The sequence below is a fragment of the Streptomyces sp. NPDC037273 genome (genome assembly GCF_055603625.1).
Genome location: NZ_JBVJVO010000001.1, coordinates 828,917 through 883,684 on the forward strand (window position 1 = coordinate 828,917; position 54,768 = coordinate 883,684).

Consider the following 54,768-nt stretch of genomic DNA (forward strand, 5'->3'; position numbering starts at 1 on the left):
CGGCTTCAACGACACCCCCGTCGCGGCCGAACTCCCCGTCCCCCTCACCACCGTCCGTTCCCCCATGACCGAACTCGGCCGCGTCGCCGTCCGCCAACTCCTGAACCACCTGTCCGGCACACCCAGCCGCACAGAACGGCTCACCCCCGAACTCGTCATCCGCGCCTCCAGCGGCGGCCCCGTCGGGCCGCATGCGTGAACGGGCACTCGGTCGCCGCCGCCTACCCGACGGTGGTGGCGTAACCGTCGTATCACTGCGGTCGGTTGAAGCGCCGGGCCGCCCACAGCAGGGCGAGGATGCCGCCGGCCAGGAGGAGACCGGCTTCGGCGGGAAGGGGAGGTGGGTGACCGCCCCAGTCGAGGGTGGAGGGGGTGGGGTGGTCGGGGACGCGGAGGGTGATGGAGCGGCGGAGGAGGTCGATGGCGTAGGCGAGGGGGTTGGCGTGGGTGAGGGTGTGGGCCCAGTGGGGGAGGGCGTCGAGGGGGAAGAAGCCGCCGGAGAGAAAGAGGAGCGGCATCATCACCAGGCCGAGGAGGGTGTGGAACGTCTCGGCTCTTCGGAGGCCGACCGCCAGGGCCAGGGCGAGGGCCGTGATGGTGAACGAAGCCAGGGTCATGCAGGCCAGGAGGAGGGCGAGCAGGAGCGGGTCGTACGGCAGGCCCGCCACCCCGGCGAGGGTGAGGAGCAGGGCGCCCTGGACGGTGGCGACGAGCGTGCCCCCGGCGCAGTTGCCGAGGAGCAGGGTGGAGCGGTGGACCGGGGCCATCAGGAGTTCGCGTAGGTAGCCGCTCTGCCGGTCGGTGATCAGGCGGACGCCGACCATGATCGCCGGTGTCTGCACGGTCATCATCAGCATGCCGGGGAAGAGGTACGTCCGGTAGTCGACGCCCAGTTGCGAACGGGGGATCAGCGCGGCCAGGCCGCCCCCGAGGATGAGGAGGTAGAGCGCCGGGTGGAGCAGCATCAGGGCGGTGTGAGCGCGTTGGCCGGCCAGGCGGAGCAGATCGCGGTGGACGAGCGCGTGGATCGCGCGTAGCTCGTGCCGGAGCCGCCCGGACCGAACACGGTCAGGGGCCACGGACGCGCCGGGGGGATGAACCGGCGCCACCGCAGGTGCCGGAACGGCGGCGGAATCAGCCCCCGGGGCCTTCCAGCTGAACACCGTCATCGGTCACCTCCCTCCCCCGAAGTGTTGTGGGGCGACATGGGCAACTTCACCGAGCTCACCGAGCTCACCGAGCTCACCGACCCCATGGATCTCACCAACCCCATAGACCTCATAGGTCCCATCGGCCCCATCGGCCCGGCCACTATCCCCGGTTGGATGGCGTCCAGGCTGCGCCCCGTGTGGTGGAAGAAGACATCGTCCAGCGTGGGGGATGTGGCGGACGCGGAGTGGACGGCGATGCCGTGTGCCGTCAGTGCCGCGCACAGACGAGGGATCCAGGCGCTGCCGTCGGGCACGCGCAAGGAGATGCCCCCCGAGTCCGTGGTGACGGTGCGGTCGGGAGGTGCGAGGGCCCGTACGAGGTGATGGGCGGTCGTGTCGTCGTCGGTGCGCAGGACGACCCGGTCGTCGCCGATCGCGGCCTTCAGGGCGAAGGGCGTGTCCTGTGCGACCAGGCGGCCGTGGTCGATGATGGCGATGCGGTCGCAGTTCTCGGCTTCGTCGAGGTAGTGGGTGGTGACGAAGAGGGTGGAGCCGTGTTGTTCGCGCAAGGCCCGCAGGTGTTGCCAGACCTGGGCGCGGGCGTGGGGGTCGAGCCCGGTGGTCGGTTCGTCGAGGAACAGCACGGAGGGGGCGTGCAGGAGCTGGCGGGCGATCTCCAGGCGGCGGCGCATGCCGCCGGACAGGGTGCGTACGGGGGAGCGGCGCCGGTCGGTCAGGTCGGCCGTCTCGAGTACTTCGGCGACGCGACGGCGGGTGTGCCGGTGCGGTGTGCCGTACAGGCGCGCGTGGATGTACAGGTTCTGCTCGGCCGTCAGGTCCCCGTCCACGGCGCTGTGCTGGAAGAGCATCCCGACCCGCCGACGTACCTCATGCGGGCTGCCGAGCACATCGAATCCCGCCACCGTGGCGCTACCCGATGTGGGGCGGGCGAGGGTGCACAGCATGGCGATGGTCGTGGACTTCCCCGCCCCGTTCGGACCGAGGAAAGCGAAGGTCTCGCCCCGACGCACGTCCAGGTCCAGGTCTCGTACGGCGTGAGTGGCACCGTCGTCGGCCCCGGAACCCGAACCCGAGCCCGGACCCGTGCCCGAGGCCGAGCCCCTCCCCGACCCTTCCCCCGGATAGCTCTTGCCGAGCCCGCGCGCACTGATGGCGTACCCGAACTCCGGAGGGTCCGCCTCAGCGCCAGGGCCTCCCCCAGGCGGAGCCGTCAAGAGGGCGGCTCGGGGCGGGGCGTCGGAAGCGTCACCGGCATGTGGCGGCATCGGTCTGGTCCTCGTCGTCGTTGTCGTCTTCGTCTTCGTCTCCGGCGCATGGCCGCGAGGCGGCCGCGCTGTGGTGCTCGTCGGTGTCCGGCCGGCGGCGGTCCCGGGCTTCGCCGCCGGCCGGATGGTGCTGCCGGTGCTAGGCGCAGCTGATTCCGATACAGACGGTGTTGAGCAGCGTCAGCAGGCCGACGCACTCACACGTGGCGGCGAACGCCGCCCCGTCGACGCCGACCGGGTCGGTCTCCGGAAGGGCGTGGAGCTGGGCCAGCAGTTCGATGTCGTGGTTTTCCATGGTGTTTCCCTTCTTTGTGCGGAGTGACGGCAGCTCAGCTGCCGCTCACACCGGCACCTGGACGCTCCAGGGCCGGGGGTCTGTGGTGTACGGGCAGAAGCCCACGTGGCGGCCGTCTCCCGCGACGGCAAGCCCTCCCGCCGACGGCCCCGCCGCCGCCCCTCCACCGAGAGGGCCTGCTCCGCGCAGGGCCTGGCCGAGCGGCTCAGGCTTGAGGCTCGACGGTCCAGTGACGACGTGCGCCGGGGTGGCGCAGCCTCAGGAGGAAGGCCAGGATTCCGGCGGAGCCGTCGCTCCAGCTGGTCGAGACGTCCCCGTACTCGTTGGGGAAGACGGTGTGGCCGCGGCGGTCGGCCTTCTCGCGGACGATGAGGTGGGCCAGGTCCCCGGCCATCGAGCGGTAGACCGGGTCACCGGTGGCGTCGGCCATGTCGAGGAGGAAGTCTCCGTTGCCCGCGAGGCCGTGGCATTGGGTGAGGGGGGCGCGGGAGGCGCGTTCGGCGACGGCGTATGTGCTGCGGTGGGCGAGGTCGGCGAGCCTTTCGTCCCCGGTGACCTGCCACAGCCGGATGAGGAAGGTCCCGATGCCCGCCGAGCCGTGGCACCAGTACGGCGCCGTGGGGACGTCGCCGGCCTGGGCGGGCCAGTGCGCCGCCTCGCCGGACCGTACGGCACTGGCCAGGAGGTCCTCGCCGACGCGCATGGCCAGTTCCCTGTGCGCCGGGCGGTGGGAGAGGGCCGCCGCCGAGAGGAGGAAGAAGCCGATGCCCGCGGTTCCGTGGGCGAAGCCGAGGTAGCGCTTGCCCCCTTCCGTAAAGCCACCCGTAGAGCCCCCGCCCTCGGTTGCCCCGCCCGCCGAGCCCCCATTCGGTGATCCGGCTGCCAGCGCACCGGCATCCGCGGGCACCGCCCACCCCACTCCCTCCGGCCCCTTCTGCGCGGCGGCGGTCAGCCGGTCGGCCGCCTCGACGGCCAGTTCCGCCCAACGCGCGTCACCGGTTCGTTGCCACAGGTGGAGGGCGGCGAGGCCGCTGCCGGCGGAGCCGTGGGTGATGTCGTGGTGGGGCGTCGGCTGTTGAGGGGCGAGTGCGAGGGCGAGCGCCCGGTCGGTCAGGGCGCGGTCGTCGAGGGCGCGCCCGGCGTCGTACAGGGCCCAGGCCGTCCCGCGGCCCCCGAAGTGCAGGCCGGGGCGCGGGGAGTGGGCGTCGGTCCGGTCCGCGATCCAGTGGGCGGCGGTGGAGAGGACCTGGGGGAGGCGGGTGTCGCCGGTGAGTTCGAAGTAGCGCGTGAGGACGGCGAGGACACCGGCCGCGCCCTGCTGAACGGTGCAGGGGTCGCTCTCCCCGGCCATGGTGGACACGGGCCAGAGCCGCCGGTCGTCGGCGGGGGTCATGGAGCCGATCAGATGATCCACGAGACCGGCCACGGCGTCGGTGCTTCCGGCTTCGTCCCCGCATGGAACGGGCTCTGTGGCGCCCGGGCTCGTTGCGGGGCGGCGGGCAGCGGCGCGAGACCGCCCTCGTACCGGATTGGTCTCCCGCAGCGCGGCACGGGCCTTGGCCGGCTCCCACCGCTCCGCGGGATCGTCCCTCGTCAGCCCCAGGATCATGCCGGTCACGCCATCCGGCAGATCGAGGGGCCCGGCGCAAGCCGCGAGCCATGCGGCGAACCGCTGCTCCGTGGTCAGGTCGGCAGGGTCCTCCGGGAGCAGGTGGGGGACCTTTCCCGCGAGGACGAAGCAGGCGGTGGCGCCGAGGCTGTAGTAGTCGGCGGTGGGGTGGACGGGGGCGTCGGTGAGGCGTTCCGGGGCGCTGAAGCCGGGGGTTCCGACGCGGGTCGGCAGGGCGGAGTCGTCCGCGTGAACGGCGAGTTCGAGGTCGATGAGGCGTAGTTCGCCGTCGGGGCGGACCATGACGTTGGCCGGTGTGAAGTCCCTCAGCACGCAGCCGCGGGCATGCGCCGCCTCGACCAGGTCCACGAGCCGGGCGACCTGGAGCAGAGCGTCGGCGCGGTAGCGCGCGGCTCCCGCGTCGCGGAAGTGCTCGGCGACCCAGGTGCGCAACGGCACACCCGGCACCTCCTCCTGGGCCAGGAACATATGCCCGGCGTGCTCGAACAACGCCAGCGGCTCCGGGGCGAGCCCCCAGCCCTTCAGACGTTCGAGCATCCGGGCCTCGGCCCGCAGCCAGTCACGGACATCGCGCCCGGAGGTGTCGGCCTCGACGTGGGGCCTGGCCTCCTTGATGACGACGCGGGCGCCCGTACGGACGTCGCTGCCGCGATAGACACCGCCCTTGTTGGTGTGCCGGATCGCTTCCCGTACGGCGAACCGGTCACCGAGTACGACTCCACCGGGCTTCCCGCCGACGGTCTTCCCCGCGCCGGCACGTGAAGGAGCGGCCGCCGTCGTGGGGAACGGGGAGACCGCCCAGGGAGGCGGCGCGTACTGACCTGTCCGCTTGTCCTCCACGGGATTGCCGTCGGGGTCCTCGATGAACCACACGAGCAGACCCTCGTCGGACAGCCGCCGCCGGCCGACGAATGAGCCGTAGCGGTAGTGGACCAGGCTGTGTACGGCATAGGGCTGGTCGGACAGGATCCGCGGCCCCGCCAATCCCGCCGTCGCCTCGTGCAGCCGTCCGGCGAGAACGGCGGCCTCGGCATCGGACGACGGGTACACCGTGATGAACTTCCCCGAGCTCCCTCGGGGCGTCGCACGGGAGTTGAGCGCACCGACCTGCTCCAAGGACCGCGCGAACTTGAACCCGGAGTCTCCCCTCAACAACACCGCCAGCGCCCGTTCGAGCACCGCCGGCGCGGAAGCGGCCGTCGCCGACACGTGCAGCTTCCACCCCTGCTCACGCCGAGCCGCCCCGACTCTCGGCCCGTCGGCGACGCCCACCCGGCACCACATCTCGTCCGCCTCGGCCGTCCACCGCGCGCCTGTCCCCGTATCCCGTAGCGCCCGGCGCAACAGGTCCTGCAGATCGACCTCGGTCGTGTGGCTCGACATCGCGTATCCCTCCCAACGGTGAGCACCGCCGGCGGGAACGTGCCCAGTGGCATAACCACATCAACACCCACCCCGTCATATTCACTTCATTCAGCGAGCGCACAGCGCCCACCACCCCTCCCCACCCACGCCCGGCGCACCCGAGCCCGCCCGCGCACACCTCGCGTGCCAGTCCTGCCACCCTGTGGACCGGCCGAGCGAAGCTCCTGAGAAGGGCGCCGCCTGACGAGGGGCGCGCCCCTTAGCTGCGCGATCGTGGCGTTTATCGTCAGGCTATTGCAATGAGTGGGTGGTTGTCAGTTGCGTTACGCGCAGGGCCACTGCAACGATTTCATGGCTCTGACCTGGGGTTTCAACGTTCCTACGCAACGACGTCGTTGCCAGGGCCTCGAACGCAACGTAGCTTTTCCTTCATCGGAAAGAGTGGGACGGCAAAGAGCCCGCCACTGAGAAGGAGCAGAGAAATGCAGCAGTTCGCCACCCCCGCCACCATCGCCACCATCCTCGACATCCCCGCCGGCACCATCCGCCTCATCGCCGCCGACCGCGCCGACACCACCGTCGAGGTCCTCCCGGCCAACGCCGGCAAGAGCCGCGACGTGAAGGCCGCCGAGCAGATCACCGTCGACTACACCGACGGCGTCCTGCGGATCGCCGCCCCCGCCGCCAAGAACCAGCTCTTCGGCAACTCCGGCTCCGTCGAGATCACCGTCCAGCTCCCGGCCGGCTCCCGCGTCGAGGCCAAGGCCGCCCTCGCCGAACTCCGCGGCGTCGGACGCCTCGGCGACGTCACCTTCGAAGCCGCCCAGGCCACCGTCAAGCTCGACGAGACCGCCGCCGCCCACCTCACCCTCCAGGCCGGCGACATCACCCTCGGCCGCCTCACCGGCCCCGCCGACCTGCGCACCCACAAGGGCGCCCTCACCGTCACCGAAGCCCAGCGCGGCACCGTCACCCTCACCACCCAGCACGGCGACATCACCATCGGCGCCCCCCGCGGCACCTCCGCCACCCTCGACGCCGGCACCGCCTACGGCCGCATCAGCAACACCCTCACCAACACCGAAGGCCCCCAGGCCGCGCTCAACATCCACGCCACCACCTCCTACGGCAACATCACCGCCCGCAGCCTCTGACCCACCCCGCCCCGCCGCGCCCCCCCGCCCGACCCGCCCCGACCCGCGAAGGCGCTCGGATCGCGTTGTCAGTGGTGCCTGGAAGGCTGAGGGGATGAACGGCGATGAGCAGCTACTGCGCGGCCGGGTCTACGGCCACGACCACGACGACCCCGACCCAAGCCCGATCCCCGGGCAGAGCTACGCCGCGCTCGTGGGCGGGCCGCTGGACGGGCTGCTCCTCGACATCACGGGCTGGCGGGACGAGGAGGTCGACGACGGTGCCGCGCTTGCCACCGAGCTCGGGCAGTGGCCCGGCGGGCGCTCGCTGTACGACCCGCGCCCCGGCGAAGCCCGTACCCCCGGCCCCGGAATCGTGTGCCGCTTCCACCATTCCGGGGACACGCCCTGAGGTCAGCGGGCGCCGAAGACCTGCGTCCAGTAGGGGCCACCGGAGGTGTGGATGCCGATGCCGATCTCTTTGAAGTCGCAGTTGAGGATGTTCGCCCGGTGGCCGGGGCTGTTCATCCAGGCGTCCATGACCTGCTCGGGCGTCTGCTGCCCCATCGCGATGTTCTCGCCGTACGTCGACCAGGGATACCCGGCGGCCGTGATGCGCTGGCCCGGACCGGCGCCGTCAGGGTTGGTGTGGTCGAAGAAGTCCCGGGCGGCCATGTCGTCCGAGTGGCCCTGGGCCGCCTTCGCCAGCGTGGCGTTGGCGCTGAGAGGCCCGCAGCCGGCTTTGGCGCGCTCGGCGTTGACGAGCGCGATGACCTGATCCGCCGCCGAACTCTGGCCGCTGTCGTGCTGCGTACCCCCGCCCGGGCCGGTGTCGGTCCCACCCGTGGGCGTGGAGGTCTTCGACGGTGTGGAGGCCTTGGTCGCGGGAGCCTTCGGACGGCGCGGCGTGGTCGTCGCGGTGGTGGGGCGGGAGGTCTTGGGGGCAGTGGACGTGGCCTTCTTCGATGCGCCCGGCGCCGTGGAAGCGGCCGCCGACGCGGAAGCCGAGGCTGACGGGGACGTCGAAGCCGTCGACGGGGACGCGGTCAGCGCGCCCGGTTCGTTCGCCGGCGGAAGGCCGAGGTCCGGGGCGGCGGCCCGGTTCGCCTCCAGCCGGTCGTGCCCGTCCCGCCCGTTCTGCAGCGAGAACGCCCCCGCGGTCACCGCGGCGACGGCGATCCCGGCCGCGACAGCCGCGCGGCGACGCGTCCGCTCGTCCGACTGGCGGCGCCGCCGGCGGGCAGCGCGAGTGCTACGCGAGCCGGCTGCGGTGGCGGCGATGCTGTGGGTGGCAGCGGCGCTTTGGGTGGCAGGGGGGGCAGGGGTGGCCGGGCCGACGGCCGTAGCGAGGGTGGCCGGGCCGACGGCCGTAGCGAGGGTGGCGGGATCGACGGCCGTCGCGGGCGCGTAGGACTGTGCGGCCGTGTCGACCCCGGTGGCGCAGTAGGCGCACTGGCTGGTGTGCAGGGCCAGCCGGTCACGCCACGGGGCGCTCGGGCGGCCGTCCCAGGCGGCGGCCTGCTGAGCCAGGGCGGGGCAGTGGGGCTCGCGAGCCAGAGCCACGTTCACGGAGGCCGCGGCTTCCAGGCGTACCCGTACGGTCTCCATCCGCATCGCGGTGTCGTCCAAGGACCACTTCAGGGCGGCCGCCGTTTCGTACCGGCTCAGGTACCCCTCCTGCTCCAACGACCACAGCGCGGCCATCAGGGCGTCCTCGACGTCCACCCAGCGCAGGACCTCGGCGAAAGCGCCCTCCGCCGAGCTGTGCGGGTCCGCATGGCCCGCCGGGACGGCAGCCGCATGAGCCAGTGTGCTCTCCAGGGCGACCGTCACCACCCACGGACGCAACGCCGCCTCGGCGGGCAACGTACCCAGCGCGAACAGCGCACGCCCGAGCGCATCCCGCTCCACGGCACGCGCCGTCGCCTCCGCACCGGTCCGACCAGCCAGCGCACGAGCCGCCAACGCCTGGACGAGCGGCTGATAGGCGAAGCCGAACTGCTCCCGTACCCAGGGCGCGCCGAACTGCGCCCCTCGTATCAGCTCCGCATCCGTCAGCTGCTCAAAACCCGTGGTCCGCTGCACGCTGCCCGTCCTTCACTTGCCTCTTGTGGAGTCTCTTGTGGAGTCCCTTGCACAGAGGAGAGCCTCAGCCCCGCACCCCGATAACGGAAAGATGAAATCCGGATCCGTGACGTGGGTCACAGGCCTTGCCCCCTCCCGGGACCGGCCCGGGACGCCCCTGCGCCGCACGGCGCGGCTCCGGCTCGAACGGGTTCGATAGGTTCCGGATCATGACTGAGACCACAGCCGAAGCCTGGCCGGAACCACCCCTCGCCGGCACCGAAGCGGCAGCCGTCCTCGGCGCCCTCGAACGCCAGCGGGCGACCCTGGCCTGGAAATGCTCCGGCCTGGACGCCGCCGGCCTTCAGGCCACCCTCGGAACATCCACCATCACCCTGGGCGGCCTCCTCAAGCACCTGGCCCACGTGGAGGACAGCCACTTCGCCCGCCTGTGGCTCGCCTCACCCGTCTGCGCGCCCTGGGACATTGTCGACTGGGAGTCCACCCCCGACTGGGACTACCGCTCCGCCGCCGAGGACGCCCCCGAGCAACTGCTCGCCCTCTGGAAGGCATCGGTCGCCCGCTCCCGCGCCATCATCGACACCGCACTCAGCACCGGCGGCCTCGACCAACTCGGCGCCTACACCACGCGCACCGGCGAGCGCCCCAACCTCCGCCGCATCCTCCTCGACCTCATCGAGGAATACGCCCGCCACGCCGGCCACGCCGACCTCATCCGCGAATCCATCGACGGCCTCACGGGCGAGGACCCGCCCCGGTAGAGCGCTCGCGGGTCGCGTGCGCCGCCCCCCTGGCTGGAAAGTTGAACATGTTCAACTGCTCTGGCAAGGTATGTCTCCACGGCCCCATCCCATGGCTGGCCGATGCGAGCTGAGGGGGCGGTTCTCGTGGTGGGCGGAAACAGACTGCGTACATGGGGGGCGACCCTCGCCGGCCTGATGGTGGCCCTGGCCGCTCTGACGGCCTGCGCGGGTCCCTTCCAGTACTACGACGGGTCCGGGATCCACGACGCCACGGAAGCCGAAGTCGCCGGGGGCTGGGCGAACATCGAAGGCACGCGCGTGCTGTTCCGCGAGGACGGCACGGCCCTCGTCGAGAAGCTCGACGGGGAAGACTTCGACTTCGACGACGGCTGGCGTCTCTCCGGCAAGGGCGCCTGGCAGCTGCTCGACCGCCCCGGCGGACAGGTCGTCCGGCTCGAACTGACAGACAGGACTCAGGTGGAAAGCCGTTCCCCGGAAGCGGGGGTCCCGGCCCCGGCCCCCAGCCTGGCCCCCGAGCCCCCATCGGCGTACACATGGTCCTTCTACGTGGACCGCGACCAGCACGACAAGGTGAAGCTGTTCTTCTTCTACGGAGACCCCGACATCGGGAACACGTATGTGATGAAGCGCGAGGCGGGGTCGTAGCTGTAGCTGCAGCCGTAGTTAGTTGTCGTTGTCAGGAACCGGCTGTCTCCGCGATGAGAGCCACCGCCTCGTCGAGCTTGCCGATCTCCTCCGGGCTGAGCGTCGGGTTCGCCGCCCGCCGCGTCCTGGCCTCCGCGAGGTGTACCGCTTCTACGCCACCGAGTTGCCGTAGCAGCGAGGAGAGCAGAGCCGTTGCGGCAGGCATGGCGAGGGCGACTTCCGCCAGGATCAGCGCGGCCATCGCCGAGTCCAGACCGGGCGGACCCTCCGCCGCCGTGGCCCAGTCGATCACCACCGGTCCCTGTGGTGTCAGCATCACGTTCTCGGGATGGAAGTCCAGGTGCAGGACCCGATGCCCCGGGTCGGCGGAGAGACGCGCCGGGATCTCGTGCAGACGCCGCAGCAGCTCCGCCAGCGTCGCACCCGCCTGCTCGGTCGTCATCGCGCCGTTGACCAGGGCGTCCACCATCGTCGTCCCGGACAGCCGCTCCATCACCAGCTCACCGGCGGCCGCCCCCGGCCAGACGGCGGGAACCGGAAACCCGTGCTCCGCCAGGTACGCCATGACGGCGACCTCGCCTGTGGTGTCCTCGCCACCCCGATAGCGCCGCAGTACACGCCCATCGTCCAGCGCGAACACATCGGCCGTGCGGCCGGCCCCCACCAATTCCCCGATCTTCATTCCGGAAAACCTAGTTGAGGCACTCCAGCCGACGCCAGAGCTCCCGTAGAGCTCCCATAGAGCGCCCACCCTCCCGGGGCGGTGAGGCGAAATCGGCTCGCCGTGCCGGTGAAGCAGATGGCAGGGTGCGGCGCATGACGCCTCAGTATCAGGTTCGTGCCGACTACGACGCTCGCACGATCGTGGTCTATCAGGCGTACTCGCCGGCCATCGCTGACGCGGCGCTGCGGGCGGGGCGCTTCGTCACGCCGTTCTCGTTCCATCGAATGACGTGGATCAAGCCGTCGTTCATGTGGTTGATGCACCGCAGCAACTGGGCCCGCAAGCCCGGCCAAGAACGTGTTCTGGCGGTCCGGATCACCCGTGACGGCTGGGAGGAAGCCCTGTCACAGGCCGTGCTGACAACACGCGATCCGGCGGCAGTGGCCCAGGCGGCCGTACATGTCCAGTGGGACCCCGAGCGCTCGGCGCGCGGAGCGGCGCTCAACCACTACAGCATCCAGGTCGGCATCGGTCGCCACCTGATCCGCACCTTCACCGACGACTGGATCGTCAGTCTCACCGACCTCACCCCTCAGGTCCGCAAAGCCTCGACGCTCATGCAATCCGGGCACGCCACCAAGGCACAGCGACTGTTTCCCACGGAGCGCACCTACCCGATGCCCCAGGCGCTGGAATGCGTCATTTCCCCCTGAGGGGCCATCTGGCCAACTCAACGCAGCGCGGCACGGAGCAGGGCAACGTCCGCGACGGGGACGGCGATTTCCCAGTAACGGTCAGCGGCTTGGAACGAGAGCAGACGGAAGGCGTACTTGTCGACCGCCCAACTGCCCGCGCCGGTAACGCGCCCGGCCCCGTGAACGTGAAACGGAGCGACCAGCGCGACAGCGGCCCGGCTGGTCCCGCCGACTATCCGCAGCGGCCTCCAGGCCACCGGCGACGGCGCGGCCGGATCGAGCACCAGCGTCCCTTGGCGGAAACGCCGGCCATCGCGGACGAACGCGGAGACCTCGAGAACCTCGCCTGAGCCCAATGCGAGGACGTCCCTCTCGCCCCGGTGGCCGGCGCCCCCGGCGAGTTGATCGATGAGACGGCTCGGATGCCGGAGCAGGTCCGTGAAGGACTGTGTGCCGGCGGCCCGGCGTGGCATTCGTCCCACCGTCGTTCGCCCTCCGGCTCCTTGGTGGTATCCAACGTAGTGACGGGAGCGTACCCCCGACGTGAGGAATCACGGGGGCGCGCGATTAGAACTTGTCCGGCCGATCATGATGGTCGTTAGGCTGGCGTCCAGGGAGGCTGTGATGGGTGCCGTGGAGATGACCCGGACTGAAGCGGTCGCGCTCGTGCAGCGGATCATGGATGCGGACTATGCGTCCGAGGACGAGGCGGACGGGTGGCTGGACAGGCTCGACAGAGCCCTGGTCTGTCCATCGGGCCACGTCAGCGGCCTGATCTTCTGGCCAGAACAAGAGCTCTCTGCCGATGAGGTGGTCGATCAGGCATTGGCCTATCGGGCGATCGCGTTGTGACGCGCGCGCTCAGGCGCGATGCCAGAGGGCGAGGGCCGCTGCGGTTGCGGTGCCGAGGAAGACGTAGCCGCGCTTGTCGTAGCGAGTGGCTACGGCTCTGGCGTGCTTGAGCCGGTTGATCGCCCGTTCGACGGTGTTGCGTTCTTGTACCGCTCTTCGTCGAAGCCGGTGGCCGTCCGCCGCGTGCCCCTTTGTGCAGCCGGGCGGCCTGGCTGTCGGTCTTCTCCGGAATCGTGTGCCGGATGGCCCGGGGCCGCAGGTACTCGCGGCACGGACCGTTGCTATAGGTCTGCACGGGCTTGGACTGAGTGCAGTCCTCTGACTGTCCCGGTGTGACGATCAGGGGCAGCGGGCGGCAGCGTCCGTCGGCGCTCAGGTGGAGCTTGGTGGTGAACCCGCCGCGCGAGCGGCCCACGCCCTCACCTCCTGCACCGCCTCCACCAGGCGGGCGACGAGGCTCTGCCACGGCGTTTCGCCCTGGCGTTATGGCGCCTCCGCCCCCCCTTTGGCGCCCGGGGCGGGTCGGCGCGGGAGTCGGTTGCGTGCTGATGGGCGCGCACGATGGTGGAGTCGACTGAGATGTCCCAGCCGATCGCCCCGGCCTCGGCCTGGACCTTCTGAAGCAGGAGATCCCAGGCTCCGTCGGCCGACCACCGTCGGTGACGTTCATCCACGATCTTCCACGGCTCGAACCGTTTAGGCAGGTCACGCCACTGCACTCCGGTCCCCACCCAGTGCGGAATCCCGTCGATCGCCTGCCGGTGATCCCGCCATCTGCTCAACGCCTATTGCTGACCGGTAGAAACGGTCGCAACCGTGCCCGCACTGCATCACTCAGATCACCCCGCCCCATGACAGGAAGTACGAACCGGACGCACGCCAGTCACAAGATCACACTCTCTCCGACCCCTAATCCGTGACGAAGGGGGCCTATCCGACCGAAACCTCGCTCACCTGGAGGTCAGAGAAGAGGAGTAATAGTCAAGAGTTGTGGGTGAGGCCCTGCGACTCGACGGCGGTGATCTCGGCTGCTGCGAGCCGAGCCTCCTCGCGCACCTCTGGGTCGGAGTGATGGAGGAAGGACTTGATCAGCGGTCGAGCCTGCGGGTCGTGGGTGGCGCCGAGGATGTAGAGCGTGTGGACGAGGAGTTCACGTTCCATCGTCGGCATGGCTGTTGCCAGCGGTTCGACGAGGGTCAGAGGCAGGTGGTAGTGGTTGAACGCCTCGCTGATCGAGTTCAGGGCGGACTCGCGCACTTTGGTCACCGGTTCGTTGACGGCCACGCTGACCAGACGTCCGACAGCCAGGCGAGCGGAGCCCGCGTCGAGTGCGGCGCCGCGCAGGAGGTCCCCGAGGACGTCGGCGGCGACGTCCCGACGGTCTGGATCGCGGTCGCTCAGTGCTTCAAGTGCCTCGAACATGTCGTTCATGCTGCCACCTCGGACCGCTCGACCAGTGGTCCGATTTCGAAGTGCGCCCCGGCACGGACCAGCGGCACTAGGTGGGCGCCGGGTCGTGCATCCCGCGGCGGCGGCAGTCACGCAGCAGGTCGGCCCACGACTCGGTGCTCTCGCGCAGGCCCTCGGCGAGAGCGATGAGCTCCTTGGTGCCGTCCAGGCGGACGCCGAGCAGGACCAGGACGCACGAGTGGGCCTGGCCGAGGCGGACCTTGGGGTGCACGCCGTCGGCCCCCACGTAGACGTAGTCCCGGTCGGCCAGGCCCCGGGTCTCGAAGGCGGCGTGGTCGTCGCTCCACTGCTTGGTCAGCCGGGTCACCGTGGCCGGCGGCAGGCCGGCGGCGCCGCTGAGGAGTGGGAATCACGGCTCGGCTCGCCGACAAGCATGGGCGGGGCTTGGTGTTCCTGAACGGGGCGCGTTCGGCGACGTGATGAAGGAGGAGGGGGCCGACCTTCACGCCGAGCGTTTCGACGGAAGGCTCGACTTCCTCGTCTACTCGGTCGCCGTGCCCCGGCGCACCGAACCGGACACCGGTGACGTGTACGCCTGCGTCTTGAAGCCGGTCGGCTCGCCGTACACGACCAAGACCCTCGTCTTCGACCACGATGGCGCGGCGGAGGTGAAGGAGGTCACCACCGAGCCCGCCGAGGGCGATGACACCGAGCAGGCCGTCGCCGTGATGGGCGGCGCCGACTGGGAACGGTGGATCAGCATCCTCGCCGACCGCTCGCTGCCCGCCGACGGCTTTACCATCGCCGCCCTGTCGTACGTCGGCTCGCCGCTCGCTCTGTACGTCGGACTCCTGCGTCGTGTCCTCGGCGACGCCATGGTGGCCCCGGTCGGCCGGCTCGTACAGCTGTGGGGCCAGCTCACCGCTAGTGCTCTGGCCGCATTGGTTCGCCGGGGTGTGGCAGCCATCTCCTCCCCCTGCGCTGTCAGCGCCCAGGGCTAGGTTGAGCGCGAGTCGATGAGGGAGCGAAGGGAGTCCAACGTATGGGTGCCAGCGGGTGGAGCCATGTCACGCCGTACCGCGGGAGTGTGGGTTCGAGTCTGGAGGCTCTGCAGGGAGAGGTCTTTGCGCAGAAGTACGGCGATGGCGAGGAGTACGGCACCATCAAGGAGCTCTATGCCGATGAGGAGTTCATGGGGGAAGAGGGAACTCACTCGATACTGGACGTTCGTCGCGTCGTGGAGTCGACGAAGGTGCCTCGGGAGTCCAGCACAGAGGACTACTTCACCGTGCGACCACTGGCCCCTGCTCGGGTCTTGATCCACTTCGGTACGGTTCGCCCTACTGTTCAGCAGTACGAGGAGGCAATCGCTCAGTCCTACGCGTTCATGAATGCTTGGCGCCCGGGCGATAGGGACACAAGTCTGCTGGGGGAGCACGAGATGCCCTGGACCGGCTTTTACGTGCTACTTCACGCCGATGACAAGCTCACACACGTCGGTTTCTTCGGGTCTTCCGGAGACTGACCTAGCGACGGGTACGGCCTGACCTCTTGGTGTGGATTAAGCAGCCGTCTGGGGGCGTCCGCCCCAACGAATGTCCTTCGCGCTGCGGACGCGAGCGCGCTCGCGCCGTTGGGCGATCAGCACGTCGGGGATGCGGGCGTTCGCGTTGCGCAACCGCAGGTAGGCGTGCCGGGCACGGGTCTGTGCGGTGTGGTTGCGGTGGTCGGAGTTGGCGACGCTGAGCTGCCGCGGCGGCCCGAAGCGCGCTTCGATCGGGTTGGCCCAGGACGCGTAGGTCGGGCTGCCCGACCACCAACCCGGCGAACGAATGTGGCCAGAGCACTAGCTGCCTCCTCGACCTCGACGACGAAGGCCGGGTCCTCCTCGACACCTGGGAACTCGACGCCGCCGTCCAGGACGCCGTCGTCGAAAGCTGGTCCACCACCGCCACCGCCACCACCGCCACGAGCGACACCAGACCGACCTCGCCGACCTGGACTGGTTCGGTGACGAGGTCCGCCGCCTGTACGGCTTCTCCGTCCCCGGCGTCGACTACACGGCCGTCGTCGAGACCGAGGTTCCCTTGCCTGCCCCGATGGCCTGATCTCGGCCAGCCGTCAGGAGGAGGACTGAGGGGCCGGGGTGGCCTGTTTTGCGGCGGCGACGAAGGTACGGATCAGGTTGTGGTCCTTGATGCCGCGGGAGGACTCGACGCCGCTGGAGACGTCGACGCCCCAGGGGCGGGCAGAGGTGATGGCTTCGGCGACGTTTGCCGGGGTGAGGCCACCCGCGAGGAGCCACGTGCCGGTGGGGCGGGCCGTGTCGAGTAGGGCCAGGTCCCAGGGTTCGCCGGAGCCGGCGTGCGGAGAGTCGAGGAGGAGGACTTCCTCGCCGTACGCGCCGACACGGGTGTCGGGGTGGTCGTTCAAGGACGTGGCGCGCCACAGGCGGGGGAAGATCGTGGCCGCGGCGGTGAAGTCCTCCTCGGCGTAGGCCGTTCCGTGCAACTGGAGAGCACCGAAACCGAGCTGCTCCGCGATGCGGGCGGCTTCGACGGCCGGGGTGTCGTTGACCACCAGAACGGAGAGGACGTTCGGCGGTACGTGAGCCGCGAGCCGTGTCGCCCGGTCGCGGTCGAGCCCGCGCACGCTTGTTCCGCTGATCACCAGGCCCACGGCATCCGCGCCGGCCTCGACCGCCACGTCGATGTCGGCGGTGGACCCGAGCCCGCACACCTTGACGAACACTTGTCTCTCCTCTGCTGAACCCGGTGCTGCACCCCGACCCTACTCACTCCTGAGCGCCCGCCGACCGCCTGATTCCGCGGAGCGGTACCCCCGCATGCCATATGCGGTTTCCGTATGCGGGTTGCTAGGTTTGCCTCATGATGGGTACGGAGGAGCTCCTCAGAGTCACGGTCTCCGCGTTGATGACGCGGACAGGGGAGCGCCAGCAGGATCTGGCGGCCGGGATCGGCCAGTCCCAGGCGCAGGTATCGCGCAAGCAGCGCGGCCAGCAGCACTGGTCGCTGGAGGACATCGACCTGCTCGCCGCGCATTACGGCCTGCCCGTCCTGGACCTCCTCGCCGGGCCCACGCACGCGGTCGGCGTTCTGCACGGCGCGGTGTCCCGCCTGCACCCCTCCGCCGAGGCGTCCCCCGTGCTGCCCGCGCAGTCGCAGGCCGTGCCCGTCGCGGAGCCCGCGCAGCGCCTTCTCGATGCCGTGCCCACCCTTGATCCGCAACCGCAACCGCAACCGCAACCGCAACCGCAACCGCAACCTCAGCCGCAACCTCAGCCGTGTGTCCTGTGCGGGCAGCCGGCCCTGGACGACGTCGACGGCTATCCGCAGCACCTTGACCCTGCCGAGTGCGCGGCCGCCGTTGCCGCGGCGAGCGCACCTCAGCACACGGGTAGGTCTCAGGATGCTGCTGAGGCTCAGGTCTCCCCGATGCCTCGGCACCCCGTGTCGGAGCCGCAGTCGTCCTCTGCGGAAGCGCCGTCCGGCCCCACCGCTCCGGCCGAGCCCAAGCCCGATTCACCGTCGCAGTCCTCGGTGGCCTCTCCCCCCGCGCCTCCGCCCACGCCCCCGGCACCGCCATCGTCGACGCGCCGAAGCACCCCCGTATACGCCTCCGGCTCCCTCGTGGAGCAGATCACCGGACGGGTGCACGAAGTGCTCGACGACTGCGCCGGCGATGTCGAGGCAGCGCAGGCCGCGCTGATCAAGTCCGCGATTCCGGATGTGATGGCCCTGCTGAAGGTGTCCCGGGTCGGGGGCCGATATGAGCATTCCGAGTTTCCGCCCACGCAGGAAATCCTCAGGAAGAAGTCACAGAAGGGCGCGGACGAGATCTGGGAAGGCCGTCCGAAATGGCGGAATGCGGAGCTGCTGGCGGCGGCGAAGCGTGGCGAGCACATCGAGGTGACGGCGCTCGACATGAATGCCGCGTATTTGTCGGCGTTGAAGTCGTGGCTGCCGATCGGCCAGCTTCGGGAGGACACCAGCGGGGTGCATGATCCGAAGAAGGCGGGAGTGCACCTGGTGACTCCGTCCGCCTGGGAGCACACGGACCTGCCGAACCCGCTGGGGAACCGCATGGAACCCGGTGAGCTGTGGGTGAGCGAGTCCACGCTCCGCCTTCTCCTTGATTGTGCGCGGCAGGGGCTTGCGGGTCCTCCCGTCATCCATCGTTCCCTCGTGTCGGGGGCCTCGGAGGCGCTCCTCGAGAAGCTCCGCCGTGCCCTGGCCGAGACGCGTAAGGCGGCTCTCGCCGAGGGGGACGAGCTGACCGTGGCCTACGTGAAGGCCATGTACTCGAAGTTCGTGTCGACGATCGGGGAATCCAGTGCGAACCGCGAGATTCGGCGACCCGACTGGATGCACATCATCAGGGCGAAGGCGTTCGCTAATCTCTGGATGAAGGCCAACAAGGCGCGCAAGGCGGGACTCGACGTCGTGGAGATCTCCGGTACGGACGAACTTCACGTCGTGGGTGACTGGCGTGCGGTGTTCCCGGAGGGCCGTGACCTGAACGAGGTCAAGGAGAAGTCGACGTACGTGCTCGGAGGTAAGCGCTGATGACCGGTTCTCCGGACCTGTGGTCCCGTTGGGGCGAGTGGCAGAAGGCCGACGCGCGGGGGCTGAAGGGCGGCGAGGCGCTGATCCTGGAGCTGAACAGGGTCGTACACGCCTCCGGAATCGTCTCGCCCGTGACGACGAAGCGCGGCCTCGCCGCCCGTCTGCGCTATCTCGACAGCCCGGCCGGCCGTACCGCACTCTCCGCGCAGGGAGTCACCGCCCGTACTCTCCGCTCCTGGGCCCGGGGCAAGGCGACCCCCTCGACCGCGAGCCGCCAGCGGATCGACGCGGCCTACTGGGCCCGGCGCCGCGAGAACCTGATCAAGTCCGGCTGGCTGGCCCGCCACCTGGACAACGACGGCCGCGGCAGCCGCATGGAGATCTACCCCGTCGACCAGAGCCACGTCGAAGCCAAGTACCAGCGCCCCAACATCAGCCAGCGCTCCATCACCGTCCGCTATATCTGGAGCGACCTCGTCGACGCCTGGGCCGCTCGCGACCAGAACCTCGTCGACGAAATCTGGGACGACGTCATCTCCGACCTCGACTCCGACTACGCCGCCTACGCCTACGTCTCCGCCATCGGCATCAGCGCCTGACGCCGCGTCCTGCGGCACCGGAAGGTCCTTCACTCACCCCTTCACGGCAGCCGCGATCCGCTCGGCGGCCTCGGCGGGCGTGAGGTGCGTGGTGTCGACGACCTCCGCCTCGGCGTGCAGCCACGTGCGCGCCGCCTCGGCGTAGGGCTCCAGGTACTGCAGCCGGAACGGTGAGTCGGGGCCGATGACTGTGTCGCCCGCGATGCGCGCACGGAGCGTCTCCTGCTCTGCGTGCAGGACGAAATGCCGGACCGGAATCCCGTGCTCGGCAAGCCCCGAGCTGATCTCGCGCCAATACCGCTCGACCAGCACCGTCATCGGCATCACCAGCGTCCCACCGGCGTACTCGAGCACACGTCGTGCCGTCTCCACCACGAGCGGCCGCCACGGCGGCCAATGCTGAAAGTTGTTCGTCGCCGGCAGCCCCGGCTTGATGTCCATGAGCGTCTCCCCGACCTTCTCCGCGTCCAACACCCGCGAGTCGGCGATCAGCTGCTGGACCAGCACGCTGGTCGTCGTCTTACCCGCACCATGGGTGCCGTTGAGCCATACGATCATGCCCTCGACGCTAGCGGTCACACGGGGCAGGTGGGCAGCACTTGGCCGTGCCGGGGGCCGTGGGGGAGTTGGGCACGTTCCGGTGCGGGCGGCCGTTGGAGGGAGGGAGAGGGGGAGGGCGAGGGGGCCAAAGGGCGGCCGTTGAAGGGGTGTTGATGGCCTGTTGGTGATCTGTTGCGGGTGGCTGCGACGGTTCGGTCATGAACAAGTTCAAGAAAGCGGCTCTGACCCTCGCGTCCGCCCTCGCACTGACCGTGGGGGCCGCCACGGCGGCGCACGCCGACGGCAACGTGACGTGGCGGAGCGCGTACACCGACCTGTGTCTCGCTTCGATCGACAACAACTGGGGCTACCCCAGCAACGTCGCCATGCGCGGCTGCGGAAACGCCGGGACCACCTGGTACGAGCAGAACCTCGGTGACGGCACGTGGCTGATGAAGACCACCAGTGACACGGACTTCTGTCTGACGGCCTACAGCGACCACGACGTCTACATGGAGAAGTGCTCCGGCAACATCTGGCAGCGCTGGTCCGAGGAGTGGGACGGAGGTCGCGGTATCTGGCGCCTCAAGCACGCCGCCACCCAGTGGTACATCACCGACTACGACCGCGGTCTCCAGATCGGCGTCGACCCGCTCAACCCCGGCGACAGCCGGCAGTGGTGGCGGTGATGCACCGCTCTCCCGTGCGGTAGCCGTGACGGGATGAGCGACGGGGGCGCCGCCTCCTGGCCCTTCTTCCTAGCGAGCCGGTGGCTCGTTGACGGGAGGGGTGGGCCAGGGGGCGGCGCCCTGGGTGTTTCGTGGGTCGCCGCCATCGCCGCCGTCGTCGAGAGTGCCGCCAACGCGGCCATCGCGGCCATCGCCGCCATCGTCGGCGCCGGCATGGACGCCTCGGCCGCCCGGCATCGACTCCGCGGTTTCATCGAAGCCGCGGAGTGTCCAGAGGCCGTAGAGGGCCAGGAGTGGTTTGGCGGGGAGCCATTCTCCGGGGCGGTAGTCCTTGGCGCGTACGAGGCGGGCGGCGAGGTCGGGGCGTTGGCGTCGTAGGTAGGCGCGGGCTTTGAGGGCGTGGGCGGGTTGGGAGACGATTTTGATGAGGTCGGCGTCTTCGAGCAGGGGGATGACGTTGGTGATGTTTTCCCAGGTGGTGGTGCTCTGCTCTTCGAGGAGCGGGGTGCCGTGGAAGGCGAGGACGGTGGTCGCGTAGTCGGCCATCAAGCGGGCTTCTGTCGTGCCTCCGGCCGGCGCGCCGCCACTGAAGATCAACTGGGTGTGCTTGCGTGTGCGGCCGGGGGTGAGGGAGCGGATTCCGGCGCGGACGCGCCAGCGGTTGATGAGGTTCGCGCGGGGTTGGGGGTTACGGAAGCCCAGGACGACCACCGCCTCCGTATCGCCCTGGCGCCGGCCCACGAGACGGTGGGACCACCGCCAGTTGACCCACTCGCCCCAGGCCAGGAGCGCTGCCCCGGCCATCGCCACTCCCGCGCTTCGTCGCATGGGGGGACTTTAGGACCTCCTCGGCCGGGCCGTGCGTCGGCGCATCGCGGCGCCGGCCAGGGCGCGGAGAAGGCGGACGTACGGCGACCAGCGGGCGGGGTGGGGGAGGGTGCCGGTGCAGGCGAGTTCGGCGCGGTCGAGGCCGTCCTCGAGGCAGGCGTCGTGCAGGGGGCGCCAGGCGAGTGGCCAGGTGAGCCGGGCGAGGCCGCGGGGGGTCATGGTGAGGGTGTGGTGCAGTCGGGTGCGGTCCGGGTCGACGGGTAGGACGGCCAGTTCGTGGAAGCCGTGGAAGCCGCGGGGGCCGGTGAACTCGAAGCGGATCCAGCGGCCGGGGGTGTAGCCGGACACGGTGTAGCGCACGGGGCCGTGGCCGCCCACGGCGCCGGGGCCGAGCGGGCGGTCGAACCGCATCGGCGACCAGGCCTGGCCGGGCCACAGGCGGTCGCCCTCGCCGGTCGCCAGGGTGTCGATGAGTGCGCCCACCTCGCTTTCCTTGGCGGGCAGCAGGCGTTCGTGCACGTTGTGGACGCCCATGCGTCCTCCCTTCCAGAGTATTGGAGACCTCTCTCCAATTAATTGGAGGGTACTCTCTGATTCATGGCGAGACCACCCCGCTTCGACACGGACCAGCTTCTCGACGCCGCCGTCCGCCTCGCGGCCTCCGGCGGACCCGCCGCCGTGACCATGTCGGCCGTCGCCCAGGCCGTCGGCGCGCCCAGCGGCTCCGTGTATCACCGCTTCGCCGGGCGCACGGCGCTGCTCGCCGAGGTCTGGCTCCGTACGGTGGAGCGCTTCCAGGAGGGCTACTTCGCCGTCCTGGCCGGCGAGCCCGACCCCCGGCGGGCGGCCCGCGCCGCCTCCCGGCATGTGGTGGCCTGGTGCCGCGAGAACCCGGACGAGGCGACACTCCTCCTTTACGGCCCCGCCGACTTCGGCCGCACCGAATGGTCCGAGGAGCACGGCCGGCGCGCGTCCTCCGGCAACAACCGGGTCTTCGCCGCCCTGGCCGACCTCTCGAAAGCCCTGGGCGCCCAGGACGAACAGTCCCGCGACCGCATCGCCCTGGCCCTCATCGACCTCCCGCTGACCGTCGTCCGCCGCCACCTCCGCGCGGGCACCCCTCTGCCACCGCACGCCGAAGACCTCACCGAGCAGTGCACCGCGGCCCTCCTGGACCAGAGCCTGTCGTCAGGTGAGGGTGGTGGGCCTGCGGGGCGGGGGGATCGCGCGGAGTAGTTCCCACAGCGGTCGCGAGCCGGAGGCCCAGGTGGCGAGGGTGTGCCGGTCGACCACGTGAAGGCGCTGTTGTTCGGCGAAGGTCTGCGCCGGGGCGGTCACGCGACCGTTGGTGACGATGACCGCCACGTCGGCGCCGTGGACCTGGCGGGCGGTGCCGTTCAGGACCTGCAGGTCGGGGGTGCCCACCGGGGACCCCGCGATGCCGTTGCGGCGGTGCTTGCACTGGATGACCCAGCGGCGGCCGTACGGGTCGGTGGCCTTGACGTCCGCGCCCAAATCGCCGCGCCCGCCCACCCGGACGGCGTCGCGGCAGCCGTCGCGGTGCATCAAGTCCCGTACGGCGTCCTCGAACCGGGTGTGGTGGAGGCCGTCCAGGTGGGAAAGCGCGTAACGCAGGCCCTGGGCCCGTACCGCATCCCACTGCGCTTCCTGGCGCTTCCGGTGGACCCTTCCGGCGTATACGAGCGCGGCCAGGGCGCCCGCGACGATCAGGACCCACCAGTGGGCCAGCAACCAGGTGACGACCGCCACCACCAGGGCGATGACGGCGGCCGCCGCCACGAGCAGGCCGATCACGCGGTCTTCCGCGCGGCGCCGCCCTCCGGACGTGCGCCGTCCGCGCCGCCGGGCCGGCGACCGCCGCCGGGTCACCTGCGCGCTCCGCGCGCACCGGGCCTCATCGGCTGGCCTGCGTCACGCCGGTGGTGAGTTGGCCGAGGATGTTCAGAATGCCCTCGCCTACGGGCGTCGATGCGAGGAGCACGCCCAGGGCCAGGACGATGAGCGCCGTGTTGCGCTCCTCGACACGGCTCCGGGCTTGCGTGCGCCGTCGTAGCCGGAAGTAGACGATCACCGCGAGTAACACGGCCACGTTGATGGTCACCAATTGCCCCACGCCCCCTACCGCATCCGGCCGACAGACTCATCCCGGGCGGCAGCGCACCCGCCCAAGCCTTCCTGTGTAGCGGCGTGCCGCTGAAGTCGCAGCCGGGTCGGCGGTGAATGGCGGCAAAACGATCTGTCTGGCCGGATTGCGTGGCGGGTGCCGGGTCTCTGACGGGTCAGAGCGGGGTGACGGTGAGTTCCCAGTGGTGGCGGCCCTTGTCGATGGCGAGGAACAGGGGTCCGGCGGGGAGTTGGAACGTCTCCTTGACGCGGCGGCCGTTCCAGGCGTGGACGAGTTGTTCGTCGGGGCGGCGGAGGTCGCCGGGGGTTTCGCCTCGGTACTGGTTCAGCTGGAACCAGCCGCTGTGGGGGTCGGTGGCCCGGACCTTCACCTCGGCGGCTGGGCCGGTGTGGACGAAGACCTCGCGACCGCTGCCCGCGAGGGTGCCGGGGCCGAGGGGGACGGCGGCCGTCAGGGGGAGGACGGTGAGTTGCCACGACCCGGACTGGCGCACCTTGAGCTTCAGGGGGCCGCCCTTGCGTGGGGGCTGGAGCAGGGCGCGGCCGTAGTACTCGGGGAGGTCGTTGCAGAAGGTGTCTCCGGAGCGGCCGACGATGGTGACCTGGAGGAAGTGGTAGTCCTTGACCCGGGCTTCAAGGATCACGGGGGCCGAGTCCGGCGGGAAGGCGAGGTCCACGGAGACGGTCTTCTCGCCCTTGCCGCTGAAGACGAGCGGTTCGAAGTGGAAGAGGCCGGCACCCCAGGCGGGCGGGGTGGGGGAGGGTGACAGGCCGACGCCGGTCGGCGGGTGCGGGGGCGCGGCCCGGTGTGGCGGGGGAGTCGCGGGCGTCGGGAGTTGGAATGCGGGCGAGGGGATTCCCTGGGGCGGCGAGTCCGTCTTGGTCACGGAGCTGAGTGGCATCGGCCCCGAGGGCGGCGAGGCCACGGGTGGGGCGGTCTGCACGGGCGGCGGCGGGACCGCCGGCCCCGCGACATGAGCGGGCACCGGCCCAGCCCCCGACGCGAGCGGTGCCCCAGCCGCCGACGCGGACACCGCCCCAGCCCCCGACGCGAGCGGCGTCCCAGCCGCCCCGCTCCCCGTCCCCGCGACCCCGAAGTCCGCCGCCAGCCCCGCCAGCCCCGTGTCGTACCCCTGGCCCACCGCGCGGAACTTCCAGGCCCCGTCGCGGCGGTAGAACTCGCCGAGGAGGAAGGCGGTTTCGATGGAGGCGTCGGTGATGTCGTAGTGGGTGAGGAGGGTGCCGTCGAGGGTGGTGACCTGGGCGTACAGGCCGGGGATCTGGCCGAAGGTGCCGGTGTCGCAGGAGCCGGCGATGAGGATGCGTTGGATGGCCGGTTCGATGCGTGGGAGGTCGAGCTCGAGCCATTCGGCGACTTGGCCGGAGCTTTCGCCGGTGCCGATGTGCCGTACGGCGCCGGAGGGGTGCGTGGGTTGGGCGTGGAAGACGATGTCGGCGTCGGCGTGGACGGTGCCGGTCGCGTCGAGGAGGAGGGCGGAGGCTTCGACGGCCGGGGCGCCGGGGGTGCGGTTCCGGCCTACCGCGATGCGCAGTGGGGTGGAGGGGACGGGGGCGTTGGCGCCTTTGGTGATGTGCGGCATGCGGCACATGGTGGCAGTGGACATGGTGTGAAGAAAAGATCTTTGGGGTGGATGGGGCGCGTTGCGTGGCTGCCTCGGTCGGCGCGGGGCGATAGGCGTTGGGTGATAGGCGGCCAGGTCCGCCTCGGTCGAACTCCATGACTGTGTTCAGGAGTTGACTGCAAGAAGGGTTGACGTGGCTCCGCCGCCTCCATAACTTCACACCTTGATGTAAGCCTTGCCGCTCGTGGGGCTTCCCTAACGAAGGGTCTGTCAGGTGCATTACAGATCATGGTTGTTCGTGCGACCGAGCCGGGCGCCACGCCGCCACGCACGCCTCGCCGCGCTGGTGAGTGGAGCGCTTCTCGCGAGCGGGCTTGTGATGAGCGGTCCGGGCGTGGCGCAGGCCGCGGGCGAGCGGGTCGATGTGTGGCTCACGACGACGTCGGATGCCGGTGGTCGCACGGTGACGAGGGGGCTCGCGCCGCAGTCGGCGGTGGCGTTCGGGCCGGCGGGCGGGAGTGCGGGGCACACGATCAGCGTCGACGAGGGGACGACGTATCAGCAGTTCGAGGGCGGGGGAGCGTCGCTCACGGACACGACCGCGCATCTGTTGCGGGGTGGGGCGGTCAGTGCGGCGACCCGTGACGAGGTGATGCGGAAGTTGTTCTCGCCGACGGACGGCATCGGGCTGTCGTTCGTGCGGAATCCGATCGGGGCTTCCGACCTGTCGAGGCCGGGGAACGTGTCGCTCGACGACACGTGCTGCGACCTGAACGACTTCGGGGTGAACGGGTACGACACGAACGTGCGGCTGCTGACGGCGCAGGCCAGGCAGCTGAATCCGGCGCTGCGGGTGAAGGGGGTGCCGTGGAGTGCGCCCGGGTGGATGAAGGACAACGGGCGGATGGACCAGATGGGGTGGCTGAAGTGGGAGTACTACCCGCTGTACGCCCAGTATTTGGTGAAGTACGTGCAGAGCTATCAGGCGGCCGGGATCAAGGTCGACTACCTGTCCGTGCAGAACGAGCCGAACTGTTGCCAGGCGGGTAATCCGACGGCCATGAACTACCCGGGGATGAGCTGGAACCCGGCCGGGCTGGTCGAGTTCACGAAGAACCACGTCTACCCCGCGTTCCGGGCCGCCGGGATCAGCACGAAGGTCCTCGTGCACGACTGGAACTACGGCGACTACGCGAACTTCGGCGCGGCGATCCTCGGAGACGCGGGCGTGCGGAACGACCCGCTGTTCGGCGGCATCGCCTGGCACGGCTACTTCGGTGACCCGGCGGTCGGGAGCCAGGTGCACGACCAGTACCCGTCGGTGCGGCAGTTCAGCACCGAGCACTCCGGGGGGACCTGGATCTCGAACCAGCACAACGAGGACCTGAAGGACATCGTCGGTTACGCCCGCAACTGGAGCAGCAGTCTGGTGAAGTGGAGCCTCGCGCTCGACCAGAACATGGGGCCGCACAACGGGGGCTGTGGCACCTGTACGGGGCTGATCACGGTCCAGGACGGCGGGGCGCGCGCCGGGCAGGTCGACTACACCATCGAGTACTACACGACCGGGCACCTGACGAAGTTCGTCCGGCCCGGCGCCTATCGGATCGCGTCGACCGACGACGCCGGCCTGCCGAACGTGGCCTGGCGCAACCCGGACGGCTCCAAGGCGCTCATCGCGCACAACGGCGGCGCGTCCGCCCAGTCCCTGCGCGTCGACTGGGGCGGTCAGTCCTTCACGTACACGCTGCCGGCGCGGACCACCGCCACCTTCACCTGGGCGGGTACGACGAGCGGCGGCGCGCCCACCGGGCCGCTGACCGGCCTGGCCGGGAAGTGTCTGGACGTGGCCGGGGCGGCCACCGCCGACGGCACTCCGGTGCAGCTCTACACCTGCAACGGGACCGCGGCCCAGCGGTGGACGCTCGCCGCCGACGGCACCGTACGGGCGCTCGGCAAATGCCTCGACGTGGCCGCGGCCGGAACCGCCGACGGTACGAAGGTGCAGCTCTACGCCTGCAACGGGACCGGCGCGCAACGCTGGTCGTACGACCCGGGGAGCCATGACGTCGTCAACGCGGCGGCCGGGAAGTGCCTGGACGTGACGGGCAATTCCTCGGCTGACGGTACGCGCGCCCAGATCTGGACCTGCACCGGTGGCGCGAACCAGAAGTGGACCCACCAGCCTTCCTGAAGCCTCCGCCGCCCCCCGTAACCCCCGTAACCCCCGTAACCCTCGTCCGAGGAGCCCGTATGCCGCACCCGCGCCACCGAAGAAGGGCGAGCGCAGCCGCGCTCGCCGCCACCGCGGTCCTCGCCGGACTGCTTGCCGGAGCCGTGCCCAGCGTCGCCGCCCCAGGTGCCGACGGAGACCCGGCACCCCTGGCAGTCGACCGCTTCGAAGGGGAGGTGCCCTTCGCCGGACCACCCGCCGAAGGCCTCTTCACCTGGGGCAGCGACGCCGACGACCACCCCGCGCTCGCCCTCGCCGAGCGCGCCGACGCGCCCGAGGGCACGAAGGTCCTCGAAGGGCGCTACGACATCAGCGGCTGGGGCGGGTTCACCCACGACTTCGCCTTCGACCGGCCCGCGCAGGACTGGACGGCCCACAAGGGCATCCGGTTCTGGTGGTACGGGCAGAACACGGCGCCGCTGCCGCCGGGGTCGGGGAAGCGCGTCAACTTCGAGATCAAGGACGGCGGGGCGAACGGCGAGGCGTCCGAGCTGTGGACGACCTCCTTCACCGACGACTGGGAGGGCTGGCACCTCGTCGAGATCCCGTTCTCCGAGTTCCGCTACCGCGCCGACTACCAGCCCGTCGGGGGCATCGACCAGGTCCTCGGCCTCGACCGGATGTGGGGGTACGCGCTGACGCTGCCGACCGGAGCGCCCGGCCGGTTCGCCCTCGACGGCGTCGAGCTGTACGGGAAGGCCGATCCCGCGCTCAACACCCGGGTCGTCACCGGGGCCGTGGTCCACCCCGTCGACGAGGGCGGCACCGCCCGCATCGACGTCTCGGTGGCGACCACCGGATCCGCGCCGACCGACGGGCCCGTGACCGTCACGTACACGACGGACGACGGCGGTCCCGCCCAGCCGGGCAAGGACTACACGCCGGTGTCCGGGAGCCTGGAGTTCCCCGCAGGGACCGCGTCCGGGACCACCCGCTCGATCACCGTGGCGACCCTGAAGGACAAGGCCGGCGAGGAAGCCGAGACGATCCCGGTCAAGCTGACCGTCGAAGGCGCGAAGGCGCCCGCCGAGACGCCGGCCGTCGTCATCGACGCGCACGGACTGCCGTACCTCGACGCGCGCCTGCCGGTGAAGAAGCGGGTGGCGGACCTCCTCTCCCGGATGACGCTCCGCGAGAAGGCCGGGCAGATGACGCAGGCCGAACGGAACGCGCTGCGCTCGCCCGGGGACATCGCCGGCTACGGCCTCGGCTCCCTGCTCTCCGGCGGCGGTTCGGTGCCCACCCCCAACACGCCGGAGGCGTGGGCCCGGATGATCGACGCCTACCAGCTGCGCGCCCAGGCCACCCGGCTGCAGATCCCGCTGATCTACGGCGTGGACGCCGTGCACGGGCACAACAACGTCGTCGGCTCGACGATCATGCCGCACAACATCGGCATCGGTGCCGGCCGCGACCCGGGCCTCGCCGCCCGGACCGGAGCCGTCACCGCGAAGGAGGTCAGGGCCACCGGAGTGCCCTGGGACTTCGCCCCCTGCGTGTGCGTCACCCGCGACGAACGCTGGGGCCGCTCCTACGAGTCCTTCGGCGAGGACCCGGCGCTCGTCACCGCCATGGAGACGGTCATCGACGGGATGCAGGGCGCCAGGGACGGCCGGGACCTCGACCGGAACGACAAGGTCCTGACGACCGCCAAGCACTTCGTCGGCGACGGCGGCACCGCCTTCGGCTCGTCCACGACCGGCTCGTACACCATCGACCAGGGCATCACCCGCGTCACCCGCGAGGAACTGGAGGCCGTCCACCTCGCGCCCTTCACCGAGGCCGTGAAGCACGGCGTGGGCACCGTCATGCCCTCCTACTCCTCGCTCGACGTCCTCGGCGACGACGCGGGCCCCGTGAAGATGCACGCCAACGCGGAGATGATCAACGGCGTCCTCAAGGACCGCATGGGCTTCGAGGGCTTCGTCATCAGCGACTGGCAGGCGATCGACCAGATCCCCGGCGACTACCCGAGCGACGTCCGCACCTCCGTCAACGCCGGCCTCGACATGATCATGGTGCCGACGAACTACCAGGACTTCACCCGCACCCTGATCGCCGAGACGGAAGCCGGCCGCATCCCCACCACCCGGATCGACGACGCCGTCGCCCGCGTCCTCACCCAGAAGTTCCGCCTCGGACTCTTCGAGAAGCCGTACGCGGACACCACCCACCTCGCCTCCGTCGGCTCGCCCGAACACCGCGCCGTCGCACGACAGGCCGCGGCCGCCTCACAGGTACTGCTCAAGAACGACGGCGACGTACTGCCCCTCAAGCCGACCCAGAACGTCTACGTGGCCGGCTCCAACGCCGACGACCTCGGCAACCAGGCCGGCGGATGGACCGTCACCTGGCAGGGCTCCTCCGGCCGCCCGACCACCGGCACCACCATCCTCGAAGCCCTGCGCAAGTCCGCCGACCCCGGAGCCACGCTCACCTACTCCAAGGACGCCACCGCACCCACCGCAGGGCACGACATCGGCGTGGTCGTCGTCGGCGAGACACCGTACGCCGAAGGCATCGGCGACGTCGGCAACGGCCACGACCTCGAACTGAGCACCGCCGACAAGGCGGCCGTCGACCGCGTCTGCGCCGCCATGCCCTGCGCCGTCCTCGTCGTCTCCGGCCGCCCCCAGCTCATCGGCGACCGCCTCCCCGCCATCGACGCCCTCGTCGCCTCCTGGCTCCCCGGCACCGAAGGCGACGGCGTGGCCGACGTCCTCTACGGCCGCCGCCCCTTCACCGGCCAACTCCCCGTCACCTGGCCCAAGTCGGAGACCCAACTCCCCCTGAACGTCGGCGACACCCACTACGACCCCCAATTCCCCTACGGCTGGGGCCTCACCACCCTCCGCCCCACCCCCGGCGGCGGCGAACCCGCCCTCCGTGCCCTCGCCCTCGCCGCCCGCGCCCTCCAGAAGACCGGCCACGGCGACTCCGCCGCCGCCCGCCAACTCGTCGGGCGGGCCCGCCTCATCGTCCAGGACCGCATCCACGACACCCTCACCGAACAGGTGGCCAAGCCCTTCGCCGAAGCCGACCACCTCCTCCTCACCGGCGACCCGTCCGGCGCCATCGCCAAGCTGACCCAGGCCTTCCGCGCGGCGCACTGACAAACCGCGTCTACGTGACGCAGACGCGGGCAGGGCCCTAAGCGGGTGCCTGCGGGAGGCTGCGGGGGCCCATGCACTGGGCGCCCGTGGCCTCCACCCGCTGCCGGAGGCCTCGATCGGCCGTGATCACCACACAGGGACGTCCGCCCGCTTCCCGCGCCAGATCGGCGATCAGGTCGTCGCCACTGCCCGGCGCCTCCTCGACCCGCACACCGGGCACGGACTCGACGCCCCGCGCACGCCCCTCCACCACCAGCACGATCTCGTACGGTCCCGGGTACGGCCCCTCCACCGGCCCCCCGGCCACCGCCAGCCGGTCCCGCAGCCGCTCGGCCGCCCCACGCCGGTCCCGCCACCACCCGTCCGGCACGGATCCCACGACGTTGGCCCCGTCGACCACCAGCAGCGGACGCGTGTCCTGGTCCTCAGAAGTCATGCCCCCAGAATGTCAGCCCGCCCGTCACCGTCGTACGTACTCCAGAGCGCGCCCCGCGTTCCGCCGCTGCGACGGTTTCGCGCGTGGTGCGGTACGGCCGCGGTGGGGGCCGCTGGGCAGGGCATACGAACGGGACCGGACCGCCGTCGGGGGCCGGTCCCGTAAGTGTGCAGGGAGTCAGGGAGTGGTCGTGCGGAGGTAGCGGGGGGCGCGCCAGGCGTTGAGGTGGTGTTCCACGGCGGCGCCGAGGGAGAGGAGGGCGGGGTCCTGGTGGTTGCCGGCCATGAGGAGGAGGCCGACGGGGAGGTCGCCGACGAAGCCGGCGGGGACGGAGAGGGAGGGGTAGCCGGAGACGGCGGCGGGGGTGGAGGAGGGGATGACGTCGTTGTCGCCGCGGGCGCAGTCGGTGGTCCAGGCGGGCGGGTTGGCGGGGGAGGCGATGGCGTCGAGGTGGTGGGCGGCCATGGTCTCGTCGATGGAGCGGCGGGAGAGGTCGTTGAGCTCGGCGCGCATGGCCTGGTAGTCCGGGTCGGTGGTGGGCGGCGCGGCGAGGGCCATCTCGAAGAGTTCCTGGCCGGCGAAGCAGGACTGCTCGGCGGCGTGCGTGCGGTTGAACTCGATGAGCGCCGCGAGGTCGCGGGGGCCGTTGCGGGTCGCGAGATAGGCGTCGATGTCGCGGTGGAACTCGCTGAGGAGGGCCGGGAACTCCAGCTCGGCGAGCCGGGCCTGGTACGGCGGCGTCACCTCGACGACCTGGGCGCCGGCGGCCCTGAGGCGGGCGGCGGTCCGTGTCATCAGGGCGTCCACGTCGGCCCCGAGCGAGGGGAGGCGCCACAGGCCGATGCGCTTGCCGCGCAGGCTGCCTGGGTGTGCGACCGCTTCCGCGAGGCTCGCGGCCCCGCCGCGGCCCGGGGTCTTGTCGCCGCTGATGACCGAGAGGGTCAGTGCGGTGTCGATGACGTTGCGGGCCATGGGGCCGGCCGTGTCCTGCTCGGCGGAGATCGGGACGACGCCGGACTGACTGACAAGGCCGAGACTGGGCTTGTGGCCGACGACGCCGTTCATGCCGGCCGGGCACACGATCGAGCCGTCCGTCTCGGTGCCGATCGCCACCTGCGCCAGCGACGCGGCGAGGGCGGCTGCGGAACCGGCGGACGATCCGCACGGATTGCGGTCCAGGACGTACGGGTTGTGCGTCTGCCCGCCCACCGCGGACCAGCCCGAAGTCGGCTTGGCGCCGCGGAAGTTGGCCCACTCGGACAGGTTGGCCTTGCCGAGGATCACGGCCCCGGCCGCCCGTAGCCGCGTGACCAGCTCAGCGTCCGTGGCGGGCGGCTTTCCGGCCAGCGCCAGCGAACCGGCCGTCGTCGGCATGTCGCGGGTGTTCACGTTGTCCTTGAGGAGCACGGGAATCCCGTCGAGCGGGCCGCGGACCTTGCCGAGACGATGCCGGACATCACTGGCGGCCGCCTGGGCCAGGGCCGTCGGGCTGGTCCGCAGGACCGCGTTGATCTTCGGGTCGACGGCCTTGATCCGGCGTAGGTAGGCGCGCGTCAGCTGCGACGAGGTCAGTTCTCCGCGCGCCATGCGCTTCTGCAACTCGGGGATCGTCACCGTATCCAGGTCGACCCCGCCCAGGAGCGCCGACTCGACACGGCCCGACGAACCACTCGCAGGCGAACCGTTCGAGTTCGAACCACTCGCGTATGAACCACTCGCGTACGAACCACGTGCAGACGAATCGCCGGCGCCGGATTCGGCCGCCACCGCGCGTTGGCCCGGCACGCCCGCCGCCAAGAGGGGCGCCACGGCCAAGGCCGCTGTCAGTGCCGCAATGCTTCTCTTCTTCATGGCGGCCACCCCACTGCACAACTCCCCCTGTACGCAAGACACTTACCGTCCCGCGTGTCGCCGCCGCCGGTGAGGGCGGGGTGCCGGTCAGGGCGCGCCGCTACCCCGGTCCGTCAGTAGTGCCTCGGCGGCGGCCGTCGCCACGACCTCGGCGACCGTGGACAGGGCGGGGGAGTCCAGCTTCCACTGCTGCCAGTACAGGGGGATGTCCATGGGCTGCGCGGGTGCGAGTTCCACCAGGTGTCCGGAGTGCAGGAGCGGCATCGCCTGGGGTTCGGGGACCAGGCCCCAGCCGAGGCCGAAGGCGACGGCGTCGCGGAAGCCGTCGGTGGTGGGGACGAGGTGGCGGACGCGGCCGGCGTCCGAGCGGCCCTGGGTCAGGGAGCGGACGAAGGTGTCCTGGAGCCGGTCGCGCCGGTCGAAGACCACGGTCGGCGCCTCGCACAGGTCCTCCGGCAGGGATCCCCTGAGGTGGGCGGCGGCGAAGGCCGGGGAGGCCACGGCCCGGTAGCGGGCCAGGCCGAGGCGCCGGACCGTGCAGCCGGCCACCGGGTCGGGCGATGAGGTGACGGCCGCCATCACCTGCCCTTCGCGCAGCAGGGCGGTGGTGTGGGACTCGTCCTCGCGGTAGAGCTCGAAGCAGATCGGCGGCTCCTGGGGAACCCGGGTGAGCGCGGGCAGGAACCAGGTGGCCAGCGAGTCCGCGTTGACCGCGATCGGGACACGGGCAGGGCCCTGCTCGGCCTCAAGGCCCAGTTCGGCGCGGGCATCGCGCTCCAGGCGCGCCAGCTGGCGGGCGAACCGGACGATCACTTCGCCGGACTCGGTGGGACGCACCGGCTTGGTGCGCAGCAGCAGGACGCGGCCGGTTCGCTGCTCCAGGGCCTTGACGCGCTGGCTGACGGCGGAGGGGGTCACGTGCAGGGCGGCGGCCGCGGCGTCGAAGGTGCCTTCGTCGACCACCGCGAGGAGGGTCCGGACCTGGTCCAGGGGCAGCTCGTCCATAAGTAGGGCTTAGGGTACCTAAGAATCTTTAGCTGTACTCATCCTGATGCTTTCCTTACGGTCGGAGCCATGACCAGCACGCTTCTCGCCGCCGTACTCGCCGGCTTCGGAACCGGACTCTCGCTCATCGTGGCCATCGGCGCGCAGAACGCCTTCGTCCTGCGCCAAGGCGCCCGCGGCCACGGCGTCCTCGCGGTCGTCGCGATCTGCGCCGTCTCGGACGCCGTACTGATAGCCCTCGGTGTCGCGGGAGTGGGCGCGGTCGTCACCGCCTGGCCGGCGGCCCTCACCGCGGTCGGCCTCGCGGGCGGCGCCTTCCTCATCTGCTACGGCGTCCTCGCCGCCCGGCGCGTCCTGCGCCCCGACCCCACCGCCGCCCTCACCACCACCGGCCCGGACTCCGGCTCCGCCCGCCGCGCCGTCCTGACCTGCCTGGCCATGACCTGGCTCAACCCCCACGTCTACCTCGACACCGTCCTCCTCCTCGGCTCCCTCGCCTCCGACCGCGGCGACCTCCGCTGGGCCTTCGGCATCGGTGCCGCCCTGGCCAGCCTCACCTGGTTCTTCGCCCTCGGTTTCGGCGCCCGCCTGCTCAGCGGCGTCCTCTCCCGCCCGAAGGCCTGGCGCGTCCTGGACGGACTCGTCGCCGCGACCATGCTGGCCATGGGCGGAATGCTGGTCGCCGGCGCGTAGCCCTCTCCGGCCCGTCAGGGTCGGACAGCTCCTGCCCTCGCGGCGGGCGGGGCGCGTCACCCGGCCCTCAGGGCGGTCGAGTCCTTCCTGAGGGACGCCTCAGCCGGCCGTCAGGAAGGACTCGACCGCCGTGGTGAAGGCCGTCGGGTCGTCGAGCCACGGGTAGTGCCCCGCACCCGGCAGCACGGTCAGACGGGCGTCGAGGAGGGCGGCCGTGTGCGTGGCGGAGGCCGCCGTCGGCCAGAGGTCGTGGGCGCCGGCCAGGATGTGGACGGGGGCGGCGAGGGACGCCAGGCGGGAGTGCAGGGCGGCGAACGCGGCCTCCGTCGGGGCGTAGCCCGCGTAGTGGGCCTCGCTGACGGGCAGGGAGCGCTGCGCGGGGTCCGCGGCGGCGTGGGCCTGCGCCGTCCCGTCCCAGCGGCCGTACATGAGCGGCTCGAAGGCGAGGCGGTGCGGGGCCGCCTCGGCGAAGGAGCGGGCCGCCTTCATCGCCCGGTACGCGGCGAGCGCGGCCGGGTACCACGGCTCGGCGGCCCGTCCCGCGAGGACCACCTCGGCGTCGGTGTCCGAGGGGAGACCAATGGCGGCGAACGACGGGGTCACGAGCGTCACGGACCGTACGTGCTCCGCGTGCTCGGCGGCGTACAGCAGGGCCGTGCCGCCGCCGGCCGAGTGGCCGAGCAGATCGACGCGCTCCAGATCGAGGTGGCGGCGGAGTGCCTCGACGTCCTCGGGGAGCCGGTCTACCCGGCAGGTCGTGAGGTCCGCCGGCATCGCGGAGGCGCCGGTGCCGCGCGTGTCGGGGACGATCAGTGTGCGGTGGGCGGAGAGGCCGCCCAGGTCCGAGAGGTACTCGGCCGCGCGCCCGGGGCCGCCCGGCAGGCAGATCAGCGGGGGCCGGTGGGCTGCGGTGCCGGCGGTGAGTACGCGGTAGGCCAGGGTCGTGCCGTCGTACGAGGTGAAGAACTCCATGCCGGGCAGCCTGCGGCCACGCACGGGGCGGCGGCTACTGTTCAGTCTGAGCTACATGATCAGTCTGAGCCGCTTGAACGAGGGAGAGGGGAGCCGGCCATGGCCGTGGAGATCACGCTGACGGCCACCGAGGTGGCGCGGGTGCGCTTCGCGGTGTCGCCGCTGTCCGAGACCGTCCTGGGCCTGCGTCTCGCCCTGGGTGCGGGCGAGCACGCCGTCCACCGGCGCTGGGTGCGCGAAGCCCGGGAGGTTCTTCGACGCGACCCCGACATCGACCTGTTGCGGTTGCTGTCGGGTGGCTGCCCGCCCTCGTTCCTGTTCCCGGTGCCGACGAGGCGGCTGCCGGACGTCGAGGAGGAGCTCGCGCGTGTCGGAGCCACGGACCCCGACTTCTTCCGGCGGGAGTGCGTGGCCGCTCTGGGACCCGCGGCCGCGCGCCGGATGGGTGACGGGCCCGACGCCCTGCCCCGTGTCGTCACGGCGTTGCGCCGCTGCCACGACCGGCTCATCGCCCCGCACTGGGGGCGGATGCTCGCGGTCCTCGACGCCGACGTGAACAAGCGGGCGGCGGCGCTCGTCGACGGGGGAGTGGAAGGCGTCTTCGCGGAACTCCACCGCGATGTCGCCTGGCGCGAAGGGGAGTTGCTGGTCCACGGCCGGCGCGGCCCGGCCGGAGCGCCCTGCGTCGTGGAGGCGGGCGGGCACGGGCTTGTCCTGATGCCGTCGGTGTTCACCTGGCCCCAGGTCCTCGTCGACACCGCGCCCGTGGGCGCGGCCTCCATCCGCTACCCCGCCACCGGCGTGGGCCTTCTGTGGGAGGACGAACCGCCGACCCGTGACGGCCTCGCCGCCGTCCTCGGCCCTACCCGCGCTGCCCTCCTCGCCGCCCTCGCCGAACCCCTCGGCACCCCGGCCCTCGCCACCCGCCTCGGCGTCACCCCCAGCGCCGTCTCCCAGCACCTCGGCGCCTTCAGGAGCGCGGGCCTGGTCACCACCCGCCGCACCGGCCGCACCGCTCTGCACCTGCGCACCTCCCGCGCGGCCGCCCTTCTGCACGACGGGAACGAGGGTCCGTCCGACGGCGCCCACTGATCCGCCCTTCGGACCGGACGGGTGCCGTGCCTACGGCTCGCCCCAGCCGGTCGTCGCCACCACCTCCCGCGCGATGTCCCCGACGCCCCGCCCGTCCGTCGCGACCCGCACCGTGCCCTCCACCGCACGCTGGTCCAGGACGCGCGCCTTGCGGAGGCTGCCCGCGATCTCCTGCTCCAGCTCCGATCCGAGCTCCCGGCGGACGAGACGCTCGCGGGCGGTCGCGTCGGAGGCCGTGAGGAGGGCACGTACGAGCCTCACGCCGGCGCCCATGGCGCGCTCGAACATGCCGGTCGCCTCGGGTAGCACACTCGCCGTGTTCGTATAGATCAGGCGCCGGTAGCCGCGCAGGGCGAAGTTCCCCCACACGGCGGTGAGGTTGCTTTCCGTCTAATACCGGTCCAGGCGGTGGGCGTACGGCATGGGCAAGGACGCCGTGCCGCCGCCCGGGAACCAGGCCGCGCAGGTCTCGCGGTACCGGTCGGGGACGGGCGTGCCGTGGGCGTAGGCGTCGTGGGCCGACCAGTGGCCGAGGAGGAGGCGGACGAGCACGCGGTTGTCGGGGATGAGGGTGCCGCTGTGGAGGGCGGAGAGGGCCTGGAGGTAGGCGGGGTCGGGGAGTTGTTTCGCGGCCCGGCGGTGGAGCTCCGGTTCGAGGGTGCGTAGGAGGGGTGGTCGGTTCAGGATGGCGGCCATCATGCCGCCGGTGGGCGGGAACGTCTGGTGGTAGGCGCAGCCCAGGTGGCGGGCGACGCGGCCGGTGAGGCTGTCGGAGGGTTCGCGTACGGTGAAGTGGCCGAGGCGGCGTTGCCAGCAGAGGTGGGCGACGGCGGCGAGCAAGTGGCGTGTCGCGGCGGGGTCTTCGGCGACGAGTTCGTCGACGGTCACGGTGCCGAGGGGGTCACCGAAGGACCGGCCTTCGAGGACGGCGTAGCCGGCGGGGGTGGGGCCGGTCTGGAGGATGAGGGTGTGGGAGCCCGGTTTCCAGGTGGTCCGGGGGACGAGCCGGTTCCAGGTGGGGTGGCGGGCGTGGGTCCAAGGGCGGTGGGCGTGCGCGGAGTTGTACAGGTCGACCATGGCCGGGAGGTCGGCCGTGGAGGCGTCGCGGATGCCGGGGACGGCCGTGGCCAGGTCGATGCCGGTCGCTCGCTCGACGTTGCGTACGGGGACGGTGAGGTGCCCTTCGGCCACGGCCCCGACGAAGCCGAAGCGCTCGTAGACCCCTTCGATGCCGTCGGACACGAAGGCGATGTCCACGCGCCGGCCCATGCCCTCCAGCGCACGGCCCAGGAGCCGGGTCATGTGTCCTTGGCGGCGGTACGCGGGCTGGGTCTCCACCCCGCCGATGCCTTCGGCGGCCACGGCCACGGCGCCGAACCGCAGGCGGAAGGAGAGCGCCTCCAGTTCGGCGACCGGTTCGCCGGTGGCGGTCCGCAGGCGGCAGAGCCGTACGGGAAGGGTACGGGCCACCCCGGACGGGTCCTCGCTGTAGCCGACCGCTGGTGACTGATCCGGCACGCAACCTCCCGAGCCCCTCGTACGCGCGCAGCCAGTCGTGTCCTTCACCGGCCCGAGGGCGTCGAAACGCACACGGTCATCCGGCGTCGCCGCAGCGCTCCGTGTCGATCTCGGCGAGGGTGGCCTCGTTGTAGCGGGGGCCGTGGACGGTGTCGGCGTCCAGGACGCGGGCCGCCGCGTCGAGGACGTCGGCGGGGACGTGGGTGTCAAGGGTGGAGAGGTTCTCCCGCAGGTGGGCCACCGACCGGGTGCCGGGGATGGCGATGACGTGCGGGCCTCGGGAGAGGACCCAGGCGAGGGCGAGCTGGGGGAGGGTGAGGCCGGCGTCCTCGGCGATCCGGTCGAGGTCGTGCCGTAGCGCCAGGTTGGCGGGGTAATGGCGGTCGTCGAAGCGGGGCATGGCGCGCCGGATGTCGTGGGCGGGAAGGCCGCCGAGGTCCGGCGGGGCGGAGGTGAGGAAGCCGCGGGCCAGCGGGCTGAACGCGACCAGGGCGACGCCCAGTTCGCGGGCTGTGGCCAGCGTGCCCTGTTCGGGGTTGCGCGACCAGAGGCTGTACTCGTTCTGGAGGGCGGCGATCGGGTGTACGGCGTGGGCGCGGCGGAGTGTCGTCGCGGACACCTCCGAGAGGCCGAGCGCGCGTACCTTGCCGGCCTCGACGAGTTCGGCCATGGCGCCGACGCTCTCCTCGACCGGGACGGCCCGGTCGAGGCGGTGCAGGTAGTACAGGTCGATGACGTCGGTCCGCAGCCGGACCAGGGCCTCGTCGGCGGTACGGCGGATGGTTTCGGGGCGGCCGTCGATGACGCGCCGGCCGTCGACGCCCGTCATGCCGCACTTGCTGGCGAGCACGATCCGGTCCCGGTGGGGGGCGAGCACCCGGCCGACGAGTTCCTCGTTGGCGCCGAAGCCGTAGAGGGCGGCCGTGTCGAAGTGCGTGACGCCCTCGTCCAGGGCCGAGCGGAGCAGGTGCTCGGCCGCCTGCGGGGTCGGGGGGACGCCGTAGGCGTGGCTGACGTTCATGCAGCCCAGACCGAGTGCCGGGACCTCGAAGGGGCCGAGGCGGCGCGGCGTGCGGCCCGGTGCCGCCGCGGGTGCGGCGGTCACGAGGCGGAGGCGGCGGTGAGCTGCTGCTCCAGGGCCGCGAGCGTGCGGTAGCAGGGCAGCACCTGGGCGATCGAGGAGTTCGGCTCGCGGCCCTCGCGGATCGCGGCGATGAACTCGCGGTCCTGGAGCTCGATGCCGTCCATGGAGACGTCGACGCCACTGACGTCGATCGGCTCGTCCTTGCCGGTGAACAGGTCGTCGTAGCGGGCGAGGTAGGTGCCGGTGTCGCCGATGTAGCGGAAGAAGGTGCCGAGTGGCCCGTCGTTGTTGAACGACAGCGACAGGGTGCAGATCGCGCCGCTCTCGGCGCGCAGCTGGATGGACATGTCCATCGCGATGCCGAGCTCGGGGTGGATCGGGCCCTGGATCGCGTTGGCCTGCACGATCGGCGAGCCGGTCTGGTAGGCGAACAGGTCGACGGTGTGCGCCGCGTGGTGCCACAGCAGGTGGTCGGTCCAGGAACGGGGCTGACCGAGCGCGTTGAGGTTGGTGCGACGGAAGAAGTACGTCTGCACGTCCATCTGCTGGATGCCGTAGTCGCCGGCCTCGATCCGGCGCTTGACCCACTGGTGGCTCGGGTTGAAGCGGCGCGTGTGGCCGACCATGGCGACCAGGCCGGTGCGCTCCTGCGCGGCCTGGCAGGCCTCGGCGTCGGCGAGGGAGTCGGCCAGCGGGATCTCGACCTGGACGTGCTTGCCCGCGTCCAGACAGGCCAGCGTCTGCGCGGCGTGCAGCTGCGTGGGGGTGGCGAGGATGACGGCGTCGATGTCGTCCATGGCCAGGACCTCGTCCAGGGACGCGACACCGCGGCCGACGCCCTGCTCCGAGGCGAACTTCTCGGCCCGCTCCAGGCTGCTGCTGACGACGGCGGCGACCTCGACGCCGTCGATCCGCCGGAGTGCGGCCGCGTGCTTGGCGCCGAAGGCGCCGCCGCCGGCCAGGGCGACGCGCAGGGTTCGGTCGGTCATGTCAGTTCACTCCTTCGGCGGGCCGCTGGGCCCGGGGACGGTTTTCGAGGATCAGGTGGCCGACGGCCGTGTTCGACGCGGGCACATGGTAAAAGCGGTGCTTGACCTCGACGTGGCCGGCGTCGGCCACATCGCTCATGGCGCCGCGGGCGATCAGCCACATGACCAGCTCGATGCCCTCCGAGCCGGCCTCCTCCACGTACTCCAGGTGCGGCACCCGCGCGAGCCCGGCCGGGTCGTCGACGAGCCGGTCGAGGAAGGCGTTGTCCCACTCCCGGTTGATCAGGCCTGCGCGGGGGCCCTGGAGCTGGTGGCTCATGCCGCCGGTGCCCCACACCTGGACCTTCAGCGGACGGTCGTACGACTCGATGGCCCGGCGCAGCGCCTGACCGATCGCGAAGCAGCGGGCGCCGGAGGGCACCGGGTACTGCACGACGTTGACGTGGAACGGGATGACCTTGCACGGCCACTTCTCGACGTCGCCGAACATCAGCGACAGCGGGACGGTCAGGCCGTGGTCGACGGTCATCTCGTTGGCGAGGGTGAGGTCGAAGTCGTCCCGGATGAGGGAGTGCGCGATGTGCGCGGCCAGGTCGGGGTCGCCCTCGATGCCGGGGACGGGGCGGGGCCCGTACCCCTCGTCGGCGGTCGGGAAGGACGCGCCGGTGCCGAGGACGAAGGTCGGGATCAGCGACAGGTCGAACGAGGAGGCGTGGTCGTTGTAGACCAGGAAGACGACGTCGGGGAGGTTCTCCTTCTCCCATTCCCTGGAGAAGTCGTAGCCCTCGAACAGCGGCTTCCAGTACGGCTCGTCGGTCTTGTCGTGATCCATCGCCGCGCCGATCGCGGGCACGTGCGAGGTGAAGACGGCGCCGGTGACGATGGCGTGCTCGGCGGGCGGCTCCGGGTTCGCGTGGGCCGCGTCGAGGACGGCGTGGTCGATGCGGTTGCCCTCGACGGAGCGGCCGCCGCCGACCATCATGTCGCGGTACTCCTGCTCGGTCATCCCGGTCATCGAACCGGCCATCTGCTGGAACGAGAAGCCCAGCGTGGCACCCCACTTGGCGAGGAAGTAGATGTTGCCGCCCTCGCGCATCGCGGCGTTCAGGTCGCGGTCGAGCAGTGCCCGCTTCTGCTCCTCGCGCAGCGGCCACGCGTCCAGATAGGCGCGCTCGTCGGCGAGGTAGGCCGCCCGGTTCTCCGCCGTCATCAGCGACATGCAGAACTGGTTGAGGTGGTACCCCTTGGCGGACTGCTCGGCGTCGAAGATCGTCGTCCCGGGAACCAGCCGGTAGCTCTTGTCCAAGGCCATGGTCAAGGTCCAATCGTGAGGGGGGTCAGCGGGCGTCCGGCCAGTACAGGCGCATCGGGTTGTCGACGAGGAGCTTGCGCCGGTGTTCGGGCGTCGGCGCGATGTGCGGGACGAAGTCGACGAGCAGCCCGTCGTCGGGCATGTGGGCGGTGAGGTTGGGGTGCGGCCAGTCGGTGCCCCACAGGACCCGGTCGGGGAACTCCTCGACCACGCGCCGGGCGAAGGGGACGACGTCGGTGTACGCCGACCGCTCACCGTCCAGGGCGGGCGGCCCGCTGACCGAGAGACGCTCGGGGCACGTCACCTTGCACCAGATGTCCGGCCTGGCCCGCAGGAAGTCCAGGAACTCCTCGAACTCGGGGCCGTCCGGGTCCTTGGTGACGTCGGGGCGCCCCATGTGGTCGATGACCAGCGGCACCGGGATCGACAGGAAGAACTCGCGCAGGTCGGCGAGGTCCGCCGCCTCGAAGTAGAGGACGACGTGCCATCCGTAGGGCGCGATCCGTTCCACGACGTCCCGCAGGTCCTGCCGCGGCGCCGCGTCCACGAGTCGCTTCACGAAGTTGAAGCGCACCCCGCGCACCCCGGCCTCGTGCAGCTCCCGCAACTCCTCGTCCGTAATCCCGGGCCGTACGGTCGCCACCCCGCGGGCCAGTCCGCCGGAGGCCCGCAGGGCGTCGACCATGGCGGTGTTGTCGGCGCCGTGACAGGTCGCCTGCACCACGACGTTACGGCTGAAGCCGAGCCGGTCGCGGAGCGCGAACAGCTGCTCCTTGGAGGCGTCGCAGGGCGTGTACTTGCGCTCGGGGGCGTACGGGAACTCGGCGCCGGGACCGAAGACGTGGCAGTGCGCGTCGACGGCGCCGTCGGGGAGCCGGAACCGGGGCTCGCTCGGATCGGCGTACCAGTCGAGCCAGCCGGGGGTCTTCTCGAAGTGGTTCGTCATCGTCAGTCCTCGTACCGCAGCCCGAGCTCGGCCAGCGGGCCGCGCATGCCATAGATGTCCAGGCCGAGCTCGCCCGCCCGGAACCGCGCGCGCTTGCCCTCCTCATTGGCCTCACGGGCGGCGCACTTGGCGGCCACCTCGGCCGCGCGTTCGCGGGGCACCACGACGACTCCGTCGACATCCGCGACGATCACGTCGCCGGGGCGTACGAGCGCGTTGCCGCAGACCACCGGCACGTTGACGGAGCCGAGGGTGGCCTTGACCGTGCCCTTGGCGTGCACCGCGCGGGAGAAGACGGGGAAATCCATGCCCTCCAGGTCGGCGACGTCGCGGACACCGCCGTCGATGACCAGGCCCCGGCAGTCCCGGGCGCGGAACGAGGTGGCGAGCAGCTCGCCGAAGAAGCCGTCCTCGCTCTCCGTCGTGCAGGCCGCGACGACGACGTCCCCGTCCTGGATCTGCTCGGCGGCGACGTGCAGCATCCAGTTGTCGCCGGGCTGGAGCAGCACGGTCACGGCCGTGCCGCACATCCGGGCCTTCGGGTAGACCGGGCGCAGGTACGGGCGCATCAGGCCGACCCGGCCCATGGCCTCGTGGACGGTCGCGACGCCGAACTCCGAAAGGGCCGCGACGGCCTCGGGGTCGGCGCGGTCGATCCTGGTGCGGACGACGCCGAGCTCGGTGTGTTCCATGGCTGCTTCTCCTGGGTTCAGCGGCCGGCCGCGGCGAGGCGGGCGGCGAGTCGGGGGTAGACGCGCAGGGCGTTGCCGGAGTAGACGGCGGCACGCTCCTCGTCCGACAGGTGCGGGGTGGCGTCGACGTACCGCTTCGTGTCGTCGAAGCAGTGGCCGGTGCGCGGGTCGACGTCGCGGACCGCGCCGATCATCTCGCTGGCGAACAGCACGGAACGGCTGGGGATCACCCGCGTCAGCAGGTCGATGCCCGGCTGGTGGTACACGCACGTGTCGAAGAAGACGTTGTCGAGCAGCGCCTCCGGATCGGGCTTGCCGAGCGCCATCGCGAGGCCGCGGAAGCGCCCCCAGTGGTACGGGACGGCGCCGCCGCCGTGCGGGACGACGAACTTCAGCGTCGGGAAGTCGGCGAACAGATCGCCCTGGACCAGCTGCATGAACGCCGTGGTGTCCGCGTTCAGATAGTGCGCGCCCGTCGTGTGGAAGGCCGGGTTGCACGAGGTGCTGACGTGGATCATCGCCGGGATGTCGTACTCGGCCATCGCCTCGTAGACCGGGTACCAGCTGCGGTCGGTCAGCGGCGGCGCGGTCCACCGGCCGCCCGACGGGTCGGGATTGAGGTTGACGGTGACCGCCCCGAGCTCCTCCACCGCGCGCCGCAGCTCCGGCACGCAGGTCGCCGGGTCGACGCCGGGCGACTGCGGCAGCATCGCACCCATCGCGAAACGCTCCGGGTAGAGCGTGCTGACCCGGTGCACCAGGTCGTTGCAGATCCGCGCCCAGGTCGAGGAGACCCGGAAGTCGCCGATGTGGTGGGCCATGAAGCTGGCGCGCGGCGAGAAGATCGTCAGGTCGCTGCCCCGCTCGTCCATGAGCCGCAGCTGGTTGCCCTCGATCGCCCGGCGCAGGTCGTCGTCACCGATGACCAGGTCGTCCGGGTCGGGCGCGTCCTCGGGGGAGCCGACCGCGGCCACCTGCCGGTCCCGCCACTCGGCCAACTGGGGCGGTGCCGTGGTGAAGTGACCGTGACAGTCGATGATCATCCGTTGTCTCCTGAGGTGGTTTCGGGGTCAGGCCGGGGAGCCGACGGGCCAGCCGGTGTACTGCTCCGCCAGATAGGTGCGTCCGGCGCGCGTGCCCACGACGTTGTCCAACTCGCCGAGCTGGCGCCGCAGGTCGAACGTCGACCCGCCGGGCGCGGTGTGCAGCAACTGGGTCATCCAGTGCGAGAAGTTCTGCGCCCGCCAGACCCGCCGCAGCGCCCGCGGCTGGTACTCGTCGAGGGCCGCCTCACCCCTGTCGCCGAGCGCCCGAAGCAGCACGTCGGCGAGCACCTTCACGTCGTGCAGCGCGAGGTTCAGCCCGCGCGCCCCCGTCGGCGGCACCGTGTGCGCGGCGTCTCCGGCGAGCACCAACGACCCCCAGCGCATCGGCTCCTGCACGAACGACCGGAACTTCAGCACCGACTTCTCCAGGACCGGGCCCTCCTTGAGCCGGAACCCGTCCTCGCCGGCCACCCGCGCCTGGAGCGTCTCCCAGACGCGGTCGTCCGGCCAGTCGTCGACCGACTCGTCGGGCGCACACTGGAAGTACATCCGCTGCACCGTGTCGGTCCGCTGGCTGATCAGCGCGAACCCGTGCTCGGAATGGGCGTACACCAGCTCGGGCGCGCTCGTCGGGGCCTCGGCCATGATGCCGAACCACGCGAAGGGGTAGTCCTTCCCGTACCGCACCCGCCGGTTCTCGGGCACCAGGTTGCGGCACATGCTCCGCGACCCGTCCGCCCCCACCACGTACCGCGCCCGGATCTCGTGCCGCGCCCCGTCGGCCGCCGTGTAGCGGACCCTCGGCGCGTCCGTCGTGACGTCCAGGACCTCGGTGTCACGGACCCCGAAGTGGACCGTGCCGCCGTCCCGGTCCCGCGCGTTCGCCAGATCGACGAACACGTCGGTCTGCGGGTACAGCCACACCGACTCGCCGACCAGCTCCTTGAAATGAATCCGGTGCGGCCGGCCCCCGAACCTCAGCTCCGTGCCCTCGTGCTCGTGGCCCTCGCGCAGAATCCGGTCGGAAACCCCGGTCTCCACCAGCTCCCGCGCCGCGTCGGCCTCCAGAATGCCCGCCCGCTGCGTCGTCTCGATCTCCCGCCGCGTACGGGTGTCGATCACGATCGTGTCGACCCCCGCGCGCCCCAACCGATGCGCCAGCATCAAGCCCGCCGGCCCCGCGCCGATGACAGCGACCGGAACCGAGGCAACAGAGTCGACGACGGCATCAGCCATGACATCTCCCGAGCAGGTGTGAACGTCCGAACAGGTCGAACGTTGACACCCGCGCACACAGCCGGTCGCCGGCGTTTCCGTCAGGCGGAAGCCGGGCGGGGAAATCAGCCCGCCGTACGGGCGCGGCGCCCGCGCCTCAGCCCGTCGTACGCGCCCGGCGCCCCAGCTCCTCCGAGATCCCGTGCGCCGCTCTCAGCAGCGGCTCACGCAGCCGGCGCGCCCGGTTCGCGCCCTGTGCCGTGATCACGATCCCGAGGGATGCGCTGACCGGCCCGGTCCGCCCGATCCGTACCGGAGCCGCGACCGCGACCGTGCTCTCCGAGAGCTGCCGGTCGCTGACGAAGACCTGCTCGCGGCGGATCCGGTCCAGCTGGGCACGCAGGGCCTTCGGGTCGACGACGGTGTACGGGGTCCAGGCGCGCAGCGGCGAGTCGAGGACCTCCTCCTGGATCTCGAGCGGCGCGTGCGCGAGCAGGACCCGGCCCATTCCGGTGGAGGCGATCGGGAACCGCGTCCCGACCATCGTCAGGAGCTCCACCGACCGGTGCCCCGCGATCCGTTCGACGAACACGAGCTCCGTGCCCTCCCGCACCGCGAGCTGCACGTTCTCGTGGGTGACCTCGTACAGGTCCTGCATGAACGGCAGCGCCACATCGCGCACGATCTGCGTGCGCGGGCACCCCGAGGCGATCTCCCAGAGCCGCAGCCCGACGTGCCACGAGCCGTCCTCGCCGCGCTCCAGCGCGCCCCACGCGGCCAGTTCCGAGACCACCCTGTGCGTGGTGCTCAGCGCCAGCCCCGTACGCTGAGCGACTTCCGACAGGGTCTGAGACGGGTGCTCACGGTCGAAGGCCGAGAGGACCTGAAGGACTTTTCCCGCCGCCGAGATCTGGGTTGCGCTCACGCGGCCAGTCTCGCATCCCGGCGCTGAGCAGCCACGACTGCCCGCCGGAGCATCCGCCGCACACCAAGGAGGACTTGTGAACCGAGAGATCTCCGGACTCTCCTCGATGGCGACCCGCCCCATCCTCGCCGAGCTCTCCGAGCACATCCGGACCGCGCACCGCATCCCCGTGCGCTTCGACGCCGCAGGCGGCGTCGAAGTCGCCCGGCGCGTCCGCGAGGGCGCCGAGGCCGACGTGCTCGTGCTCGCCGCCGGAGCACTGGCCGCGCTGGAGAAGGAGGGCCATCTCGTCCCCGGCACCGTCCGCCCCCTGTGGATCTCCCAGGTCGTCGCCGCCGTCCCCGAGGGAAACCCGATCCCCGCCCTCGACACCCCCGCCGACCTGCGCGGCGCCCTGCTCTCCGCGCGGCGCATCGCCTACTCCACGGGCCCCAGCGGCACGGCACTCCTGGACCTGATCGCCCGGCTCGGCCTCACCGACACCCTCGGCGACCGACTGGTCCAGGCACCCCCGGGCGTCCCCGCCGGAAGCCTCCTGCCATCGGGCCAGGCCGACCTGGCCTTCCAGCAGCACAGCGAACTCATGGACCTTCCCGGCGTCCTCGTCATCGGTCCCCTCCCCGGCGACACCGCGATCACGTCCGTCTTCAGCGCCGGCGTCCTCGCCACCTCCCCCCGGCCGGCCCTCGCCCGCGAAGTCCTCGACCTCCTCGCCTCCGACACGGCGACGGAGACGGCCCGCGCCCGAGGTATGCGGGCACCCGGCGACGACTGACGACTGAGGCCTGGTCGGTCAGTGACAGAGGCCTGGTCAGTCAGCCAGTCAGCCAGTCAGTCGGGCCGGTCCGGCCGAACCGGATGTATCAGTCGGGCCCGGTCCAGTCGAACGGGAAGTACTTGCTGGACTTCCCGCTGCGGTCCCAGGAGAACCCGAACGCTTCCGCGCGGTCGACCGTGGCCCGCCCCCACGTGGCGACCTGACCAGGACCGACCTCCGCGCCCGGCGCGTTGAGCACCTGGACGCGCGCGCCGTCCGGAGTGGTCGGGCCGGTCAGAGCCTCGGCGCTCGCCGTGACACGGCCCGGGACCTCCGCCCGCCAGGTGGCCAGGTCCTCGTCGATCTCCACGTGGACGGGCGCGAACTCCATGCCCTGCATCTCGGCGTGGAACATCGCCCCGAACTCCGCCGGCCATCCGCCCGCCTCACCGCCGAAGACCGCCCCGAGCGCGGCGCGCTGCCCGTCGTCGGCGCGCTCGTCCAGGAAGACCGCGGCGCGCGGATCGGTGTGCGAGTTGTCCCAGACGTTTCCCGTGAAGGAACCGATCATCAGGACGTTGAGGCCGTCGAGCGTCACGTCACCGTAGTTGCCCTCCCGGATGTGCCAGACCAGTACGCCGGAGCAGTCACCGTAGGTCGGTGGCTGTGCGAACGTACACGGGCAGGGAATGGCGCACTTGCACACGTCGAACCAGTCGCCGGCCAGATGCCAGCGCGTCCCGTCGGTCGCCTGCTGTGTCATCTCGCTTCCCTCCAGCCGGGCCCGAAAGGGGCCCACTCGGAGTGCGAGACCGCGCGTCCCGAGCCCGTTCCGGCAACCGGAAGACGGTCTCCCTTCCAGCTTGCACCCCAGGCCCCGGCGGGAAAACCCCTGAGGACCGGGAACCCCGGAGGAGCTCCGGCACACCCGGGGAATTCACACCCGCACACGTGCGCTTACATGCTGCCCATCGACGGCATCGTCTCCCGCAGCCCCGGCAGCATCCAGTCCTGGAACGGCGCGAGCACCCCTAGGACGAGAAAGGCGACGCCGACGATACCGCTGAGTAGGTAACCCCGTGACCACAGCTTCTCCACGAAGATCACCACGGCGAGCCCGGCCATCGCCGCCACGTTCATCACGCCCAGCGGAACGAACACCACCATCAGTCCGACGCAGCAGCCCACGCAGTACGCGCCGTGGTGCATGCCCACCCGCACGTCCCGGGTCGGTCCCCGGAACCCGGCGTACCGCACCAGATGACCCAGCGGGTCCCGGCAGTGCCGCAGACACACGTGCTTGAGCGGACCGAGCTGGTACAGCCCCGCGAGGAGGAAGGCGATCGAGCCGATCCACCGGCCCGCGGTGGGATGGTCCGCCACCAGATCGCCGGTAAACGCCAGCGCCGCATAGGCGAGCAGCCCGAAGGCGGTCCACACCAGCAGATACCCGGCCACGAACCCGGCGGTACGGGCGACCCGCGCCCACCCGGAAGTCCGTCGGCCGATCCCGCGCACCCAGCTGATCGCCACCGGTGCCATCGACGGCAGCATCATCGCTGCCATCATCGTCACCCACAGCACCAGGAACAGCGGCAGCGCCATCCCCATCGTGCCCGGCTCGACCCCCATGTCCCGGGCCTGTCCGATCGTCAGCACCCACGCCGGCACCGCGATCAGCACGACCACCAGCCACGCGGCCGCGAGCTCCCGTGTCGGCAGCAACCCCCCACCTGCCCCGGTCGGTGCCTGCGGCCGGGCGCTCACGAAGGTGGAAATCCGGCTGCGACGCATCGGAGTGCCTGCTTCCAGCGGCTACTTCCACGACAGCACACGCCCACCGGCGACGCGACCCGGCCCGACGCGACGCGACCCGACCCGGCCCCACCCGACCCGGCCCGACGGGGCCCGACCCGACGCGCCCCAGCCCGACGCCCACCGGCGACGCGACCCGGCCCACCGGCGACGCGACCCGGCCCACCGGCGACGCGCCCCCGCCCGACGGGTCGCGCCGTCGCCGGGAGTCCCCGTTCGGCTACGACCGGTCGCCTCCCCGATCCGCCACAGGGAATGTCATAGGTTGTGCCCGTTCGCCAGGCTTCCGGCAGCGAAAGGCCGTCCCGTGTCCCACGTCCGTTCCTGGCTCTCCGAGCGCCCCAGGTCCTCGGTGAGCTGGACCGTCGCGGCCTGCACCACGGTCCTGCTCCTCCTCGTCCTGGACGACACGGACCAGTTCAGCGGCGCCGACGTCGGCGTCATCGTCCTCCTCTCGTACCTGCTCACCTACCTCGTCGTCACCGTGACCGCCTTCTCGACCGCCACCCCTGAGGCCATCCGCGCCTGGGCCGGCCGCCACGAGGAACGAGGCACAGTCCTCCAGCGATACGTCCTCGGCACCACCCCCGGCCCCGGCGTCTCCCTCTTCATCGCCGCGGCGGCGCTCCTGGTGGCTGTGGTCTGGCGCCCGGGCCACCTCGGCAGCCAACTCCCCAACTCGGTACGGGTGGTGATCGCGCTCACCCTCGTCGTCGCCGCCTGGGCCTGCGTCCTCACCGCCTTCGCCGTCTCCTTCCACGCCGACAACCTCGTCGAGGACGAACAAGCCCTCGAGTTCCCCGGCGACGACCCCGCCCTCTGGCCCGACTACGTCTACTTCGCCCTCTCCGTCATGACCACCTTCGGCACCACCGACGTCAACGTCACCTCCCGCGAAATGCGCCGCACCGTCGCCGCCAACGCCGTCATCGCCTTCGTCTTCAACACCGTCACCGTCGCCAGCCTCGTCGGCGCCCTCGACGCGACCTGACCGAAAGCCGTTCTCGCCCGGGTTCGGTGGTGCACGAGGAGCCCACCCGCCGCACCGGCCGGGCCGTCCCCTGAAGTCCCCTCCCAGCCCCCACCCCCCTCCCAGCCCCCACCCCCCTCCTCCCACCCCCGGACGGCCGCCGTGTCCTCTCCTTCCCCCTTCGACTACCGGATTCTCGACCTGGACTTCCCCGCCGGCACCCTCGCCAAGACCGCGACCCTGGTCACGGGCGAGCGCGAGGCCCTGCTGATCGACGCGGGCTTCACCCGCGCGGACGGACACCGGCTCGTCGCGGCCGTCCTCGACTCGGGCAAGACCCTCACCGAGGTCTTCGTCTCCCACGGCGACCCCGACTTCTACTTCGGCGCCGAGGTCCTCGCCGACGCCTTCCCCGGCGCGAAGTTCCTGGCCGCGCCACCGACCGTGGATCACATCCGGCAGTCGTACGAGGGCAAGCTCACCGCCTGGGCCGGCCTCGGCGCCAACCTGCCGACCCGGCTCGCCGACATCGAGCCCCTCGGCGGCTACGGCCTCGCACTCGAAGGGATGGCCTTCGAGCTGCGCGGAGGCGTTCCCGCCCTCCCGGCCCACCACTACCTGTGGCAGCCGGAGACCCGTACCGTCGCGGGCGGAGCCCTCGTCTTCCAGCACCAGCACGTATGGGTCGCCGACACCCCCGCACCGGAGCAGCGGAACGCCTGGAAGGGCCTCCTCGACGAGATGGCCGCCCTGGAGCCGCTGCTCGTCGTCCCCGGCCACCGCGACCCCGGCACCCCGGCCGACCTCAGCGCCGTCCACCACACCCGCGCCTACCTCGACGCCTTCGACGAGATCATCGAACGCGCCCCCGACGGCGAGACCGCCACCGCCGAACTCCTGCACCGCCACCCCGACCTCGGGATGCGCATCGCGGCCGAACTCGGACCGAAGGTCGTGAAGGGCGAGATGGCATGGGACTGACCGACGACCCACGCGCGGCCGCCGACGCCGGCACCCACCCGTCACGCCGGAGGACGGCCTACTCCCGCACCGCCGTCAGCCGTGACTCCGCCCGGCTGAGGAGGGTGTCGAGGACGACGGGATAGGCGCTGTGGTTCATGCGTTCCGCGAGGAGGTGGGCGGTGGCGGCGATGTGGGGGTGGGTCTGCGGGGGGAGGCGGGCGTAGGTGGAGGTCCACATGTGCTCGTCGGCTTGGCGGACTTCGTCCTTGATGGCGAGGGCGCCGGCGTCGAGGGCGGCGAAGGCCAGGGCGAGGTCGATGAAGGCGTGGTAGATGCCGACGGCGTCGGGGTCGGCGAAGCCGGCGCCGCGGAGGATGCCGAGGATGGTCTCGTCGACCTCGATCTCGCGGGGGCGGCCGGTGACGCGGCTGGCGGTGAGCAGGGCGGCCTGGGGGTGGGCGAGGTAGGAGGTGTGGATGGCGAGGCCCAGGGAGCGGAGGTCGGTGCGCCAGTGGCCGGTGGCGGTCCAGCTGTCGAGGGCGCGTCCCATCAGTTCCTCGCCGATGGCCCTGGTCAGGCCGTCGAGGCCGGCGAAGTAGCGGTAGACGGTGCTGGGGTCGGCGCCGAGGGCGGCGCCGAGTCTGCGGGCGCTGAGCCCGGCGTCGCCGTGTTCGCGGAGCATCCGCAGGGCGGTCTCGACGATCAGCTTCTCGGACAGGACGGTGCCCGTCCGCGTGGGCCTCCGTCTCCTGCGTTCCGCCTCGGGGACGACCTTCTTGGGCACCGCGCCACCACCTGTCCGAGCCTTATGCCAACGCCGTAGACCTTAACGCGAGGGTTCGTGTTCCATCGGGACGTCCCCGGCCGACTGTGCCGGGACCGTCTCGAGGAATGGGTGTGTGACATGCGTGTACTTCTCGTGGGTGCGGGCGGCGTCGGAACCGCCGTCACCCGGATCGCGGCCCGCCGCGACTTCCTGACCGCCATGGTCGTCGCCGACTACGACCTCGCCCGCGCGGAGGCCGCCGTCGCCGCGCTCGGCGACGACGAGACCCGGTTCAGCGCGCGCCGCCTGGACGCCACCGACGAGGCCGCCGTCCGGCAGCTGCTCGTCGAGGAGAACTGCGATCTGCTCCTCAACGCGACCGACCCCAGGTTCGTGATGCCGCTGTTCGAGAGCGCCCTCGCCGCCGGCGTGCACTACATGGACATGGCGATGTCACTGTCCGTCCCGCACCCGACCGCCCCGTACGAGGAGTGCGGAGTCAAGCTCGGCGACGAGCAGTTCGCCCTCGCCGAGGCCTGGGAGCGCGCCGACCGCCTCGCCCTGGTCGGCATGGGCGTCGAGCCCGGCCTCTCGGACGTCTTCGCCCGGTACGCGGCCGACGAACTCTTCGACGAGATCGAGGAGCTCGGCGTCCGCGACGGCGCCAACCTGACCGTCGAGGGCTACGACTTCGCGCCCTCCTTCAGCATCTGGACCACCATCGAGGAGTGCCTCAACCCGCCCGTCGTGTACGAGGAGGGCCGCGGCTGGTTCACCACGGCACCCTTCAGCGAGCCGGAGGTCTTCGACTTCCCCGAGGGCATCGGCCCGGTGGAATGCGTGAACGTCGAGCACGAGGAAGTCCTCCTCATGCCCCGCCGGCTCGACGCGCGCCGCGTCACCTTCAAGTACGGCCTCGGCGACGACTTCATCACCAAGCTCAGGACCCTCCACGAACTCGGCCTCGACTCCACCGCCAAGGTCACCGTCCCCGGCCCCGACGGACCCGTCCAGGTTTCCCCGCGCGACGTGGTCGCCGCCTGCCTCCCCGACCCCGCCACCCTCGGCGACCGCATGACCGGCAAGACCTGCGCCGGCACCTGGGTCAAGGGCACCAAGGACGGCGCACCGCGCGAGGTGTACCTCTACCACGTCGTCGACAACGAGTGGACGATGCGCGAGTACGGCTCCCAGGCCGTCGTCTGGCAGACCGCCCTCAACCCGGTCATCGCCCTCGAACTGATCGCGAACGGCACCTGGAAGGCCGCCGGTGTCCTCGGCCCCGAGGCCCTCCCGCCCCAGCCCTTCCTCGATCTCCTCGGCGTGTACGGATCCCCCTGGGGCCTCCGCGAGGAAGGCTGACCCGCCCACCTCAAGGCACGACGCCTCAACGGCGGATCCCCGCCCACCCGTACGGCCCCGGCGCTCACCCGGTTGACAGGGCCACGGTCGCCGGGCAGGGACGGCCCACCTAGTGTCCGGAACGGGCGCCGCTCGGCGCCCGCCCCCAGACCCACGTACGGAGGTCGTCGTCCCATGACCCGTCCGCTCACCACCGGTCTGGCGGCCGCGGCCCTGCTGCTCCTCGGCACCCCCGCGACCGCCGTCGCCGCCCCGCCGACCTGCTTCGGCCTGCCGGCCACCATCACCGGCTCCGGCACGATCAACGGCACCCCCGGCAACGACGTCATCGTCGGCTCCTCCGGCGCCGACATCATCGACGGCCGCGGCGGCAACGACACCGTCTGCGCCCTCGGCGGCAACGACCTCGTCTCCGGCGGCCTCGGCAACGACCGCCTCGACGGCGGCGACGGCGACGACGACATCAACGGCGACGTGTACGCCGTGAGCGGCCCTGCGACCGGCGGCGGCCACGACATCCTCTACGGCGGCAACGGCGCCGACACCCTCCTCGGCGACTCCCAGTCCGACAACGGCAACGCCACCGGCGGCGGCAACGACCAGCTCTACGGCGGCCCCGGCAACGACCCCCACCTCGACGGCGACAGCCTCAGCCTCGGCGGCGGCAACGCCTCCGGAGGCGGCAACGACCGCATCGAAGGCGGCGACGGCAACGACAGCCTCCTCGGCGACTCCGCCGCACCCCTCGCGGGCTCCGCCACCGGCGCCGGCGACGACATCCTGCTCGCCGGAGCGGGCGCCGGCGACAACGCCATCGGCGACAGCGAAGGCGTCACCGGCGCCCACGGCTCCGGCGGCGACGACCTCATCGACCTGGGCACCGACGGCGGCTTCTTCGCCCTCGGCGACCACAACATCAACGACCCGGCAGGCGGCCCCGCCACCGGCGCCGGCCACGACCGCCTCCTCGGCGGCACCGCCGACGACCTCCTCGTCGGCGACAGCTCCGTGGGCGACACCTCCGTCACCGCCGCCGGCCACGACATCATCGAAGGCCGCGGCGGCTCCGACACCCTCTTCGGCGACAACGTCAACTTCGACGCCGACACGACCGTCGGCACCGCCGGCGGCACCGACATCCTCCGCGGCGGCGACTCCGACGACACCCTCTTCGCCGGCCCCGGCAACGACCGCCTCGAAGGCGGCCCCGCCACCGACCACTGCGACGGCCAAACAGGCCCCTTCGACACCGCGACCCAGTGCGAGTCCGTCGTCGGCGTCCCGTAACTCCCCGGCCGGGGTGGCCGCCGACGTGCGGGCGACCACCCCGGTGGACGACCCTTACCGGTTGAGGACCTCCTCGACCTTGTCGGCCACCTGCTTGGCCTGGATGTCGCGACCCTTCTCGTTGGGGTGCGCGTACCACGGCAGCCACTGGTCCTCGCCGAAGCTGATCTGCGAATTCTCCAGGAGACCACCGATGCCCCGGTCGGCGCCGTCGCAGGCCGTGTTGCTTCCGGTCTGCGCGTAGAGGTCGACGAAGTCGGCGCCGGCGTTCGCGACGGCCTTCTTCATGGTGTCGTCCAGACGCTTCTGGATGCCGTCCAGGACCGGCAGCGCGTCCTGCGAAACATCGGCGAACGGCAGTTCCGTCTGACCGGGCGCCGGCGTCAAGCACTTCGCCGGGTCCGCGGGCACGAGTCGCGGGTATCCGACCAGCACGGGCTTCGCGTCGGGGGAGAAGTACCGGATGCGCTCCAGCAGCTCCTCGAGGTCCCATCCGACCCGTTCGATCTGATCGTCGAGCCACTGCTTGCCGTCACCGGACTCGAAGAACGCCCCGCACGTCGCCGCCGGTTCGTCCGCGTCGACGGGCTCGCCCGGAAGCAGCGCGTTCTCCGGGCTGCGGAGCTTGTCGGAACACTGCTTGAGAATCCGGTTGAAGCCCACTGTGTTGCCGCCCATGCTGCCCACGGCCAACTGCGTGTCGGCCTTGAGCGCGTCCTGCTGCGGGGCGAGCTTGCCGATGTTGAAGGGAAGCTCCTGCTCGGTCCAGAAGTGATGGACG

53 protein-coding genes and 6 pseudogenes (2 of these 59 only partly in view) are annotated in these 54,768 nt (G+C 71.3%); 23 read left to right on the plus strand and 36 right to left on the minus strand.

Going from position 1 to position 54,768, the window contains the following annotated elements:
- Positions 1–199, plus strand: partial view of a LacI family DNA-binding transcriptional regulator gene (locus ACZ7G1_RS03700; RefSeq protein ID WP_470878045.1) — the end only. It extends 827 nt beyond the left edge of the window; 199 of the gene's 1,026 nt are visible here — the last part of the coding sequence; the start codon falls outside the window, past its left edge; its stop codon occupies positions 197–199.
- Positions 200–251: 52 nt separating this feature from the next.
- Here the strand turns inward: ACZ7G1_RS03700 and ACZ7G1_RS03705 are convergent, their stop codons facing one another.
- The 4 genes from ACZ7G1_RS03705 to lanL all read right to left on the minus strand — a co-directional run bounded on the left by ACZ7G1_RS03705 (position 252) and on the right by lanL (position 5,745).
- Positions 252–1,079 carry an ABC transporter permease gene (locus ACZ7G1_RS03705; RefSeq protein WP_470878046.1) on the minus strand — a complete coding sequence of 276 codons (828 nt, stop codon included), beginning with the start codon at positions 1,077–1,079 and terminating at the stop codon, positions 252–254.
- Between the two features lie 86 nt (positions 1,080–1,165).
- Positions 1,166–2,437, minus strand: coding sequence for an ATP-binding cassette domain-containing protein (locus ACZ7G1_RS03710; RefSeq protein ID WP_470878047.1), 1,272 nt, complete (start codon positions 2,435–2,437; stop codon positions 1,166–1,168).
- A 139-nt stretch (positions 2,438–2,576) separates the two neighbouring features.
- Entirely contained in the window at positions 2,577–2,732 is a 156-nt protein-coding gene (locus ACZ7G1_RS03715; protein ID WP_470878048.1) for a VenA family class IV lanthipeptide, read from the minus strand.
- A 205-nt stretch (positions 2,733–2,937) separates the two neighbouring features.
- Positions 2,938–5,745 carry a class IV lanthionine synthetase LanL gene (gene lanL / locus ACZ7G1_RS03720; protein ID WP_470878049.1) on the minus strand — a complete coding sequence of 936 codons (2,808 nt, stop codon included), beginning with the start codon at positions 5,743–5,745 and terminating at the stop codon, positions 2,938–2,940.
- Positions 5,746–6,209: 464 nt separating this feature from the next.
- On the opposite strand from lanL, the gene ACZ7G1_RS03725 reads away from it, so the two are divergent.
- The gene (locus ACZ7G1_RS03725; RefSeq protein WP_471203953.1) at positions 6,210–6,881 is read left to right on the plus strand and encodes a DUF4097 family beta strand repeat-containing protein; all 672 of its coding nucleotides are present in this window, start codon (positions 6,210–6,212) and stop codon (positions 6,879–6,881) included.
- Between the two features lie 94 nt (positions 6,882–6,975).
- Positions 6,976–7,272, plus strand: coding sequence for a hypothetical protein (locus tag ACZ7G1_RS03730; protein ID WP_470879520.1), 297 nt, complete (start codon positions 6,976–6,978; stop codon positions 7,270–7,272).
- 2 nt (positions 7,273–7,274) lie between these two features.
- On the opposite strand, the gene ACZ7G1_RS03735 is transcribed toward ACZ7G1_RS03730, so the two are convergent.
- Positions 7,275–8,945 (minus strand): CAP domain-containing protein, encoded by a 1,671-nt coding sequence (locus ACZ7G1_RS03735; protein ID WP_470879521.1) that lies wholly within the window; start codon positions 8,943–8,945, stop codon positions 7,275–7,277.
- A 209-nt stretch (positions 8,946–9,154) separates the two neighbouring features.
- Between ACZ7G1_RS03735 and ACZ7G1_RS03740 the strand changes: the two genes are divergently transcribed.
- A complete protein-coding gene (locus ACZ7G1_RS03740) occupies positions 9,155–9,706 on the plus strand; it encodes a DinB family protein (protein WP_470879522.1) in 552 nt (183 codons plus the stop codon).
- A 129-nt stretch (positions 9,707–9,835) separates the two neighbouring features.
- On the plus strand, positions 9,836–10,354 hold the full coding sequence (locus ACZ7G1_RS03745) for a hypothetical protein (protein ID WP_470879524.1): 519 nt from the start codon (positions 9,836–9,838) through the stop codon (positions 10,352–10,354).
- Between the two features lie 31 nt (positions 10,355–10,385).
- On the opposite strand, the gene ACZ7G1_RS03750 is transcribed toward ACZ7G1_RS03745, so the two are convergent.
- Complete coding sequence (locus tag ACZ7G1_RS03750) at positions 10,386–11,036, minus strand: phosphotransferase (protein ID WP_470879525.1); 651 nt, start codon at positions 11,034–11,036, stop codon at positions 10,386–10,388.
- 134 nt (positions 11,037–11,170) lie between these two features.
- Here ACZ7G1_RS03750 and ACZ7G1_RS03755 point away from each other — a divergent pair, with 134 nt between their 5' ends.
- Positions 11,171–11,731 (plus strand): DUF4291 domain-containing protein, encoded by a 561-nt coding sequence (locus ACZ7G1_RS03755; protein WP_470879527.1) that lies wholly within the window; start codon positions 11,171–11,173, stop codon positions 11,729–11,731.
- A gap of 17 nt (positions 11,732–11,748) precedes the next feature.
- Here the strand turns inward: ACZ7G1_RS03755 and ACZ7G1_RS03760 are convergent, their stop codons facing one another.
- Positions 11,749–12,186 (minus strand): hypothetical protein, encoded by a 438-nt coding sequence (locus tag ACZ7G1_RS03760; protein WP_470879528.1) that lies wholly within the window; start codon positions 12,184–12,186, stop codon positions 11,749–11,751.
- 151 nt (positions 12,187–12,337) lie between these two features.
- Between ACZ7G1_RS03760 and ACZ7G1_RS03765 the strand changes: the two genes are divergently transcribed.
- Complete coding sequence (locus ACZ7G1_RS03765; RefSeq protein WP_470879530.1) at positions 12,338–12,565, plus strand: e9imm peptide; 228 nt, start codon at positions 12,338–12,340, stop codon at positions 12,563–12,565.
- Between the two features lie 9 nt (positions 12,566–12,574).
- Here the strand turns inward: ACZ7G1_RS03765 and ACZ7G1_RS03770 are convergent.
- The 3 genes and pseudogenes from ACZ7G1_RS03770 to ACZ7G1_RS03780 all read right to left on the minus strand — a co-directional run.
- A pseudogene (locus ACZ7G1_RS03770) lies at positions 12,575–13,418 on the minus strand (IS5 family transposase).
- 128 nt (positions 13,419–13,546) lie between these two features.
- Complete coding sequence (locus tag ACZ7G1_RS03775) at positions 13,547–13,987, minus strand: HEAT repeat domain-containing protein (protein WP_470879532.1); 441 nt, start codon at positions 13,985–13,987, stop codon at positions 13,547–13,549.
- An 88-nt stretch (positions 13,988–14,075) separates the two neighbouring features.
- A pseudogene (locus ACZ7G1_RS03780) lies at positions 14,076–14,375 on the minus strand (transposase); the annotation flags it as partial.
- A 79-nt stretch (positions 14,376–14,454) separates the two neighbouring features.
- Here ACZ7G1_RS03780 and ACZ7G1_RS03785 point away from each other — a divergent pair.
- Both ACZ7G1_RS03785 and ACZ7G1_RS03790 read left to right on the plus strand, forming a co-directional pair.
- Complete coding sequence (locus ACZ7G1_RS03785; protein ID WP_470879534.1) at positions 14,455–14,976, plus strand: hypothetical protein; 522 nt, start codon at positions 14,455–14,457, stop codon at positions 14,974–14,976.
- Positions 14,977–15,017: 41 nt separating this feature from the next.
- Entirely contained in the window at positions 15,018–15,500 is a 483-nt protein-coding gene (locus ACZ7G1_RS03790; RefSeq protein WP_470879535.1) for a hypothetical protein, read from the plus strand.
- Between the two features lie 36 nt (positions 15,501–15,536).
- On the opposite strand, the pseudogene ACZ7G1_RS03795 reads toward ACZ7G1_RS03790, so the two are convergent.
- A pseudogene (locus ACZ7G1_RS03795) lies at positions 15,537–15,782 on the minus strand (IS630 family transposase); the annotation flags it as partial.
- Positions 15,783–15,832: 50 nt separating this feature from the next.
- Here ACZ7G1_RS03795 and ACZ7G1_RS03800 point away from each other — a divergent pair.
- A pseudogene (locus ACZ7G1_RS03800) lies at positions 15,833–16,083 on the plus strand (enoyl-[acyl-carrier-protein] reductase FabV); the annotation flags it as partial.
- Positions 16,084–16,096: 13 nt separating this feature from the next.
- Here the strand turns inward: ACZ7G1_RS03800 and ACZ7G1_RS03805 are convergent.
- Positions 16,097–16,726, minus strand: coding sequence for a phosphoribosylanthranilate isomerase (locus ACZ7G1_RS03805; RefSeq protein WP_470879537.1), 630 nt, complete (start codon positions 16,724–16,726; stop codon positions 16,097–16,099).
- Positions 16,727–16,863: 137 nt separating this feature from the next.
- Here ACZ7G1_RS03805 and ACZ7G1_RS03810 point away from each other — a divergent pair, with 137 nt between their 5' ends.
- Together ACZ7G1_RS03810 and ACZ7G1_RS03815 are read left to right on the plus strand one after the other, a co-directional pair.
- Complete coding sequence (locus ACZ7G1_RS03810; protein WP_470879539.1) at positions 16,864–18,561, plus strand: helix-turn-helix domain-containing protein; 1,698 nt, start codon at positions 16,864–16,866, stop codon at positions 18,559–18,561.
- A complete protein-coding gene (locus ACZ7G1_RS03815) occupies positions 18,561–19,160 on the plus strand; it encodes a hypothetical protein (RefSeq protein WP_470879540.1) in 600 nt (199 codons plus the stop codon). Before ACZ7G1_RS03810 ends, ACZ7G1_RS03815 begins: the two co-directional genes overlap by 1 nt.
- 33 nt (positions 19,161–19,193) lie before the next feature.
- Here the strand turns inward: ACZ7G1_RS03815 and ACZ7G1_RS03820 are convergent, their stop codons facing one another.
- The gene (locus ACZ7G1_RS03820) at positions 19,194–19,718 is read right to left on the minus strand and encodes an AAA family ATPase (RefSeq protein ID WP_470879541.1); all 525 of its coding nucleotides are present in this window, start codon (positions 19,716–19,718) and stop codon (positions 19,194–19,196) included.
- Positions 19,719–19,918: 200 nt separating this feature from the next.
- On the opposite strand from ACZ7G1_RS03820, the gene ACZ7G1_RS03825 reads away from it, so the two are divergent.
- The gene (locus ACZ7G1_RS03825; RefSeq protein ID WP_470879543.1) at positions 19,919–20,389 is read left to right on the plus strand and encodes a hypothetical protein; all 471 of its coding nucleotides are present in this window, start codon (positions 19,919–19,921) and stop codon (positions 20,387–20,389) included.
- A gap of 258 nt (positions 20,390–20,647) precedes the next feature.
- Here the strand turns inward: ACZ7G1_RS03825 and ACZ7G1_RS03830 are convergent.
- Positions 20,648–21,217 (minus strand): annotated as a pseudogene (locus ACZ7G1_RS03830) (YdcF family protein); the annotation flags it as partial.
- Between the two features lie 9 nt (positions 21,218–21,226).
- Complete coding sequence (locus tag ACZ7G1_RS03835; protein ID WP_470879545.1) at positions 21,227–21,751, minus strand: SRPBCC family protein; 525 nt, start codon at positions 21,749–21,751, stop codon at positions 21,227–21,229.
- Positions 21,752–21,814: 63 nt separating this feature from the next.
- Here ACZ7G1_RS03835 and ACZ7G1_RS03840 point away from each other — a divergent pair, with 63 nt between their 5' ends.
- Positions 21,815–22,453, plus strand: a complete 639-nt coding sequence (locus ACZ7G1_RS03840) for a TetR/AcrR family transcriptional regulator (protein WP_470879546.1) — start codon at positions 21,815–21,817, stop codon at positions 22,451–22,453.
- Here ACZ7G1_RS03840 and ACZ7G1_RS03845 read toward each other — a convergent pair.
- From ACZ7G1_RS03845 to ACZ7G1_RS03855, 3 genes are all read right to left on the minus strand, one after another.
- On the minus strand, positions 22,406–23,107 hold the full coding sequence (locus tag ACZ7G1_RS03845) for a restriction endonuclease (protein ID WP_470879548.1): 702 nt from the start codon (positions 23,105–23,107) through the stop codon (positions 22,406–22,408). The genes ACZ7G1_RS03840 and ACZ7G1_RS03845 overlap by 48 nt on opposite strands.
- Positions 23,108–23,132: 25 nt before the next feature.
- Positions 23,133–23,342 carry a hypothetical protein gene (locus ACZ7G1_RS03850; RefSeq protein ID WP_470879550.1) on the minus strand — a complete coding sequence of 70 codons (210 nt, stop codon included), beginning with the start codon at positions 23,340–23,342 and terminating at the stop codon, positions 23,133–23,135.
- 175 nt (positions 23,343–23,517) lie between these two features.
- Positions 23,518–24,987, minus strand: coding sequence for a TerD family protein (locus tag ACZ7G1_RS03855; protein ID WP_470879551.1), 1,470 nt, complete (start codon positions 24,985–24,987; stop codon positions 23,518–23,520).
- Positions 24,988–25,324: 337 nt separating this feature from the next.
- On the opposite strand from ACZ7G1_RS03855, the gene ACZ7G1_RS03860 reads away from it, so the two are divergent.
- Both ACZ7G1_RS03860 and ACZ7G1_RS03865 read left to right on the plus strand, forming a co-directional pair.
- Positions 25,325–27,139, plus strand: a complete 1,815-nt coding sequence (locus ACZ7G1_RS03860; RefSeq protein WP_470879553.1) for an RICIN domain-containing protein — start codon at positions 25,325–25,327, stop codon at positions 27,137–27,139.
- Positions 27,140–27,198: 59 nt separating this feature from the next.
- Complete coding sequence (locus ACZ7G1_RS03865; protein WP_470879555.1) at positions 27,199–30,291, plus strand: glycoside hydrolase family 3 protein; 3,093 nt, start codon at positions 27,199–27,201, stop codon at positions 30,289–30,291.
- 37 nt (positions 30,292–30,328) lie between these two features.
- Here ACZ7G1_RS03865 and ACZ7G1_RS03870 read toward each other — a convergent pair whose 3' ends face one another.
- The 3 genes from ACZ7G1_RS03870 to ACZ7G1_RS03880 all read right to left on the minus strand — a co-directional run bounded on the left by ACZ7G1_RS03870 (position 30,329) and on the right by ACZ7G1_RS03880 (position 33,583).
- Complete coding sequence (locus tag ACZ7G1_RS03870) at positions 30,329–30,727, minus strand: NTP pyrophosphohydrolase (protein ID WP_470879557.1); 399 nt, start codon at positions 30,725–30,727, stop codon at positions 30,329–30,331.
- 177 nt (positions 30,728–30,904) lie between these two features.
- Positions 30,905–32,578: an amidase family protein gene (locus ACZ7G1_RS03875; RefSeq protein WP_470879559.1), complete on the minus strand. Its 1,674-nt coding sequence runs from the start codon at positions 32,576–32,578 to the stop codon at positions 30,905–30,907.
- 87 nt (positions 32,579–32,665) lie between these two features.
- Positions 32,666–33,583 carry a LysR family transcriptional regulator ArgP gene (locus tag ACZ7G1_RS03880; RefSeq protein ID WP_470879561.1) on the minus strand — a complete coding sequence of 306 codons (918 nt, stop codon included), beginning with the start codon at positions 33,581–33,583 and terminating at the stop codon, positions 32,666–32,668.
- A gap of 69 nt (positions 33,584–33,652) precedes the next feature.
- Here ACZ7G1_RS03880 and ACZ7G1_RS03885 point away from each other — a divergent pair, with 69 nt between their 5' ends.
- Positions 33,653–34,276, plus strand: coding sequence for a LysE/ArgO family amino acid transporter (locus ACZ7G1_RS03885; RefSeq protein WP_470879563.1), 624 nt, complete (start codon positions 33,653–33,655; stop codon positions 34,274–34,276).
- Positions 34,277–34,375: 99 nt separating this feature from the next.
- Here the strand turns inward: ACZ7G1_RS03885 and ACZ7G1_RS03890 are convergent, their stop codons facing one another.
- Positions 34,376–35,248, minus strand: coding sequence for an alpha/beta fold hydrolase (locus tag ACZ7G1_RS03890; protein ID WP_471203957.1), 873 nt, complete (start codon positions 35,246–35,248; stop codon positions 34,376–34,378).
- Between the two features lie 99 nt (positions 35,249–35,347).
- On the opposite strand from ACZ7G1_RS03890, the gene ACZ7G1_RS03895 reads away from it, so the two are divergent.
- On the plus strand, positions 35,348–36,340 hold the full coding sequence (locus ACZ7G1_RS03895; protein ID WP_470879567.1) for an ArsR/SmtB family transcription factor: 993 nt from the start codon (positions 35,348–35,350) through the stop codon (positions 36,338–36,340).
- A gap of 30 nt (positions 36,341–36,370) precedes the next feature.
- Here ACZ7G1_RS03895 and ACZ7G1_RS03900 read toward each other — a convergent pair.
- The 10 genes and pseudogenes from ACZ7G1_RS03900 to ACZ7G1_RS03945 all read right to left on the minus strand — a co-directional run.
- Positions 36,371–36,730, minus strand: a pseudogene (locus ACZ7G1_RS03900) (hypothetical protein); the annotation flags it as partial.
- Positions 36,731–37,858: a GNAT family N-acetyltransferase gene (locus ACZ7G1_RS03905; RefSeq protein ID WP_470879568.1), complete on the minus strand. Its 1,128-nt coding sequence runs from the start codon at positions 37,856–37,858 to the stop codon at positions 36,731–36,733.
- Positions 37,859–37,934: 76 nt separating this feature from the next.
- Positions 37,935–38,963: an aldo/keto reductase gene (locus tag ACZ7G1_RS03910; RefSeq protein WP_470879570.1), complete on the minus strand. Its 1,029-nt coding sequence runs from the start codon at positions 38,961–38,963 to the stop codon at positions 37,935–37,937.
- On the minus strand, positions 38,960–39,931 hold the full coding sequence (locus ACZ7G1_RS03915; protein WP_470879571.1) for a Gfo/Idh/MocA family oxidoreductase: 972 nt from the start codon (positions 39,929–39,931) through the stop codon (positions 38,960–38,962). The genes ACZ7G1_RS03910 and ACZ7G1_RS03915 overlap by 4 nt, the downstream gene beginning before the upstream one ends.
- 1 nt (position 39,932) lies before the next feature.
- The gene (gene ligA / locus ACZ7G1_RS03920; RefSeq protein WP_470879663.1) at positions 39,933–41,243 is read right to left on the minus strand and encodes a protocatechuate 4,5-dioxygenase subunit alpha; all 1,311 of its coding nucleotides are present in this window, start codon (positions 41,241–41,243) and stop codon (positions 39,933–39,935) included.
- 25 nt (positions 41,244–41,268) lie between these two features.
- Positions 41,269–42,189 carry an amidohydrolase family protein gene (locus ACZ7G1_RS03925; protein ID WP_470879573.1) on the minus strand — a complete coding sequence of 307 codons (921 nt, stop codon included), beginning with the start codon at positions 42,187–42,189 and terminating at the stop codon, positions 41,269–41,271.
- Between the two features lie 2 nt (positions 42,190–42,191).
- A complete protein-coding gene (gene ligK, locus ACZ7G1_RS03930; RefSeq protein ID WP_470879574.1) occupies positions 42,192–42,881 on the minus strand; it encodes a 4-carboxy-4-hydroxy-2-oxoadipate aldolase/oxaloacetate decarboxylase in 690 nt (229 codons plus the stop codon).
- Between the two features lie 17 nt (positions 42,882–42,898).
- Entirely contained in the window at positions 42,899–43,924 is a 1,026-nt protein-coding gene (locus ACZ7G1_RS03935) for an amidohydrolase family protein (protein WP_470879576.1), read from the minus strand.
- Between the two features lie 27 nt (positions 43,925–43,951).
- Positions 43,952–45,163 (minus strand): 4-hydroxybenzoate 3-monooxygenase, encoded by a 1,212-nt coding sequence (locus ACZ7G1_RS03940; RefSeq protein ID WP_470879578.1) that lies wholly within the window; start codon positions 45,161–45,163, stop codon positions 43,952–43,954.
- A gap of 136 nt (positions 45,164–45,299) precedes the next feature.
- The gene (locus tag ACZ7G1_RS03945; protein ID WP_470879579.1) at positions 45,300–46,067 is read right to left on the minus strand and encodes an IclR family transcriptional regulator; all 768 of its coding nucleotides are present in this window, start codon (positions 46,065–46,067) and stop codon (positions 45,300–45,302) included.
- Between the two features lie 76 nt (positions 46,068–46,143).
- Between ACZ7G1_RS03945 and ACZ7G1_RS03950 the strand changes: the two genes are divergently transcribed.
- Positions 46,144–46,842: a substrate-binding domain-containing protein gene (locus tag ACZ7G1_RS03950; protein ID WP_470879581.1), complete on the plus strand. Its 699-nt coding sequence runs from the start codon at positions 46,144–46,146 to the stop codon at positions 46,840–46,842.
- Positions 46,843–46,930: 88 nt separating this feature from the next.
- Here the strand turns inward: ACZ7G1_RS03950 and ACZ7G1_RS03955 are convergent, their stop codons facing one another.
- Complete coding sequence (locus ACZ7G1_RS03955; protein WP_470879583.1) at positions 46,931–47,587, minus strand: DUF1326 domain-containing protein; 657 nt, start codon at positions 47,585–47,587, stop codon at positions 46,931–46,933.
- A 194-nt stretch (positions 47,588–47,781) separates the two neighbouring features.
- Complete coding sequence (locus ACZ7G1_RS03960) at positions 47,782–48,618, minus strand: DUF2182 domain-containing protein (RefSeq protein ID WP_470879585.1); 837 nt, start codon at positions 48,616–48,618, stop codon at positions 47,782–47,784.
- 328 nt (positions 48,619–48,946) lie between these two features.
- On the opposite strand from ACZ7G1_RS03960, the gene ACZ7G1_RS03965 reads away from it, so the two are divergent.
- Together ACZ7G1_RS03965 and ACZ7G1_RS03970 are read left to right on the plus strand one after the other, a co-directional pair.
- The gene (locus tag ACZ7G1_RS03965) at positions 48,947–49,630 is read left to right on the plus strand and encodes a DUF1345 domain-containing protein (protein ID WP_470879587.1); all 684 of its coding nucleotides are present in this window, start codon (positions 48,947–48,949) and stop codon (positions 49,628–49,630) included.
- 141 nt (positions 49,631–49,771) lie between these two features.
- The gene (locus ACZ7G1_RS03970; protein ID WP_470879588.1) at positions 49,772–50,590 is read left to right on the plus strand and encodes an MBL fold metallo-hydrolase; all 819 of its coding nucleotides are present in this window, start codon (positions 49,772–49,774) and stop codon (positions 50,588–50,590) included.
- A gap of 58 nt (positions 50,591–50,648) precedes the next feature.
- Here the strand turns inward: ACZ7G1_RS03970 and ACZ7G1_RS03975 are convergent, their stop codons facing one another.
- Positions 50,649–51,356: a TetR/AcrR family transcriptional regulator gene (locus ACZ7G1_RS03975; RefSeq protein ID WP_470879589.1), complete on the minus strand. Its 708-nt coding sequence runs from the start codon at positions 51,354–51,356 to the stop codon at positions 50,649–50,651.
- A gap of 120 nt (positions 51,357–51,476) precedes the next feature.
- Here ACZ7G1_RS03975 and ACZ7G1_RS03980 point away from each other — a divergent pair, with 120 nt between their 5' ends.
- Both ACZ7G1_RS03980 and ACZ7G1_RS03985 read left to right on the plus strand, forming a co-directional pair.
- Positions 51,477–52,700: a saccharopine dehydrogenase family protein gene (locus ACZ7G1_RS03980; protein ID WP_470879591.1), complete on the plus strand. Its 1,224-nt coding sequence runs from the start codon at positions 51,477–51,479 to the stop codon at positions 52,698–52,700.
- Between the two features lie 174 nt (positions 52,701–52,874).
- Entirely contained in the window at positions 52,875–53,987 is a 1,113-nt protein-coding gene (locus ACZ7G1_RS03985; RefSeq protein ID WP_470879593.1) for a calcium-binding protein, read from the plus strand.
- A 54-nt stretch (positions 53,988–54,041) separates the two neighbouring features.
- On the opposite strand, the gene ACZ7G1_RS03990 is transcribed toward ACZ7G1_RS03985, so the two are convergent.
- Positions 54,042–54,768, minus strand: partial view of an SGNH/GDSL hydrolase family protein gene (locus ACZ7G1_RS03990; protein ID WP_470879594.1) — the 3' portion only. The gene runs 305 nt beyond the window's last position; 727 of the gene's 1,032 nt are visible here — the last part of the coding sequence; its start codon lies off the right edge, out of view — the gene reads right to left on this strand; its stop codon occupies positions 54,042–54,044.

Bases quoted from the DNA above. Each gene is read 5' to 3' on its own strand.
- ACZ7G1_RS03710 (WP_470878047.1), bottom strand. From the start codon at position 2,437: ATGCCGCCACATGCCGGTGACGCTTCCGACGCCCCGCCCCGAGCCGCC.
- ACZ7G1_RS03715 (WP_470878048.1), bottom strand. From the start codon at position 2,732: ATGGAAAACCACGACATCGAACTGCTGGCCCAGCTCCACGCCCTTCCG.
- lanL (WP_470878049.1), bottom strand. From the start codon at position 5,745: ATGTCGAGCCACACGACCGAGGTCGATCTGCAGGACCTGTTGCGCCGG.
- ACZ7G1_RS03725 (WP_471203953.1), top strand. From the start codon at position 6,210: ATGCAGCAGTTCGCCACCCCCGCCACCATCGCCACCATCCTCGACATC.
- ACZ7G1_RS03730 (WP_470879520.1), top strand. From the start codon at position 6,976: ATGAACGGCGATGAGCAGCTACTGCGCGGCCGGGTCTACGGCCACGAC.
- ACZ7G1_RS03740 (WP_470879522.1), top strand. From the start codon at position 9,155: ATGACTGAGACCACAGCCGAAGCCTGGCCGGAACCACCCCTCGCCGGC.
- ACZ7G1_RS03750 (WP_470879525.1), bottom strand. From the start codon at position 11,036: ATGAAGATCGGGGAATTGGTGGGGGCCGGCCGCACGGCCGATGTGTTC.
- ACZ7G1_RS03755 (WP_470879527.1), top strand. From the start codon at position 11,171: ATGACGCCTCAGTATCAGGTTCGTGCCGACTACGACGCTCGCACGATC.
- ACZ7G1_RS03760 (WP_470879528.1), bottom strand. From the start codon at position 12,186: ATGCCACGCCGGGCCGCCGGCACACAGTCCTTCACGGACCTGCTCCGG.
- ACZ7G1_RS03765 (WP_470879530.1), top strand. From the start codon at position 12,338: ATGGGTGCCGTGGAGATGACCCGGACTGAAGCGGTCGCGCTCGTGCAG.
- ACZ7G1_RS03775 (WP_470879532.1), bottom strand. From the start codon at position 13,987: ATGTTCGAGGCACTTGAAGCACTGAGCGACCGCGATCCAGACCGTCGG.
- ACZ7G1_RS03785 (WP_470879534.1), top strand. From the start codon at position 14,455: ATGAAGGAGGAGGGGGCCGACCTTCACGCCGAGCGTTTCGACGGAAGG.
- ACZ7G1_RS03790 (WP_470879535.1), top strand. From the start codon at position 15,018: ATGGGTGCCAGCGGGTGGAGCCATGTCACGCCGTACCGCGGGAGTGTG.
- ACZ7G1_RS03810 (WP_470879539.1), top strand. From the start codon at position 16,864: ATGATGGGTACGGAGGAGCTCCTCAGAGTCACGGTCTCCGCGTTGATG.
- ACZ7G1_RS03815 (WP_470879540.1), top strand. From the start codon at position 18,561: ATGACCGGTTCTCCGGACCTGTGGTCCCGTTGGGGCGAGTGGCAGAAG.
- ACZ7G1_RS03820 (WP_470879541.1), bottom strand. From the start codon at position 19,718: ATGATCGTATGGCTCAACGGCACCCATGGTGCGGGTAAGACGACGACC.
- ACZ7G1_RS03825 (WP_470879543.1), top strand. From the start codon at position 19,919: ATGAACAAGTTCAAGAAAGCGGCTCTGACCCTCGCGTCCGCCCTCGCA.
- ACZ7G1_RS03835 (WP_470879545.1), bottom strand. From the start codon at position 21,751: ATGGGCGTCCACAACGTGCACGAACGCCTGCTGCCCGCCAAGGAAAGC.
- ACZ7G1_RS03840 (WP_470879546.1), top strand. From the start codon at position 21,815: ATGGCGAGACCACCCCGCTTCGACACGGACCAGCTTCTCGACGCCGCC.
- ACZ7G1_RS03855 (WP_470879551.1), bottom strand. From the start codon at position 24,987: ATGTCCACTGCCACCATGTGCCGCATGCCGCACATCACCAAAGGCGCC.
- ACZ7G1_RS03860 (WP_470879553.1), top strand. From the start codon at position 25,325: ATGAGCGGTCCGGGCGTGGCGCAGGCCGCGGGCGAGCGGGTCGATGTG.
- ACZ7G1_RS03865 (WP_470879555.1), top strand. From the start codon at position 27,199: ATGCCGCACCCGCGCCACCGAAGAAGGGCGAGCGCAGCCGCGCTCGCC.
- ACZ7G1_RS03870 (WP_470879557.1), bottom strand. From the start codon at position 30,727: ATGACTTCTGAGGACCAGGACACGCGTCCGCTGCTGGTGGTCGACGGG.
- ACZ7G1_RS03875 (WP_470879559.1), bottom strand. From the start codon at position 32,578: ATGAAGAAGAGAAGCATTGCGGCACTGACAGCGGCCTTGGCCGTGGCG.
- ACZ7G1_RS03880 (WP_470879561.1), bottom strand. From the start codon at position 33,583: ATGGACGAGCTGCCCCTGGACCAGGTCCGGACCCTCCTCGCGGTGGTC.
- ACZ7G1_RS03885 (WP_470879563.1), top strand. From the start codon at position 33,653: ATGACCAGCACGCTTCTCGCCGCCGTACTCGCCGGCTTCGGAACCGGA.
- ACZ7G1_RS03890 (WP_471203957.1), bottom strand. From the start codon at position 35,248: ATGGAGTTCTTCACCTCGTACGACGGCACGACCCTGGCCTACCGCGTA.
- ACZ7G1_RS03895 (WP_470879567.1), top strand. From the start codon at position 35,348: ATGGCCGTGGAGATCACGCTGACGGCCACCGAGGTGGCGCGGGTGCGC.
- ACZ7G1_RS03915 (WP_470879571.1), bottom strand. From the start codon at position 39,931: ATGACCGACCGAACCCTGCGCGTCGCCCTGGCCGGCGGCGGCGCCTTC.
- ligA (WP_470879663.1), bottom strand. From the start codon at position 41,243: ATGGCCTTGGACAAGAGCTACCGGCTGGTTCCCGGGACGACGATCTTC.
- ACZ7G1_RS03925 (WP_470879573.1), bottom strand. From the start codon at position 42,189: ATGACGAACCACTTCGAGAAGACCCCCGGCTGGCTCGACTGGTACGCC.
- ligK (WP_470879574.1), bottom strand. From the start codon at position 42,881: ATGGAACACACCGAGCTCGGCGTCGTCCGCACCAGGATCGACCGCGCC.
- ACZ7G1_RS03935 (WP_470879576.1), bottom strand. From the start codon at position 43,924: ATGATCATCGACTGTCACGGTCACTTCACCACGGCACCGCCCCAGTTG.
- ACZ7G1_RS03940 (WP_470879578.1), bottom strand. From the start codon at position 45,163: ATGGCTGATGCCGTCGTCGACTCTGTTGCCTCGGTTCCGGTCGCTGTC.
- ACZ7G1_RS03955 (WP_470879583.1), bottom strand. From the start codon at position 47,587: ATGACACAGCAGGCGACCGACGGGACGCGCTGGCATCTGGCCGGCGAC.
- ACZ7G1_RS03960 (WP_470879585.1), bottom strand. From the start codon at position 48,618: ATGCGTCGCAGCCGGATTTCCACCTTCGTGAGCGCCCGGCCGCAGGCA.
- ACZ7G1_RS03980 (WP_470879591.1), top strand. From the start codon at position 51,477: ATGCGTGTACTTCTCGTGGGTGCGGGCGGCGTCGGAACCGCCGTCACC.
- ACZ7G1_RS03985 (WP_470879593.1), top strand. From the start codon at position 52,875: ATGACCCGTCCGCTCACCACCGGTCTGGCGGCCGCGGCCCTGCTGCTC.